This window comes from Chitinophaga costaii, assembly GCF_900094705.1.
Classification (GTDB): domain Bacteria; phylum Bacteroidota; class Bacteroidia; order Chitinophagales; family Chitinophagaceae; genus Chitinophaga; species Chitinophaga costaii.
This window is the reverse complement of record NZ_FMAR01000003.1, coordinates 230,687-288,357: the sequence shown is the minus strand read 5'-3', so window position 1 is coordinate 288,357 and position 57,671 is coordinate 230,687. Positions and strand designations below refer to the sequence as shown.

Annotated in this window: 52 protein-coding genes (2 of these 52 running past the window's edge); 19 read left to right on the top strand and 33 right to left on the bottom strand. The window is 47.8% G+C overall.

The features are described from left to right. The 9 genes from GA0116948_RS06415 to ftsZ form a co-directional block, all read left to right on the top strand. Positions 1 to 242: the end of a UDP-N-acetylmuramoyl-L-alanyl-D-glutamate--2,6-diaminopimelate ligase gene (locus GA0116948_RS06415; protein WP_089710240.1), read on the top strand. 1,225 nt of this gene lie to the left of the window's left edge; the window shows 242 of its 1,467 coding nt (coding positions 1,226-1,467); its start codon lies off the left edge, out of view; its stop codon occupies positions 240 to 242. Positions 243 to 276: 34 nt separating this feature from the next. Then, positions 277 to 1,527 (top strand): phospho-N-acetylmuramoyl-pentapeptide-transferase, encoded by a 1,251-nt coding sequence (gene mraY / locus GA0116948_RS06410; protein WP_089710238.1) that lies wholly within the window; start codon positions 277 to 279, stop codon positions 1,525 to 1,527. A 37-nt stretch (positions 1,528 to 1,564) separates the two neighbouring features. Then, positions 1,565 to 2,905, top strand: coding sequence for a UDP-N-acetylmuramoyl-L-alanine--D-glutamate ligase (murD, locus tag GA0116948_RS06405; protein ID WP_089710236.1), 1,341 nt, complete (start codon positions 1,565 to 1,567; stop codon positions 2,903 to 2,905). Between the two features lie 33 nt (positions 2,906 to 2,938). After that, entirely contained in the window at positions 2,939 to 4,144 is a 1,206-nt protein-coding gene (locus GA0116948_RS06400) for an FtsW/RodA/SpoVE family cell cycle protein (RefSeq protein ID WP_089710234.1), read from the top strand. Between the two features lie 22 nt (positions 4,145 to 4,166). After that, positions 4,167 to 5,264, top strand: a complete 1,098-nt coding sequence (murG, locus tag GA0116948_RS06395) for an undecaprenyldiphospho-muramoylpentapeptide beta-N-acetylglucosaminyltransferase (protein ID WP_089710233.1) — start codon at positions 4,167 to 4,169, stop codon at positions 5,262 to 5,264. 8 nt (positions 5,265 to 5,272) lie between these two features. Further along, positions 5,273 to 6,631 (top strand): UDP-N-acetylmuramate--L-alanine ligase, encoded by a 1,359-nt coding sequence (gene murC, locus GA0116948_RS06390; RefSeq protein ID WP_089710231.1) that lies wholly within the window; start codon positions 5,273 to 5,275, stop codon positions 6,629 to 6,631. 17 nt (positions 6,632 to 6,648) lie between these two features. After that, complete coding sequence (locus tag GA0116948_RS06385; protein WP_170876069.1) at positions 6,649 to 7,692, top strand: cell division protein FtsQ/DivIB; 1,044 nt, start codon at positions 6,649 to 6,651, stop codon at positions 7,690 to 7,692. A gap of 25 nt (positions 7,693 to 7,717) precedes the next feature. Further along, positions 7,718 to 9,124, top strand: a complete 1,407-nt coding sequence (gene ftsA / locus GA0116948_RS06380) for a cell division protein FtsA (RefSeq protein ID WP_089710227.1) — start codon at positions 7,718 to 7,720, stop codon at positions 9,122 to 9,124. A 245-nt stretch (positions 9,125 to 9,369) separates the two neighbouring features. Further along, a complete protein-coding gene (ftsZ, locus tag GA0116948_RS06375) occupies positions 9,370 to 11,130 on the top strand; it encodes a cell division protein FtsZ (RefSeq protein ID WP_089710225.1) in 1,761 nt (586 codons plus the stop codon). Between the two features lie 162 nt (positions 11,131 to 11,292). Here ftsZ and GA0116948_RS06370 read toward each other — a convergent pair whose 3' ends face one another. Together GA0116948_RS06370 and GA0116948_RS06365 are read right to left on the bottom strand one after the other, a co-directional pair. Continuing rightward, positions 11,293 to 13,251 carry a KUP/HAK/KT family potassium transporter gene (locus GA0116948_RS06370; protein WP_089710223.1) on the bottom strand — a complete coding sequence of 653 codons (1,959 nt, stop codon included), beginning with the start codon at positions 13,249 to 13,251 and terminating at the stop codon, positions 11,293 to 11,295. A gap of 420 nt (positions 13,252 to 13,671) precedes the next feature. Continuing rightward, on the bottom strand, positions 13,672 to 15,234 hold the full coding sequence (locus GA0116948_RS06365; protein WP_089710221.1) for an OmpA family protein: 1,563 nt from the start codon (positions 15,232 to 15,234) through the stop codon (positions 13,672 to 13,674). 250 nt (positions 15,235 to 15,484) lie between these two features. Between GA0116948_RS06365 and GA0116948_RS06360 the strand changes: the two genes are divergently transcribed. Both GA0116948_RS06360 and recJ read left to right on the top strand, forming a co-directional pair. Further along, on the top strand, positions 15,485 to 16,450 hold the full coding sequence (locus GA0116948_RS06360; protein ID WP_089710219.1) for a polyprenyl synthetase family protein: 966 nt from the start codon (positions 15,485 to 15,487) through the stop codon (positions 16,448 to 16,450). A gap of 105 nt (positions 16,451 to 16,555) precedes the next feature. Beyond that, a complete protein-coding gene (gene recJ, locus GA0116948_RS06355) occupies positions 16,556 to 18,262 on the top strand; it encodes a single-stranded-DNA-specific exonuclease RecJ (RefSeq protein WP_089710217.1) in 1,707 nt (568 codons plus the stop codon). A 106-nt stretch (positions 18,263 to 18,368) separates the two neighbouring features. Here the strand turns inward: recJ and GA0116948_RS06350 are convergent, their stop codons facing one another. Continuing rightward, the gene (locus GA0116948_RS06350) at positions 18,369 to 19,178 is read right to left on the bottom strand and encodes a carboxylesterase family protein (RefSeq protein ID WP_089710215.1); all 810 of its coding nucleotides are present in this window, start codon (positions 19,176 to 19,178) and stop codon (positions 18,369 to 18,371) included. Between the two features lie 180 nt (positions 19,179 to 19,358). After that, positions 19,359 to 21,185, bottom strand: coding sequence for a molecular chaperone HtpG (gene htpG / locus GA0116948_RS06345; RefSeq protein WP_089710213.1), 1,827 nt, complete (start codon positions 21,183 to 21,185; stop codon positions 19,359 to 19,361). A gap of 546 nt (positions 21,186 to 21,731) precedes the next feature. On the opposite strand from htpG, the gene rpsF reads away from it, so the two are divergent. The 5 genes from rpsF to GA0116948_RS06320 all read left to right on the top strand — a co-directional run bounded on the left by rpsF (position 21,732) and on the right by GA0116948_RS06320 (position 24,111). After that, on the top strand, positions 21,732 to 22,082 hold the full coding sequence (gene rpsF, locus GA0116948_RS06340) for a 30S ribosomal protein S6 (RefSeq protein ID WP_089710211.1): 351 nt from the start codon (positions 21,732 to 21,734) through the stop codon (positions 22,080 to 22,082). A gap of 5 nt (positions 22,083 to 22,087) precedes the next feature. Further along, positions 22,088 to 22,363 carry a 30S ribosomal protein S18 gene (gene rpsR, locus GA0116948_RS06335; protein ID WP_089710209.1) on the top strand — a complete coding sequence of 92 codons (276 nt, stop codon included), beginning with the start codon at positions 22,088 to 22,090 and terminating at the stop codon, positions 22,361 to 22,363. Positions 22,364 to 22,369: 6 nt separating this feature from the next. Continuing rightward, positions 22,370 to 22,816, top strand: a complete 447-nt coding sequence (gene rplI, locus GA0116948_RS06330; RefSeq protein ID WP_089710208.1) for a 50S ribosomal protein L9 — start codon at positions 22,370 to 22,372, stop codon at positions 22,814 to 22,816. Between the two features lie 188 nt (positions 22,817 to 23,004). Beyond that, positions 23,005 to 23,721, top strand: coding sequence for a hypothetical protein (locus GA0116948_RS06325; protein ID WP_123891695.1), 717 nt, complete (start codon positions 23,005 to 23,007; stop codon positions 23,719 to 23,721). 12 nt (positions 23,722 to 23,733) lie between these two features. Next, positions 23,734 to 24,111 (top strand): hypothetical protein, encoded by a 378-nt coding sequence (locus GA0116948_RS06320; RefSeq protein ID WP_089710204.1) that lies wholly within the window; start codon positions 23,734 to 23,736, stop codon positions 24,109 to 24,111. Positions 24,112 to 24,197: 86 nt separating this feature from the next. Here GA0116948_RS06320 and GA0116948_RS06315 read toward each other — a convergent pair whose 3' ends face one another. From GA0116948_RS06315 to GA0116948_RS06200, 24 genes are all read right to left on the bottom strand, one after another. Continuing rightward, a complete protein-coding gene (locus tag GA0116948_RS06315) occupies positions 24,198 to 24,905 on the bottom strand; it encodes an SDR family oxidoreductase (RefSeq protein ID WP_089710202.1) in 708 nt (235 codons plus the stop codon). A 55-nt stretch (positions 24,906 to 24,960) separates the two neighbouring features. Further along, a complete protein-coding gene (locus GA0116948_RS06310; protein ID WP_089710200.1) occupies positions 24,961 to 25,899 on the bottom strand; it encodes a helix-turn-helix domain-containing protein in 939 nt (312 codons plus the stop codon). A 126-nt stretch (positions 25,900 to 26,025) separates the two neighbouring features. Next, on the bottom strand, positions 26,026 to 27,096 hold the full coding sequence (locus tag GA0116948_RS06305) for a dipeptidase (protein WP_089710199.1): 1,071 nt from the start codon (positions 27,094 to 27,096) through the stop codon (positions 26,026 to 26,028). Positions 27,097 to 27,116: 20 nt separating this feature from the next. Further along, positions 27,117 to 28,217: a D-TA family PLP-dependent enzyme gene (locus GA0116948_RS06300; protein WP_089710197.1), complete on the bottom strand. Its 1,101-nt coding sequence runs from the start codon at positions 28,215 to 28,217 to the stop codon at positions 27,117 to 27,119. Positions 28,218 to 28,250: 33 nt separating this feature from the next. Next, on the bottom strand, positions 28,251 to 28,712 hold the full coding sequence (locus GA0116948_RS06295) for a RidA family protein (protein WP_089710195.1): 462 nt from the start codon (positions 28,710 to 28,712) through the stop codon (positions 28,251 to 28,253). Positions 28,713 to 28,732: 20 nt separating this feature from the next. Next, positions 28,733 to 30,046 (bottom strand): gluconate:H+ symporter, encoded by a 1,314-nt coding sequence (locus tag GA0116948_RS06290; RefSeq protein WP_089710193.1) that lies wholly within the window; start codon positions 30,044 to 30,046, stop codon positions 28,733 to 28,735. Between the two features lie 173 nt (positions 30,047 to 30,219). After that, a complete protein-coding gene (locus tag GA0116948_RS06285) occupies positions 30,220 to 31,494 on the bottom strand; it encodes an ABC transporter permease (RefSeq protein ID WP_240619130.1) in 1,275 nt (424 codons plus the stop codon). Positions 31,495 to 31,665: 171 nt separating this feature from the next. Beyond that, a complete protein-coding gene (locus GA0116948_RS06280) occupies positions 31,666 to 33,048 on the bottom strand; it encodes an NADH-quinone oxidoreductase subunit N (RefSeq protein WP_089710192.1) in 1,383 nt (460 codons plus the stop codon). Positions 33,049 to 33,138: 90 nt separating this feature from the next. Next, positions 33,139 to 34,605, bottom strand: a complete 1,467-nt coding sequence (locus GA0116948_RS06275; protein WP_089710190.1) for a complex I subunit 4 family protein — start codon at positions 34,603 to 34,605, stop codon at positions 33,139 to 33,141. 36 nt (positions 34,606 to 34,641) lie between these two features. Beyond that, positions 34,642 to 36,540: an NADH-quinone oxidoreductase subunit L gene (gene nuoL / locus GA0116948_RS06270; RefSeq protein WP_089710188.1), complete on the bottom strand. Its 1,899-nt coding sequence runs from the start codon at positions 36,538 to 36,540 to the stop codon at positions 34,642 to 34,644. 117 nt (positions 36,541 to 36,657) lie between these two features. Next, positions 36,658 to 36,975, bottom strand: coding sequence for an NADH-quinone oxidoreductase subunit NuoK (gene nuoK, locus GA0116948_RS06265; protein ID WP_089710186.1), 318 nt, complete (start codon positions 36,973 to 36,975; stop codon positions 36,658 to 36,660). Positions 36,976 to 36,997: 22 nt separating this feature from the next. Next, complete coding sequence (locus GA0116948_RS06260; RefSeq protein WP_089710185.1) at positions 36,998 to 37,489, bottom strand: NADH-quinone oxidoreductase subunit J family protein; 492 nt, start codon at positions 37,487 to 37,489, stop codon at positions 36,998 to 37,000. Between the two features lie 74 nt (positions 37,490 to 37,563). Beyond that, on the bottom strand, positions 37,564 to 38,067 hold the full coding sequence (nuoI, locus tag GA0116948_RS06255) for an NADH-quinone oxidoreductase subunit NuoI (protein WP_089710183.1): 504 nt from the start codon (positions 38,065 to 38,067) through the stop codon (positions 37,564 to 37,566). 31 nt (positions 38,068 to 38,098) lie between these two features. After that, the gene (nuoH, locus tag GA0116948_RS06250) at positions 38,099 to 39,148 is read right to left on the bottom strand and encodes an NADH-quinone oxidoreductase subunit NuoH (protein ID WP_317041901.1); all 1,050 of its coding nucleotides are present in this window, start codon (positions 39,146 to 39,148) and stop codon (positions 38,099 to 38,101) included. 9 nt (positions 39,149 to 39,157) lie between these two features. Further along, entirely contained in the window at positions 39,158 to 40,264 is a 1,107-nt protein-coding gene (locus tag GA0116948_RS06245) for a 2Fe-2S iron-sulfur cluster-binding protein (protein ID WP_089710181.1), read from the bottom strand. Between the two features lie 89 nt (positions 40,265 to 40,353). Then, positions 40,354 to 41,712 (bottom strand): NADH-quinone oxidoreductase subunit NuoF, encoded by a 1,359-nt coding sequence (gene nuoF / locus GA0116948_RS06240; RefSeq protein WP_089710179.1) that lies wholly within the window; start codon positions 41,710 to 41,712, stop codon positions 40,354 to 40,356. A 103-nt stretch (positions 41,713 to 41,815) separates the two neighbouring features. After that, positions 41,816 to 42,304 carry an NADH-quinone oxidoreductase subunit NuoE family protein gene (locus GA0116948_RS06235; RefSeq protein ID WP_089710177.1) on the bottom strand — a complete coding sequence of 163 codons (489 nt, stop codon included), beginning with the start codon at positions 42,302 to 42,304 and terminating at the stop codon, positions 41,816 to 41,818. Between the two features lie 60 nt (positions 42,305 to 42,364). Next, positions 42,365 to 43,579 (bottom strand): NADH-quinone oxidoreductase subunit D, encoded by a 1,215-nt coding sequence (locus tag GA0116948_RS06230; RefSeq protein ID WP_089710175.1) that lies wholly within the window; start codon positions 43,577 to 43,579, stop codon positions 42,365 to 42,367. A gap of 53 nt (positions 43,580 to 43,632) precedes the next feature. Then, positions 43,633 to 44,130 (bottom strand): NADH-quinone oxidoreductase subunit C, encoded by a 498-nt coding sequence (locus GA0116948_RS06225; protein WP_089710173.1) that lies wholly within the window; start codon positions 44,128 to 44,130, stop codon positions 43,633 to 43,635. A gap of 102 nt (positions 44,131 to 44,232) precedes the next feature. Beyond that, on the bottom strand, positions 44,233 to 44,796 hold the full coding sequence (locus GA0116948_RS06220; RefSeq protein ID WP_089710171.1) for an NADH-quinone oxidoreductase subunit B: 564 nt from the start codon (positions 44,794 to 44,796) through the stop codon (positions 44,233 to 44,235). A gap of 51 nt (positions 44,797 to 44,847) precedes the next feature. Then, positions 44,848 to 45,243 carry an NADH-quinone oxidoreductase subunit A gene (locus GA0116948_RS06215; protein ID WP_089710169.1) on the bottom strand — a complete coding sequence of 132 codons (396 nt, stop codon included), beginning with the start codon at positions 45,241 to 45,243 and terminating at the stop codon, positions 44,848 to 44,850. A gap of 228 nt (positions 45,244 to 45,471) precedes the next feature. Beyond that, positions 45,472 to 47,196: a tetratricopeptide repeat protein gene (locus tag GA0116948_RS06210; protein WP_089710167.1), complete on the bottom strand. Its 1,725-nt coding sequence runs from the start codon at positions 47,194 to 47,196 to the stop codon at positions 45,472 to 45,474. Positions 47,197 to 47,263: 67 nt separating this feature from the next. Continuing rightward, positions 47,264 to 48,175 (bottom strand): substrate-binding domain-containing protein, encoded by a 912-nt coding sequence (locus GA0116948_RS06205; protein WP_089710165.1) that lies wholly within the window; start codon positions 48,173 to 48,175, stop codon positions 47,264 to 47,266. A 28-nt stretch (positions 48,176 to 48,203) separates the two neighbouring features. Continuing rightward, positions 48,204 to 48,440 carry a hypothetical protein gene (locus tag GA0116948_RS06200; RefSeq protein ID WP_089710162.1) on the bottom strand — a complete coding sequence of 79 codons (237 nt, stop codon included), beginning with the start codon at positions 48,438 to 48,440 and terminating at the stop codon, positions 48,204 to 48,206. Positions 48,441 to 48,852: 412 nt separating this feature from the next. Here GA0116948_RS06200 and GA0116948_RS06190 point away from each other — a divergent pair, with 412 nt between their 5' ends. Next, positions 48,853 to 49,296, top strand: a complete 444-nt coding sequence (locus GA0116948_RS06190) for a low molecular weight protein-tyrosine-phosphatase (protein WP_165798334.1) — start codon at positions 48,853 to 48,855, stop codon at positions 49,294 to 49,296. Between the two features lie 26 nt (positions 49,297 to 49,322). After that, positions 49,323 to 50,705, top strand: coding sequence for a histidine--tRNA ligase (gene hisS, locus GA0116948_RS06185; RefSeq protein WP_089710157.1), 1,383 nt, complete (start codon positions 49,323 to 49,325; stop codon positions 50,703 to 50,705). A 73-nt stretch (positions 50,706 to 50,778) separates the two neighbouring features. Here the strand turns inward: hisS and GA0116948_RS06180 are convergent, their stop codons facing one another. The 5 genes from GA0116948_RS06180 to GA0116948_RS06160 form a co-directional block, all read right to left on the bottom strand. After that, positions 50,779 to 52,746: a protein-disulfide reductase DsbD family protein gene (locus tag GA0116948_RS06180; protein ID WP_089710155.1), complete on the bottom strand. Its 1,968-nt coding sequence runs from the start codon at positions 52,744 to 52,746 to the stop codon at positions 50,779 to 50,781. Between the two features lie 92 nt (positions 52,747 to 52,838). Beyond that, positions 52,839 to 53,294 (bottom strand): protein-disulfide reductase DsbD domain-containing protein, encoded by a 456-nt coding sequence (locus GA0116948_RS06175; protein ID WP_089710153.1) that lies wholly within the window; start codon positions 53,292 to 53,294, stop codon positions 52,839 to 52,841. Positions 53,295 to 53,589: 295 nt separating this feature from the next. Next, positions 53,590 to 54,276, bottom strand: coding sequence for a phosphoribosylformylglycinamidine synthase subunit PurQ (gene purQ, locus GA0116948_RS06170; RefSeq protein ID WP_089710151.1), 687 nt, complete (start codon positions 54,274 to 54,276; stop codon positions 53,590 to 53,592). A 92-nt stretch (positions 54,277 to 54,368) separates the two neighbouring features. Beyond that, a complete protein-coding gene (locus GA0116948_RS06165; protein WP_089710150.1) occupies positions 54,369 to 55,346 on the bottom strand; it encodes a hypothetical protein in 978 nt (325 codons plus the stop codon). Positions 55,347 to 55,361: 15 nt separating this feature from the next. Next, on the bottom strand, positions 55,362 to 56,873 hold the full coding sequence (locus GA0116948_RS06160) for a hypothetical protein (protein ID WP_123891696.1): 1,512 nt from the start codon (positions 56,871 to 56,873) through the stop codon (positions 55,362 to 55,364). Positions 56,874 to 57,097: 224 nt separating this feature from the next. Here GA0116948_RS06160 and GA0116948_RS06155 point away from each other — a divergent pair, with 224 nt between their 5' ends. After that, positions 57,098 to 57,671, top strand: the 5' portion of a protein-coding gene (locus tag GA0116948_RS06155; protein WP_089710146.1) for a TIGR01777 family oxidoreductase. It continues 350 nt past the right edge of the window; only the first 574 of its 924 coding nucleotides appear in the window; its start codon is at positions 57,098 to 57,100; its stop codon lies beyond the right edge, outside the window.

The window sequence follows — 57,671 nt, the reverse complement described above, 5'->3', positions numbered from 1 at the left end:
AAGATCCCGCCGCTATCATTAAAGAAATGGAGGCTGGCGTACCTGTTCACCTGCAACGTAAAACACTGAGCATCGTGGACCGGAAAGAAGCGATCAAAACGGCGGTGAGCATGGCCAACCCGGAAGATATTATCCTGGTAGCCGGCAAAGGCCACGAAAAATACCAGGACATCCATGGGGTAAAACATCCCTTCGATGACAAACAAGTGCTGAGAGAATTGCTGACCCTGTTGGGTAAATAAAGACTGACTAATATCCGTACGACACCGAACCAGTATGCTATACTACTTATTCAATTATTTAAAAACGCATTTTCATCTGAGCGGCGCAGGTGCCTTCCAGTATATTACGTTCCGCGTAACGCTGGCACTACTGCTATCGCTGGTCATTTCCCTGCTACTGGGTAAGCGACTAGTGCAATTCCTGCAAAAAAAGCAGATCGGTGAAGTGATCCGTACACTGGGCCTGGCAGGCGAAAACACCAAGAAAGGTACCCCTACCATGGGCGGTCTGATCATCCTTTCCGCCATCCTCATCCCTACCCTGCTGTTTGCACAGGTAAACAATGTGTACATCTGGCTTATGCTGCTATGTACGGTGTGGCTGGGACTTATCGGTTTTGTGGACGATTATATAAAAGTATTTAAGAAGAATAAGGAAGGACTGGCGGGTAAGTTTAAGGTAATGGGGCAAATAGGGCTGGGGCTGATCATTGGCCTCACGTTATATTTTAACAACGACGTGGTGGTAAGCCGCGAACTCATGGGCGCCAAACTGGCCACTGGCGAGCATGTGGCCAAGAACCACCAGGAGCGCGTCACCAAAGGTGGCCAACGCTTCACAGATGTTAAAACGCCCATCACCACTATTCCTTTTGTAAAAAATCATGAGTTCAATTATTCCAAACTGATCTCCTGGATACCGGGCGCGGAAAAGTTTACCTGGGTACTGTACGTGCTGGTAGTGATCATCATCATCACGGCAGTGAGCAACGGGGCCAATCTTACAGACGGCCTGGATGGCCTGGCCACCGGTGTTTCGGCGGTGATCGGAATGTGCCTCGGGATATTCGCTTACGTATCAGGCAATATACAGTTTGCTGAATACCTGAACGTGATGTACATCCCCAACCTTGGTGAGTTGTCTATTTTCATCGCAGCCTTTGTGGGTGCATGCGTGGGCTTTTTGTGGTACAATGCCTTCCCGGCGCAGGTATTCATGGGCGATACCGGCAGCCTGGCGCTGGGCGGCATCATTGCCTCGCTGGCATTCATCGTCCGGAAAGAATTGCTGATCCCCATTTTTTGCGGCATTTTCCTCGTTGAAAATCTGTCGGTGGTGATGCAGGTATCTTACTTTAAATACACAAAGAAAAAATATGGGGAGGGCCGGCGCATTTTCCTGATGTCGCCCCTGCACCACCACTATCAGAAATTAGGTTATCACGAAAGTAAAATAGCCGTACGCTTCTGGATTGTTACCATCATGTGCGCAGCATTTGCCATCGCCACGCTGAAATTCAGATAAATACGTGCAAGCGAAACAACCGACTAACTAACGACCAATGGCTAAACTCATCATACTTGGAGCCGGTGAAAGCGGCGTAGGTGCAGCCCTGCTGGGCAAACAGCAGGGGTATGAGGTGTTTGTGTCCGATGGAGGCCCGATCAAAGACATTTACAAACACGAGCTTACGGCCCATGCGATCGAATTCGAGGAATCGCAGCATAGCTGGGAGCGAATACTGGCGGCAGACGAGATCGTGAAAAGTCCGGGCATCCCCGAAAAAAGCGAAGTGATGAAAAAGATACGGGCTACTAATATTTCCGTGATCTCGGAAATAGAACTGGCCTGGCGCTATAGCAAAGATGCCAAGATCATCGCCATCACAGGCAGTAATGGCAAGAGTACCACCACAGCGCTGACCTATCATATTTTTCACAATGCCGGCCTGCCGGTGGCTATGGTGGGTAATATCGGCATCAGCTACGCCAAGCAGGTGGCCACCGATCCGCAGGAATATTACGTGATAGAGATCAGCAGTTTCCAACTGGACGATATCAAAGACTTCCGGCCTCACGTGGCCATCTTATTAAATATTACCCCAGATCATCTGGACCGGTACAATTATAAAATGGAGCATTACGTGGCATCTAAGTTCAGGATTGCCATGAACCAGGTAGCAGGTGATTATTTCATCTACTGCAAGGATGATCCAGAGATCATGAACTATCTGAAAAATCACTCTATTCATTCAACCTTAATACCCTTTACGATTATGGAACCACTGAAAGAAGGCGGATCAATGACAAATGACCAGATTAATATCACCGTGAATGGAGACACAGAAATCGTATCGATGTATGACCTGGCGTTGAAAGGAAAACACAATATTTATAACTCTATGGCAGCAGGAATAGCCGGACGGACCATGAACATCCGCAAGGAAAAGATCCGCGAGAGCCTGGCTTCTTTCAAAAGCCTGGAGCATCGCATGGAGTTTGTGGCCACCGTACGTGGCGTAGATTTTATTAATGATAGCAAGGCTACCAACGTAAATTCCGTATGGTTTGCCTTGGAAAGCATAGAAAACCGCCCCATTATCCTGATCATGGGCGGCGTGGATAAGGGGAATGATTATTCCGCCATCCGCGAGCTGGTAAAAGAAAGGGTGAAGGCCATTATCTGCCTGGGCGTAGACAACCAGCCCATCCAGGATGCACTGGGCAAAGAGGTTGCCACCATGATAAGCACCAGCAGCATGGAAGACGCCGTGAAAGCGGCTTTCCAGCAATCGAACAAGGGCGATGTGGTATTGCTTTCACCAGCATGCGCCAGTTTCGACCTGTTTAAGAATTACGAAGACCGGGGCCGCAAGTTTAAGGAGGTAGTGCGGGAGCTGTAAGGCGCCTTTATTTAATTATGAAATTACAATGCCATGAATGGTTTACTCCATAGAGCGAAGGGCGATAAAGTGATCTGGACGATAGTGTTCTTCCTATCGGTAGTAAGCCTGTTGGCAGTATACAGCTCCACAGGATCGCTGGCATATCGTTTACGGAACGGGCACACAGAATATTACCTCATCAAGCAATTGACGGTATTGGGTCTGGGGCTGCTCATCATTTATTTTGCGCACCGGGTAAACTATACGGTGTATTCCCGCATTGCGCAAATAGGCTTTATCATTTCTATCCCCTTGCTCTGCTATACGCTGGCATTTGGACGGAACCTCAACAGCGCAGCGCGTTGGATCAATCTGCCGGTGATTAACCTCACCTTCCAGACATCCGACATTGCCAAACTGGCGCTGTTCATGTACGTATCTCGTCAGTTATCCCGAAAACAGGGCGTTATAGAGGATTTCAGAAAAGGATTTTTGCCCATCATTGTGCCGGTGGGACTGATTTGTATTATGATCATGCCGGCTAATATGAGTACAGCCTTATTATTAGGCGCCAGTTGTATGCTGCTATGCTTCATTGGCCGGGTGCCGGTAAAATATTTAGCCGCCATGATAGGTTGCATGGTGGGCATTGTGTTACTGCTATTTGTGTTTGCCAGCCTAACAGGCAATAAAATGCGTACCGCCACCTGGGTGTCGCGCATTGAAAGTTTTTCCAGCGGCGATGATAAAGACATGCCTTATCAGGTACAGCAGGCTAACATTGCTATTGCAGAAGGAGGCGTACTCGGGAAAGGCCCTGGCAACAGTAACCAGCGCAATTTCCTGCCGCATCCATATTCTGATTTTATTTATGCGATCATAATCGAAGAGTATGGTATCTTTGGCGCCTTTTTAATCCTGATAGCTTATATGCTATTGCTCTTGCGCAGTATTCGCATCTTTAAAAAGTGTCCGTTTGCTTTTGGCGCCTTCCTCGCGCTGGGACTTAGCTTTACTCTGGTCATACAGGCGTTGGCAAACATGGCGGTGAACGTGCATTTATTCCCGGTAACGGGCGTTACGCTCCCCATGGTAAGCATGGGTGGCTCATCGGTAATCTTCACTAGCCTGGCTATCGGTATTATTTTAAGCGTATCCAGGAATGTAGAAGAAACAGAATTGAAACGAATTGAAAAAGAACGCATAGAACGCGTGCTGGAACAGCAGCGGGAGGCAGGTTTAAATATCGCTGTATAAAAAAGTAGTTTAAAACAAACATATGCAACGCAAAGTAATCATAGCAGGTGGCGGTACGGGAGGACATATCTTCCCGGCGATCGCAATTGCCAATGCGTTGAAAGAAATTACCAACGGCGATATAGACATCCTTTTCGTAGGCGCCAAGGGCAAGATGGAGATGGAGAAAGTGCCGCAGGCGGGTTACCGCATTGAAGGCCTGGAAATCGTGGGTTTTAACCGAAGCAATATTTTTAAAAACATACTGCTGCCGTTTAAACTAATCAAAAGCCTACTGCATGCAAAACGCATTCTCAACACATTCCAGCCGGATGTAGTGGTGGGTGTAGGCGGCTTCGCCAGTTTCCCGATGCTGGATCGCGCACAGCGCAATGGCATTCCCACACTGATACAGGAACAAAATTCCTTCGCCGGAAAAAGTAATAAGATATTGTCGCAACGGGCGCAGAAAATATGTGTAGGCTACGATGGCATGGAAAAGTTTTTCCCCGCCGCTAAAATCCTGCTTACCGGCAATCCGGTGCGCAGCAGCATTACACAAAGCAGCGCTACGCGCAACGACAGCCTGATACATTTTGGGCTGGATACCAAAAAACAAACCGTGTTTGTAGTAGGCGGCAGCCTGGGGGCCAAGTCTATTAATGAAGCCATTCACGCTATGCTGGCCTACTTCGTAGAGAAAGATGTGCAGCTCATCTGGCAAACTGGCAAGCCATATTTTAATACGGCCAAAGCTGCCGCCGCGCCATATGCCACACAGGTGAAGGTATTGGAATTTATCACCAACATGGACCAGGCTTATGCTGCCGCCGATGTGGTGGTATCCCGGGCGGGTGCCCTGGCCATCGCAGAGCTGTGTGTAGTGAAGAAAGCCACCGTATTTGTGCCTTACCCGTTCGCCGCCGAAGATCATCAAACGGCTAACGCGATGAGCCTCGTCCATAAAAAAGCAGCCCTGCTGCTCAAGGATAGTGAAGTGAGTACGCAATTAAGCACCACCCTGTTCAGTTTGTTGCAGAACAAAGCATTGATTGAACAACTGGAAGCCAATATTGCCGGTCTTGCAAACCCGCACGCCGATAGGGCGATCGCGGAAGAAGTATTAAAACTGGTTCGTTAGAATATTACATGATAGCTATAAAGAACATACAACGTGTTTACTTCATTGGCATAGGCGGCATTGGCATGAGCGCCATTGCCCGCTATTTCAATGAGAACGGCGCGTCCGTAGGTGGTTATGACCGTACAGAAACAAGCCTCACCCAACAACTGGTCACAGAGGGCATGCACATTCATTACACAGATGATGTGCAGGCCCTCGACCGGGAGGCGAACGTGGTAGTATATACCCCAGCTATCCCTGCCGGTCATGCAGAACTGAACTGGTACCGCGATCATGGCTACACGGTGGTGAAACGCAGCGACATCCTGCAAGCAATTACCAACGAAATGTACGCCATCACCATCGCCGGCACCCATGGCAAAACCACTATCAGCACCATGACTGCCCACATCCTGCGGCATAGCGGCTATGGCTGCAATGCTTTCCTGGGGGGCATTTCGGTGAATTATAACCGCAACTTCTGGAGCAGCGACCGAAAAGTGGCCGTAATAGAAGCCGACGAATATGATCGATCCTTCCTGAAGCTGAACCCGGACATTGCCGTGCTCACCGCCATGGACCCCGATCACCTGGATATTTACGGCACCCCCGAAGCGATGGAGGAGGCCTTTATCCAGTATACTAAAAACATTAAGCCCAACGGTACTTTGCTGGCCAAGTACGGCTTAAAACGCCATACAGACCTGGCCACACCGAACAAGATTACTTATAGCCTGACCAACAACCAGGCAAATATTTACGCGGTAAACATCCGCCCCGAAGCTGGCGGTTATACCTTCGATGTGATCGAACAATCGTGGACCATAACGGATGTACGCCTTAACATTGGCGGTTTGCACAATGTAGAAAACGCCCTGGTAGCCATTTCGGTGGCTTACATACTGGGCATTGACACCGCGCTTATTAAAGCCGCCGTAGCAGATTTCAAAGGCATTCGCCGCAGATTTGAATACGTAGTCAGAAAGGAAAATAAAATTTATATAGACGATTACGCGCATCACCCGGAAGAGCTGCGCGCACTGATCACCAGTGCTAAAGCCCTGTTTCCCGGAAAAAAGTGTACGGTAGTTTTCCAGCCTCACCTTTTTTCCCGGACTAAAGACCTGGCTGATGGGTTTGCGGAAGTATTATCGCTGGCAGATGAGGTGGTGTTACTGCCCATTTATCCAGCCCGAGAGCTGCCCATGGAAGGCGTAACCAGTGCACTCATTGCCCGGAAAATGACACACACGCAGGTGCAGGTATTGGAAAAAGCGGCGCTCCTGGAATGGCTGCCCGCCCATCTTTCCCCCCTGCTCATAACCGCAGGTGCGGGCGACATCGACTTGCTGAAAGAGAAGATCAAAGCCATCGTTGAAGCTTAATTCAACGAAACAATGATATGGAGCCAAAAACGAAAAAAGCACTTAAACGTATGGGAATTGCCTTCCTTTGGATGGTGGCATTCGCCGGCTTTGTGGTGCTGGTCGTGGCGGCTACAAAAGATAAGGAGTCGTCGCGTTGTAAAAGTGTGGCGGTGCAGATAGTTGGCAGTGCTAATAATGCGTTCCTGAATGAAAAGGATATTAAAAACCTGGTCGTAGGTAATAAAACCACCAACCCGGTAGGCCGATTAGTGAGCGAAGTGAATTTATCAGCGCTGGAAAAAGTAGTGGCCACTAATCCATGGATTAAAACGGCCGATCTGTACATTGACAACAGCGATGTGGTGAATATCCGGGCCACACTGCGCGAGCCGGTAGCTCGCATATTCACTACCAGTGGCAGCACGTTTTACTTTGATAAAGACCTGGGTCATATACCGGTATCTGCAAGGTATACAGCAAGGGTACCGGTATTCACGAACTTCCCGACCGCCGCTACAACGCTCACGCATGCCGACAGTATACTGGCGGCACAGGTGGTGGAAGTGGCTAGTTATGTGCTGGAAGATGCCTTCTGGATGGCCCAGATCGAGCAAGTGAACATCACCCCCGATTACCAACTGGAAATGACACCCACACTGGGCGACCAGGTAATCGTCTTTGGAGAAGGAACCGATGTGGCCATTAAATTTAACAAGCTGCTAGCATTTTACAGGCAGGGGCTAAATAAAGTGGGATGGGGCAATTACACCGTGATCAATGTTGCCTTCGACGATGAGGTGGTGTGTACCCGAAAAGACGGAGGCATACCAGTGAAAGCACCGGCACTCCCGGTGTTCGACAGCACCCATGCCGATGTTGCCGGCGATGATGGGGCCAGTGATGCAGATGCAGATAACAGCAGCAACACGCACCTTAGTGCGATGGCCAGCGCCGCAGCCGCCCCGGAAAAGCCAAAGGCGCCTGCAACGAAGCCGGTCACCGCTCATCATACACCTGAAAAGCCTAAAGGAACATTAAAGCCAAAAGCTTTGTATCCCGGTAGCAAAACACATTTTTAAACGAACTTAAAAACAACATAACACCATGAATCAGGAAGCTCCCATCATTGTAGGTCTCGACATCGGAACTACGAAGATTGCTGCCATTGCAGGAAGAAAGAATGAATACGGGAAACTCGAAATCCTTGGTTTCGGAAAGGCCCCTTCATTCGGCGTGCAGCACGGCATGGTATTGAATATCGACCAAACCATCAAAGCCATCCGCCAGGCTTTGGAAAACTGTTATGCTTCTAACCCCGACCTGGAGATCAATGAAGTGTACGTTGGCATTGCAGGCCATCACATCAAAAGCTTGCAAACCCGCGGCGATATTGTGCGCAGCGATACCGATGCGGAAATTTCCCAACTCGATATCGACCAACTGATCAATGATCAGTACAAAACCGTGATCCCCGCCAGTGACCAAATCATTGACGTGATCCCGCAGCAGTATATCGTAGACAGCCTGCAGAATATTACCTACCCCATTGGCATGTCTGGGGTGAAAGTGGGCGCTAATTTTCACATCATTACCGGCGACAAAAATGCGATTCGCAACATCAACCGAAGCGTGGAAAAGTCTGGTCTGAAGATCCATGACCTCGTGCTGCAGCCACTGGCTTCTGCCGCAGCCGTTATGTGCGACCTGGACTTTGAAGCCGGCGTGGCTATCGTAGACATCGGCGGCGGCACCACCGATCTGGCCGTGTTTTATGAAGGCATCCTAAAAAGTACAGCGGTGATCCCTTACGGTGGCGAAAACATCACCAACGATATTAAAAATGGCCTCGGCGTTTTGAAAACACAGGCGGAACAAATGAAAGTACAATTCGGCTACGCCCTTGCAGACGAAGCCAAAAACAATGCTTTCATTACCATTCCCGGCCTGCGTGGACAAGCACCCAAAGAGATCTCCGTACGCAACCTGGCCCACATTATCCAGGCCCGCATGAGTGAGATCATGGATTTCGTGGTGTATCACCTGAAGCAAATTGGTATGGATAATAAAATGCTCAATGGCGGCATTATTCTTACTGGTGGCGGATCCCAACTGAAACACCTCATCCAGCTCACCGAATATACCACCGGCGTAAGTGCCCGCATTGGCTATCCCAATGAGCATTTGGCCAGCGGTCACCTGGACGAGCTGACCAAACCAATGTATGCCACCTGCATAGGATTGATCCTGAAAGGCTATAACGATTATGAAAATGATCGCCGCGCACTGGAGGATAATTTTATTAAGATCAACACCAGCTATAAAGCCAAGGAACAGGCGGCCGCAGCAGCACTCACGGAGGAAACAACGGAAGAAATTGTTAGTACTCCTACCGAAACACAGGTGATGGAACGCAAGGTAAAAGAACGTAACGCATCCCTCAAATCCTTCCTGGACAAGATGAAAACAAAAATCATCGATATGTTCACCGAAGAAGAGGACGCAAAATTTTAATAAAGAATTGTTGAATTGTTGAAGGTTATAAAGTAAGGCGTGATCGTGAAATGTTAAAGTTGTAAAGCGTAAAACACAAATGCGCTTTCTGCGTTAAACATAAAAAAGGGACTGGCTTAATTGTTGTTCATCTGATCTGTTTTTCATTAAGGACAATTTAACAATACATTCCGGAACATAATTGTCGCGGCCCTTTGGTCACGATCTACGATACTACTAACTAACCCATAAAAAGAGAAAGAGTCATGATACATTTTGATCTTCCAAAAGAAAAGTCTTCCATCATCAAGGTGATTGGCATCGGTGGCGGCGGAAGCAATGCGGTGAATCATATGTACAACCAGCGCATTGACGGGGTGAATTTTATTATTTGTAACACAGACGCCCAGGCCATAGCAAACAGTCCTGTACCCAATAAGGTACAACTGGGGCCACACCTCACCCAAGGCCTTGGAGCGGGCGCCAATCCCAAGATTGGCGAACAAGCAACGGAAGAATCTTTTGAGGAAATCAAAAAGATCCTGGAAGTAAATACGAAAATGGCCTTCATTACCGCCGGCATGGGCGGTGGCACCGGCACTGGTGGCGCACCTATTATCGCCAAGATCTGTAAAGAACTGGGCATACTTACGGTGGGCATCGTTACCACACCCTTCTCATATGAAGGCAAGAAAAGGATGTTGCAGGCAGACGAAGGCGTAAACCGCCTGAAAGAGTATGTAGACACGCTGCTCATCATTTCTAACGACAAGCTGCGCCAGAAGTATGGTGACCTGAAGTTTAAGGCCGCCTTCGAGAAGGCAGATAATATCCTCGCTACAGCTGCCAAGTGTATCACCGATGTGATTAACTCCACCGGACAAATTAACGTAGACTTTGCAGACGTTTGCACGGTCATGCGCAATGGTGGTGTGGCCATTTTGGGCGCCGCTACCGCAGAAGGCGAAAACCGCGCGCAGAAAGCGATTGAAGAAGCATTGACTTCTCCCCTGCTGAACGACAACGATATTCGGGGTGCCAAATGGATCTTAATCAATATCTCTTCTTCAGAAGGTGAATTTGAACACACGCTCGATGAAATGGATATCATCCAGGCCTATGTACAGAGCCAGTCCGGCGAAGATTGCGATGTGATCCTCGGTGTAGGTTACGATCAGATGTTAGACCGCAAACTGGGTGTTACTATCATTGCCACCGGCTTTGAGCAAAATCCGATTGCACAACAGTTCCCCATGCGCGCCAACGAAAGCCAGCCTGCATCCACATTAGCAGTACAAACTGCCAGTGTGCCGGAAATGCCGCAGGAACCGCAAAAGATTTTGATGACCCTGGGTACAGAAGGTGAAGAAAAGAAAATGACACAGCCGCTCCAGGTCCAGGCCTCCGCTGCACCAGACGCTATGGCCCCACGCTTGGTAGAACCGGTTCAGCAGCCACCGGCATCGCAGCAATTTTACCCGGTGCAACCCGTACCGGTAAATCCAATCCAGCGTGCTAATTACAACATGGACATCGAACCCATTCCTAATCCAGTGCCTCCCACGCAGCAATCAAATATTTCCGTAACACCGCCCACTACTAATACTACCGGCAACGGCGCTTATGTAAGTGGTTTCACGCCCAAACCCGGACATACCTACATTGCCCCAGCAGATAATACCCCGGCAGACAGTGAACCACGCATGGAAATGGTGTTCCGCGATGAAACGCCCGCCCCCCCCCAACAGCCGCAGCAGCCCGTTTCGCCCGCAGAAGATATGATGATGGACGAACAGAAACGCAAGCAGGCAGAACGCGTAGCTAAATTGCGCAGCATCAGCTTTAATGTGAAGAACATGGAGAACAATCAGGAAATAGAAAACGTACCGGCCTACATCCGCCGCAACGTTGAAATTCAGAATGCCGCCGCTGCTGCAGGGGATAATTTATATTCCAACTACACCGTCAACAACCAGGCAGAGATCAATACGATCAATACTTTTTTAGATGGTAAAAAACCTGACTGATGCTATTAGTTAGTAGGTAGTATCCAGGTTTATTTTGAGTGATTTTTTTTAGTTGTTTTAGTAGTCCCCCTGGCATTATTCCAGGGGGACTTTTTTTGCCTGTTACACACTAAAAAAGCGAACCTGGCCAGGTTCGCTTTTCATCCTTATTTAAGGATGCGCTTATAAATTATTCCTCACCCGCTTCAATTGTACATTCGTTACCGGGGCCACCACCAACGGATATTTCTCAATAGTCACATAACTCGAATCTAGCCCAAAGCCCCTTTCTTCCGACAAGCTGATCTTCTTCAGGAAGAAATAAGCTCGCATAATCAAACGCTCATACAATGGCAGATCGTTATCATGGGAAAGAAATTTTTCCATCACGATAAACTGAAAATCACCCATCACATTATTTTTACTCAGTGATTCATAGCGGCTGGTAATATTCACCTCCTTATTGCGTACCATGTCTTCCACCACCATGCGGAACATGAGATTAATACGCTGCTCTACACGGAAACCAAGCCGGAATTCTACACGGATCACCTCATTAGGAATGATGGTCTGCACAGAATATTCACAGAGGTAAGGCTCATCCACCACGTCCACATGTACAAACCAATACAGGTCTGCACGTTTGGGCTTCTTGTTCAGGATAGAGTAAATCACCTTGTGTTCTATTTCTTTTGGATTGTCAGCGCTACTCATGTAAACCAGGTGGGTAGCATATTTAGGAATAGTTGTATCGTTACTAAGCTCCTGCAGTATAGGTAAATAATCTTCGAGCTTCACAAACTCCACATAGCGGTTCTTAATCTTACGGGAGCGATACCATACCATCATCACCAGGAACAGCACACCGGCTACCACCACTGTTACATAACCACCGTGCATGAACTTAACCAGGTTGGCAAACAGGAAGGAGAATTCCACCACAAAATACACCACCAAATATAGCCATATCCAGATCAGGCGCACGCGGCGGGTGTACATATAAAAGGCGAACAGGCAGGAAGTCATCAACATACAAATGGTGATAGACAGGCCGTAAGCCGCTTCCATGTGGGAAGATTCCCGGAATATCAAAACAATGGCCACACAACCCACAAACAGCATCATATTAATACCTGGAATGTACAATTGACCGCGCATTTCTGTAGGATAGTTGATCTTCAGTTTGGGCCAGAGGTTGAGTCGCATGGCTTCAGAAATCAAAGTGAAGGAACCCGATATCAGCGCCTGCGAGGCAATAACGGATGCCATGGTAGCGATAAGTACGCCATAGATCACAAACCAATCTGGCATTATTTGGAAAAATGGGTTCATATCTTTCGGCAAGATCTTTCCCCGCTGAGTGAGTAACCAGGCACCCTGGCCCAGATAGTTCAGCAAAAGGCAGGTTTTCACAAATGCCCAGGATACCCGGATATTTCCCCGGCCACAGTGCCCCAGGTCGGAATACAGCGCTTCTGCCCCTGTAGTACACAGGAATACAGCCCCCAGTATCAGGAAACCTTTGGGATAGGTAGTGAGCAGTTCAATGGCGTAATGCGGACTGAAGGCCTTGAGGATAGACCAATCGTCTGTAACGTGAGAAAGGCCCAATACGCCCAGCATGGCAAACCAGATAATCATGATAGGCCCAAACAGTTTACCGATAGATTTGGTACCAAACTGCTGCATGACAAAAAGTATCACGATGATAGCCAGCACAATCTTAACAATGGTCATTTGGCTCAAGTCCATAAAAACTTGTAGGGTACGTAACCCTTCAATAGCGGAAGTTACCGTAATGGGTGGAGTAATAATACCATCGGCCAGCAGTGCTGCGCCTCCTATCATACAAAAGATTACTGTCCATTTAGCATGTCTTCTTACAAGTGCATAGAGGGAGAATATCCCACCCTCCCCTTTGTTATCGGCCTTAAGGGTAAGGATCACATATTTGATAGTTGTTTGAAGGGTGAGCGTCCAGAAAATACAGGATACCCCACCTATAACAAGCAGGTCGCTAACAGGATTATTCCCAATAATGGCTTTGAAAACGTAGAGTGGAGAAGTACCGATATCGCCGTAAATAATGCCGAGGGCAATGATGAGGCCGGCGATTGTAACCTTATTTAAGTTCTTTACCACGAGTTGAAGTATCTAAGAAACGTCAAAATTACAGGTTTTTAGCGAAATATAACAGGCGCTACCCGATTTGCGGGAACGCCCGGCAGTAGCTGATCTTATTATACCCGACTACATATATGTTATTATGAAAACCCCATGTAATACGCCTACTTGCTCTCAATATTTTAAGCATATTTTAAGTTACTAAAGCCCAAAAATGAGGCCTTTGGAATGATAACTCCCCTATTTGTATTTATTAGAAATTGCTGATTTTTAGCAAAATAATTCCCATATATCACATTGTATGACCATTTGTAAGCATAAATTTTACATCGCTATCTATGATTAATAGCTATGTATAAAACTGGTGCACACCCTATAAAAAAAGAAAGTCCCGCCTTACGGCAGGACTTTCCAATATGATTAGCTTCTTAACTAAAATTAGTTAGCAGGAGCCAGATCTACGGTGTTAGAATCACCTTCAGTATTCTGTTTGATGAAACGACCACGGTCGATACCTTGTTTGTCAGCCAGGTAGTCGATGATAGCATCAACTCTTCTGCTGCTCAGGTCTACACCACCTTTCTTGCCCTTGGCACCAGCGTGGCCGGTAACCAGTACATTACAAGTGGGGTTAGATTTCAGGGTAGCGGCTACGCTAGCCAGGATGGCTTGAGCATCGGAAGATACTTTAGTAGCAGAACCTTTGAAAGAAACGGAAGGCAATACCAGGGAAGAGCAAGTTGGCTGAGCAGCGATGTTCTTGCAGCACTCAGGATCCGGGCATTTACCAACGCCGTCTGCATCAACAGGAGCGCAATAAGTAGGCGTGATCAGTTCCTTGTCTTTGTAATCAGGAACACCGTCACCATCCGTATCACGAGCTACGCCATGAACGTCTACAGGAGCACCTGCGGGCGTGTTTGGTTCGCGATCGAACTGGTCAGTTACACCATCACCGTCAGCATCAGGCAGTACGGGAGTAGGCAGTTTCATGTGACGGGGAGCATTCAGCTCGCTGTAAGAGTATTCCAGCGGGTTAACCCACCAGAGTGGTTCTACACGTTTGCTGGAGCTGCCCAGGTTGAAATTCAACCGAACGGAAGTGTAGGAATAGAAGTCTTTAGTAGAACCGCCGGGACCAGCATAACCATCGAGGTAAGCGGTGAAAGGCAGGGTAGCTTTTTCTTCTATACCGATATTGAAGCGTTTAGACACTTTAAATGCTACGCCAGTACCGAGGTCCAGTGCGTGACGGAGCAACTGGTTGTCTTTATGACGGCCCAGGGATACACGGTTACCTTCAGAAGGTGCATTTTGTTCGTAGTCGTCATCACGGATATCTTTTACCGCTTTGCGAATGTCGCTACGTTTACCACCGAAGTTAACGCTGGAGTAATCATAAATAGCACCGTTACCGTTCAAAGCATCAACGTCTACGTCAGCAGACAAAATGGAATAACCAGCCAGTACATACCAGTTAACTTTAGGCTCAGCTCTGTAGAACATAATGTTGTTCAGCGAAACGAGCACATCCAAAGACAACTGGTGAGTTTGTGTTTTGTAGTTGGGAACGTAGATGTTGTTAGCACCGTAAGCAGCCCAAGGATTTGCACCACCCGCAGCAGGAACTGGGTTAGTAGCGTTTGTATGAGCTCTGTAATCCTGGCCTTTATCAATAGAACCAGTGTATTCAGCGCGCAGCGAGAAGGTATGACCCAATGCTTTTCTAATAGAGATACCACCACCAAAACCAGGAGTAGGAGCGATCGTACCGTCAATCAAGCTTAAACCGCCATGCAAGCCCAGTTCCCACTGGTTTCTTGGTTTGGAGGGAAAGTTTGATTCATGATTCAGGAAGGAATTTTCCTGAGTCTGTTTTGCTCTGGAAACTTTAGTGGAATCCAACGGATCATAACCGGTGGGCTTAACTTGCGCGAAGGTAGAAGACGCCGCTAGTAAGGTCGCCGCTCCCGCCAGTAATAAGTACTTTTTGCTTGCCATAATTGTTTTCTATTTAAAAACTGTTAAAAATTTACTAATAACCCGTTTTTTTTACCCAGCAAAGGTAAAAATGATTAATGAATATACAAATTTTTATTGCAATATTATTTTCATTGATAACTACCTCACTACTAGATTATAAACCCAACCTTGCTGTGGTAAAACATGCACATAACTGCAAATGTGGGGCCAATTTATCCAAATATGATATTTTAAAGCTAGCTTAGCATTTCCTTTTTTACATGCACCCATGGAAGATATTAAACGATTGATCAGAAAGGAATTACAAGACTTTGAACTAAAGTTTGCCGACGCCGTTAAGAGCCACGTTCCCTTGCTGGATCGCATCATGCATTATATAGTGAAGCGCAAAGGTAAACAGATAAGGCCAATGTTTGTGCTTTTATCAGCCCGCATGTTCCAATCCGACCTCCAGGAAGGTACCTACCGCGCCGCAGCCCTGGTAGAACTCCTGCACACCGCTACCCTCGTACACGACGATGTAGTGGACGATGCCAATGAAAGACGCGGCTTTTTCTCCATCAATGCCCTATGGAAGAACAAGGTAGCTGTGCTGGTAGGTGACTATCTGCTTTCCAAAGGCCTGTTGCTGTCCCTGAACAACCACGACTACCGTACCTTGCAGATCCTTTCAGAAGCCGTAAAGGAAATGAGCGAAGGAGAGTTGTTGCAATTTGAGAAAACCCGTAAGCTGGATATTAAAGAAGATATCTATTTCGAGATCATCCGCCGCAAAACCGCCTCCCTGCTGGCATCTGCCTGCGCGGCTGGCGCCTGGAGCGCCAGCGGCAACGATGTAGATACGGAACATATGCGCTTATTTGGCGAAAAAGTAGGTATTGCGTTTCAGATCAAGGACGACCTATTCGACTATGGTTCCGATAATGTAGGCAAACCTACCGGCATAGATATCCGGGAAAAGAAAATGACGCTGCCACTTATTTATACGTTGCAGCACGCCACTACTGAAACCCGCCGCCACATTATTTATATTGTGAAGAATCACAACACTGATAAAGATAAGGTGAACGAGGTAATCAACATCGTGAAAAACTCTGGTGGCATTGAGTATGCTCACCAGCAAATGCTGCAATACCGCGATGAAGCGCTGCATATTCTCTACCAGTTCCCGGAAAGCGATATCCGCCAGGGATTGGAACAATTGGTGCGCTTTACAACAGATCGCAAATTCTAGTTTTAATTCACTAAATTGTTGAACAACCCGAATGTCTATACCTGTACGATCTTTTATGATGGTACATCTTGAGGATACAACCATTCACAATTAACGAACATTTCGATGCAGAAACGGTGGACAGTAAAGAGATATCAGCCCAGGGCGGAACAGGCGCTGCAAAGTGCTTTAAAAATCCACCCGCTGCTGTGTCGCTTGCTTGTGCAGCGTGGCATCACTACGTTTGATACCGCCCGGCTTTTCTTTCGGCCCACCCTGGCCGACCTGCATGATCCCTGGCTGATGAAGGGAATGGATAAGGCCATTTCCCGCATTGAACAGGCCATTTTATATGGAGAAAAAATATTGATCTATGGAGATTATGATGTAGACGGTACCACGGCTGTGGCAACCGTGTATGCATTTCTACACGATTTCTACAAAAACATAGAATTTTATGTACCTCACCGCTATCGTGAAGGCTACGGCATATCGATGGCCGGCGTGGAATATGCACGGGAAAACGATTTTAGCCTGGTAGTAGCGCTAGACTGTGGCATTAAGTCTATAGAACTGATTACTTACGCCAAAGAACAAGGTATTGATTTCATCGTCTGCGATCATCACCTTCCAGACGCAGAATTACCGCCAGCCGTAGCTATCCTTAATCCAAAACAGGAAGACTGCCCCTACCCTTACAAAGAGCTGAGTGGTTGTGGTATTGGGTTTAAGCTGATTTGCGCTTTTGCACAAAAGCGGGGTATTTCGTCAGAAAAGGCTTACAAATACCTGGACCTGGTAGCCACCAGCATTGCCGCAGACATTGTACCTATGACTGGTGAAAACCGGGTGCTTACTTTTCATGGCCTGAAAAAAGTAAATGAAAACCCTTTGCCCGGTATTAAGGCATTAATAGACTTAAGTAACCTTAAAGAACAACTTACCATTTCCAACCTGGTTTTCGTAATTGCCCCCCGCGTAAACGCTGCCGGCCGTATGGATGATGCGCGCAAAGCGGTAAACCTGTTCATCGAATCATCAGCGGAAAATGCTATGGTTATTGCCGCTCAACTGCATGCAGATAATTCAGACCGCAAGGAAATAGACAGTACTATTACGCAGGAGGCTGTGGCGCTTATTCAGGAAGATATCATGCTGAACACCAAAAAATCCACGGTATTGTATCAACCTCACTGGCATAAAGGGGTGGTGGGTATTGTAGCTTCCCGGCTGATCGACAAATATTATTACCGGCCTACTATTATTTTAACACAATCCAACGACAAGGTGGCCGGGTCGGCGCGCTCTGTAAGTGGCTTCAATGTGTACGAAGCCATTCACCAGTGTAAGGATTTGTTGGAAAACTACGGCGGCCATTTCTATGCAGCCGGCATGACGCTGAAACCAGAAAATGTAGCAGCTTTCCAGCAACGGTTTGAGGAAGTCGTGGCCACCACCATAGACCCAGAATTACTGATCCCGGAAATTGTAATCGACACGGAAATCAATTTCAGCGATATCTCTCCTTCCTTTTTTAAAATACTGAACCAGTTTGAGCCCCTGGGGCCGGATAACCTGCGCCCCCTGTTCATGGCCCGGCAGGTGTTTGATACCGGGTATTGCAAAATTGTAAAGGAGGAGCATATTAAATTCTCCGTACGTCAGGGTCGCAATGGCGTAACCCTCTCGGGAATAGGGTTTTTCATGGCGGAAAAGTTTCCCTGCATCAGTAGCCGCGCTCCCTTCGATATGGTTTTTACGATAGAGGAAAATGAGTGGCAGGGCAATACAAGTCTACAACTAAAAGTAATTGATATCCGTCCTTCGCGTTAGGTATTTCCATATAATTATATGTCACGTTGTGTATTTGCCTTAAAAGGTCAATAAAAAACCCACGCTCCTGGTGGAACGCGGGCATATTTAATAGGAGTTTTAGGAATTATGGTTTTTTCTGAGCAAGCAACCAGGTGTACAGCTCGGGCATGGCGTAAGCCTTATCCCATGCATCATGGCCACCAGTAGCATTCTCCGTATATTTTACATTCCCACCAGCATTTTTCAATGCATCCACCATCAAACGGTCTCCCCATACACTTACGGTAGGATCATCGGCGTTATGGAAAACCCATACTGGTAAATTCTTTAAAACTTTCACTTTGGAGGTGTCTCCATTAGCTGAAATGGGTACGATGGCTGCAAATTGCGCGGGTTTATCAATGGCCCAATCCCATGTTTGCATACCTCCCATACTTAATCCGGTCAGGTAAATACGGCTGCTGTCTATATGATATTGTTTGATCATAGACAGATAAAATGTTTGCAATGCATCCAGGTTCCACCAGTTGGCCGTACACTGTGGCGCAATAATAATAAACTGCTTGCCGGCGGAAACCTTTGGCAGTCCTACATTCCGAAGGACGTTTGCATCGTTGCCGATTTCCCCGGTGCCATGCAGGAAAAATACAATGGGCCACTTGTAAGTTTTCTTTTCATTATATCCTGCGGGAATGTATTGCAGATACTGCTTCATATTACCTACCGCCTTGCTGAGCGTAACGATGGTAATACCAGTATCACGAAGCTGGAAAGAATCCTGCACCGGCGTGGTAACAGGTGGTGTAACTGTTTTTGTAGTGTCGGAAGTTTTAGTTGGAACGGTGATATAGGAGCCTTCTTTAGTACAGGCCAGCATACTGCATAAGGATAAAGCTGCTAATAGCATTGGCAATGCTTTAAATGGTTTTTTCATACATAAAGATATAGCCACAACTAAATAAAGTGGTGCAAATTAAAGATACGGTTACTTAAAGATATGTTATTGCCCTTAACGGACAGGTTTTATAAATATTGTACACCTTATCTAAAAATATGTAGGCCCGCCACAGCCAGAAAACTGCAACGGACCTACATTATATTGGCTATAAATCTTTTATTTATGCTGGTGCAATAATTCTACACTGCGATGAACGAATGCCGTAAGATCGGCACCTGTAAGCAATCCTTGCGATAACAAAGCCAGATCTGCCAGGTTCTTTACCAGCTTTTCCTTTTTGCCAGCGTCTGACTGGGCCAGGATATCCTGGTAAATCGGATGATTGGCATTGATCGTCATATTCACCTCATCGGGCATATTTGCATACCAACTCATACCGCCACCTCCTGCTGCTGCCATGTCTTTCATGCGGCGCATAAATTCAGGGCGCGTAACGATCACTGGCTCAGCATCGGTGCTAAGGCCTTTCAAATCTACTTTTATGTGAGCGGGTTTTACTTGTTCTTCAAAAAGGGTCTTGAGTGCTGTTTCCTGGTCGGCCAGCAATACACTGCCTGTTTTTTCAATGGGATCAATTAGATTGTCGGCAATGTCGGCATCTACGCGGGTAAATTGCACATTCTCCCATTTCTGTTCCGCCTGATTAATGAAAGCCGCGTCCACCATGGTATCCAGCTTCACAACGATATAACCTTTTGCATGGGCTGCCTGAATATAAGCATCCTGCTGCACGGGTGCGGTGGCGTATAAAATAATGAGCTTGCCTTCATGATTGGTTTGTAATCCTGCGGCGGAGGTACGGTATTCTTCCAGCGTGTAAAAAGTGCTGCCATTTACGCCTGGGAAAAGATGAAATTTATTTGCTTTTTCCAGGAATTTATCGTCGGTCATCATGCCGTATTTCACAAATAGGCCAATGTGTTCCCATTTTTCTTCAAACGCCTTACGGTCGTTGCGGAACATTTCTTCCAGCTTATCAGCCACTTTTTTAGTGATGTGGGCATTGATCTTTTTTACATTCGGATCACCTTGCAGGTAGCTGCGGCTCACGTTTAGCGGGATGTCTGGCGAATCGATAACGCCATGCAGCAGCATCAGAAATTCTGGAACAATATCATTTACCTGGTCGGTTACATACACCTGGTTGGAGTAGAGATTGATCTTGTCTTTCTGTATTTCGTACGACTTGGTAATTTTCGGAAAATACAGGATGCCGGTAAGGTTAAAGGGATAATCTACGTTGAGGTGTATCCAGAACAAAGGGGGTTCGCCAAAAGGATACAACTCGCGGTAAAAGTTGATATAATCTTCATCCGTCAGTTCACTGGGTTTCTTGGTCCAGGCAGGATGTGGGTTGTTAATCTGCTGTCCTTCAAACTTGATGGGAATGGGCAGGAACTTACAGAATTTTTCGAGCATACCGCGCAGGCGGGAAGGCTCCAGGAATTCTTCACTTTCTTCGTTAATGTGTAACACGATGTCGGTGCCACGGTCTGCACGGGTGGTTTCTTCCAGCGTGTATTCGGGGCTACCATCGCACACCCAGCGTACGGCGGGTGCATTTTGCCAAGATTGCGTGATGATCTCTACCTCATTGCTTACCATAAAACCGGCGTAGAAGCCCAGGCCAAAATGCCCAATGATATTGGTGCCATCGCCTTGTCCTTTATATTTATTAAGGAACTCCTCGGCACCGGAAAAAGCAAGTTGGTTAATGTATTTGTCTACTTCCCCGGCTGTCATGCCCACACCCCGGTCGGATATGGTAAGGGTCTTTTTTTCTTTATCGATGGCCACCGTAATTTCCAGTTCGCCCAGTTCTCCTTTAAACTCCCCAACACTAGCCAGCGTTTTTAATTTTTGCGTAGCATCTACCGCGTTACTCACCAACTCACGGATAAAAATCTCGTGATCGGAATAGAGGAATTTCTTAATGATCGGGAATATATTTTCCGTCTGTACCCGAATAGCGCCTTTTTGCATATCGTAGAAATAATTTAGATCAATGAAATTTCAAACGCTGTGCCACGCCTGATCTGCTGCCACATTGACAAATATTGCCCATTTTTCCTGACCTGACTCGCTATAATTACATTATAGTAATTGACAATATTTAAGAAGAATGTTTTTTTAATCTCCATGTTCTTGCCAAGCATTTCTGGTGTAGCGGCTGGATAATTCGCAAAGACTGGGCATATGGGAATATTAAATTAATAGGTGTCAATTTTTAGGCAGCCAGCCCTTGGTGCATTTTATTAGCTGATATATAGTCAGGGCATGCACTTGCCGGCTACCCTGAAGCAGGATATTTCCGTATGCAATAGGAACCTTTGCCCTTCCTGGGATGGGCAGGGGAGGCCATTTTTACCGTAGCGATGGCCATTTTACTTATAACAATGGCCTTTTTATGACAAAAATGGGTGAAAATGCCGGGAAATAGGGAATTTGGATGGGTTGGTATAGAATAAAACCTTATCTTTGCACTCCTTTATTTTTTTTATTTAACATCTTTTAAAAACAGGGAAATTTATGAACTACGAATTGATGGTGATTTTTACCCCTGTGCTATCTGAGGAGGATTACAAAGCCGCTCAGAAAAAGTTTGCAGACCTGGTTAAAGACCTGGGCGGCGAACTGGTGCACGAGAATCCCTGGGGATTAAAATCACTGGCGTACCCAATCCAGAAAAAGACTACAGGCATGTACCTGGTTCTGGAATACACTGCGCCATCCGACCTCAATGAGAAGCTGACGATCCAGCTAAACCGCGACGAAAATGTGTTGCGTTACATGATCACTCATCTGGACAAGTATGCCGCTGAGTATAATGCCCGTAAGAGACATGGCGCCAACGCTAATTCTAACACCGTAGAAGCTTAATCATCATGCCAGTAAAACAGAAGAAGCAAGAAATCAAGTACTTAACTGCGGTTAAGCAAGAGAAACGTGCTAAAAAGTATTGCCGTTTCAAAAAAATGGGGATTAAGTATGTGGACTACAAAGACGGTGAGTTTTTGAAGAAGTTCCTCAACGAGCAGGGCAAAATGCTGCCCCGCCGTATTACAGGCAACTCCCTGAAATTCCAGCGCAAAGTGGCTCAGGCTATCAAGAAAGCGCGTCAAATGGCGTTATTGCCGTATGTTACTGATCTTTTAAAGTAATCTCCCATGCAAGTAATCTTAATTCAAGACGTAGATAACCTGGGCCAGCGTAATGAGCTGATCAGCGTAAAAAACGGCTATGCGCGTAATTACCTGATCCCCCAGAAATTTGCAGTAGAAGCAAGCCCTTCCAACCTGAAACAGTTGGACGAGCGCGTGAAAGTGCAAAAAGTAAAAGAAGAAAAAATGCTGGCTGAAATCGCGAAAGTGGTGGAAGTCCTGAAGTCTGCCCCAGTGAAAATCGGTGCCAAAACCGGTACTTCCGGTAAGATCTTCGGCAGTGTTACCGGTGTACAAATTGCCCGTGCCATTAAGGAACAGAAAGGTTATGAGATAGACCGCCGTCGTATCCATATCCTGGATGATGTGAAAGAACTGGGTAGCTACAAAGCTCGTATCGATTTCGGTAAAGGCAATGAAGCAGAATTGGAATTTGAAGTGGTTGCCGAATAGGCCCAACCATAAAGTAAATTAAAAACGCCTTCCATTACATGGAGGCGTTTTTTTTTATGACTACCCATGCTCCATTTCAGCCTGTAAGCTCACTATTTTTTGCAACCGCCTACAGGCACCTTACGGATGGGTACGTTTTTATTTTTAATTCCCGTACCTTTCATGCAGCTTACGCTACCATTTTTGATATGTTGAAGACCTATATGAATAGTTGCCTGGTGCTGTTGCTGATAACAGTACTCTTAGGAAGCTGTATTCACCAAAATGCCGACGACAATTCCATCCCGGTGCAATCCGGTAAGCTACCCATCGATACGGTGGTAATCGGCAAGCATACGCTGATGGTATATGCCATTGACCAGGCCGTGTTTGACCGCTACCCTACCCGCCCGTCGGACACCAGCGAATCTCATTTGCTTTCCAAGGAAAATAATCGTGTAAAACGCAAAGGCGATACCCTGGTCTTTAATACGGCCAATGGGCACCACGTATTATTCATTGACCATAACTCAGAAGAAACCACGGCCGACTATACCTTTGATGGCAATTTCCCCACCATTCAATACTGGGGTGCTTATGTAGCTTATGACGAATCGGGCGATTATATACTCGTTAGCCAGCAAACCGGCGACACCGTACACTGCTGGGGCCCACCCGCTGTGGCGCCCGACAAAAAGCATATCATTTGCGGCAGCATGGATCTGATGGCCGGCTTTGTAGATAACGGCTTCCAAATCTTTAGCCTGCAAAACGGCAAGCTAAAACTGGAGGGCCAAACCGAACTGGAAGGTTGGGGCCCCGGTGAGATAAAGTGGATAGACAAGCACACCATTCTCGCTGAATACATTTATCTTGGAGCAAATTCCAACACGGAAAGCAAATACGTGCAAATGCGTTTGCAATAAATGATGTAAACCATGAAAAAAATACTGTTCTTTTTTGCGTTTTTCCTGGGAGTGCATGCAGTACAGGCCCAAGCCAGCAAAGCGCCTTTGCAGGACCTTTCCGGCGTTACAACCTCCATTATGAGCAAGCTCTCCGCCAAGCTGGGGCTAACGGAAGTACAGCAACCTAAGCTCACCACCCTGGTTACTAATTTCCTGACACAGAAAGAACAGATCCTACCGCTACAGGATACTAACCCTACCGCCTATACGAAGAAATTGGCAAGTATGCAGCATGGATTGTTTGGTGCGTTCAAACGCATCCTGCAAGCAGACCAATACACCGCGCTCGAAGCGTTAAAGCCACCGGCTAACGATGTGACGAACGTATTGTCGAAATTGTTTTATTAAGACTTCTCTTTTCAAATAAAAACGGGGATATCGAATATGATCGATGTCCCCGTTTTACTTTTTAAACCTGGTGTTTCTAAAGGTATTTAACTTACCCCACCCGTTACTGGTATAATTGCCGCATTGATGTAATCATTACTGAGTACTGCATAAATGGCGGCGGCCACCTCTTCTGCCCGGCCCACACGACCAGCATGTACCAGGGAGGAAAAATAGGCGAATGATTGCTGTTTTTCTTCCGGTGCTATGTGATCCCACCAGGGCGTGTCTATTACGCCGGGCGATATGGCATTTACCCGCAATGGCTTCAGTTCTTTTGCCAGGATAGGCACTACCAGTTCAAGTGCCCCATTGATAGACGCGATGCCCGACGTGCCGGGCATTTCGGCGGTAGCTGTCATGGCGGTGATAAAAGTAACGCTGCCTTGCAGGTAAGGCAACGCCGCTTGCAGCGTGTGCAGGTGAGCGAAAAATTTCTGGTCAAATCCTTCCTTCACCACATCGAGCGAAAGGGATTTAAATTCCCCCATACCTTTGTTGCCGCTTACTGCAATCACGAGATGATCTATGCTGCCAAGCGATTCGAAAAATGCGTTGAGCGCAGGGCGATCTGTACTATCAAGTACAACCGTTGATATAGCAGGCAATGCAGCTTTGAGAGCAGCCAGTTTATCGGCACTGCGCCCCGTTACTGTTACTTGTGCATGGCCGGCTACGAGTTGTGTTACCAGTGCTTTACCAATGCCGGACGCGCCGCCGGCTACCACGATGTGTTTGTTTGCGATTGTGGACATGTTAAGTTGTTTCCCGCAAAGTTGGCGTGTAATGCAGGCTGCATGATTAGCCTGGTTATGCAGAAGCTATACCCAAATATGCTTTCCTGTAATCAAGCGGTGTTTCGCCGGTGGCTTTTCGAAAAAACCGGCTAAAAGAAGAAGGGTCGTTGAAAGAAAGATGGTAGGCGATCTCCGCCGCCGAGAGATCCGTGTAGCGCAGCAGTGACCGGGCCTCCTGCAATTGCATGGCGGCAATCATGTCGGAAGCCGTTTGCCCTGTATGATCTTTGATCGTACGGTTCAGGTGATTAGGCGTAACGTGTAGCAGGGCTGCATAATCGGCTACCTGCCGGTACACTAAGAAATGTTCGCTCACCAATTGACGATAACGGCGCACCAGCAGCATAGTAACAGAAAGATGGGCATCGCTGCCAAGTTGCTGCCGGTCGTAGCTGCGGCGCGCTTCGAGCAGGATGAGGTACAGGTACATCTTAATGGCCTTTTCGCGACCAGCTTTGTCGCCCTGCAATTCTTCGTGTATGCGGACAATAAAAAACTCAATTTGCTGTAGTGCAGCAGGCTCGAACTGGAAAAATGGGATACCATGGAAACCAAAAAAAGGGAATTCCGTGGCCATATTCATGGCTGGTACCAGCTCCTCGAGATAATCCGTATCAAAGAGCAGATAGTAACCAAATGCATCCGCACTGAGGTTGTATTTAGAAAATAGCTGATTGGGAAAGGTAAAGTTAACGGTACCATTCCCATGTTGGTAATGTTCCAATCCGAGCTGCACATCGGCTGTACCCCTCATGCTAATCCCCATGCGGTAAAAAGTAGAGCGCAACGGGCCTATCGCCGGGCGCATACCATGATTGGAATATAGCTCAAACCCTTTGATACGCCGGTTTTCAGGCAGGTTGTTGTAACCGAAATCATCTTGTTGCACCGGTTCGCGGTGTACAGCCCTGCTGGTCTTCAGGTTGTAAGTGGGGATGTGTTCTTTAGCCATGATATATACTCCTATACATGGCTAAAGGTAGGCATTTAACTGGTGACCAAAAACGCGGTACACGCCGCGTACCTGCATTTACTACAGGCAAAGGGCGGGCATTGGGGTACCTATTTTCTGCTTGAATTACTGCCAGGCATCGCGCAAAAAGCGCAGCCAGTTGCCATGCATCACCCCTTCAATATCTGCTGCACTGTACCCGCGCCGGGCCAGCAGGTCAGGTATTTTGCGGAGGTCGGCGATGGTTTCCAGGTCATAGGGGCATTGCTCTTTGCCGAAGGCACCATCCAGGTCGGAGCCTATGCCGATGTGGCGGGCATTGCCAGCCACCTGGCAGATATGATCCATATGATCGATTACTTTTTCCAGGTTGCATGCCATGGCTTTGGGATCGGAAAGGCCGCGCTGCCAGCCGGGCACTATCATCCAGGCATCCATTGCACCGCCAATTACGGCACCGCGTGCTACGAGGGCTTTGATCTGCTCATCGCTGAACTGGCGGTTGTGCTGTACCAGCGCACGGCAGTTGTTATGGCTAGCCCACACGGGTCCATGAAAGTGATCCAATGCTTCCCAAAAGCTATCATCACACAGGTGGGTGGCGTCGAGAATAATACCCAGGCGTTCCATTTCTTTGAGCAGGGCATGGCCTTGAGGCCCCATGAAGCCGGTGGCGTCTGTGCCCTGTGCATACCGTCCGGGACCATAATGGGCGGGGCCTACGGCGCGCAGGCCATTTTCGTAGGCGCGTTCCAGATAGGAAATATCTACGATAGAATCGGCCCCTTCCAGGCTAAGGATGTAACCGATGGGTTTCGTTTTATCATCGCCGGCCTGGGCCCAGGTGTTCAGGTGGGCCTCCAGGCTGGTGCGGTCTTTTACCTGCACCATTTCGCCAGCGGCTTCCATGGCATTATACCAGGCCAGCTGGCCCTGGGTTTGCGCCCATGCTTGTTCCGGCGAATGCCAGCCAGGCAGAGGGTTATTGGGCGCCACAAAACGGGCAATCTGGGTAGCCACCACCAGCCCCACGTTGCCCTGCCTAAGCGCGGGTAATGATACCACGCCTTTGGCACGATCTGGCTTGTCGGTAAGCCCCTGTTCACGGCCACGAATGGCTTCCACGGAAAGCCGCAGATCGCGGTTCCATTCCAGGGCATTCATACTCAAGTCCAGGTGCGCATCTATTGTAAACATGTAGTTTTTTTTAAAGAAATTTAAAGGGTAATGCAGCGGTTGCGGGCAATAATCGCCCATGTGTCGGTGATGGTATGTTCTGCCACCACCAGCCCCTGATCATGATCGGCCACGGTGGGACATATGTGTTGTGGCACCCCGTAAAGTACGGTGCCTACCGGATATTGGGCGGCATCGTTTACCGTACAGACCAGATGTTCTTCGCTTTGCGACACCGGTACGGCATCGGGTGCGTTGAGAAAATAAATGCGGGGCAGGGGCTTTTCTGCTGCTACAGATTTATAGCCAATGTCTACGGTGATATGAGCGTTATTCACCACGGAAATGACGCGGCCCGCTAATAATGCAGCGTATTGAAAGGGCTGTTCTGGAAAGTTTTTTTTATAACCCGCATCCCAGCACACGAATGTACCGGGGCTACATTCAATCCCTTTACGTTGTGCATGAATGGGAAAGGTAGGTGTGCCACCGGCCACAATGATCGGAGCAGGCAGGCCCTGCGCCTCCAAAGCTGCAGCCAGGGCTGCTACTGGTGCGTATGCTTTGTTGGTGATAGCGGTACGTTTGGCCAGGTCTTGCTCATGAATATGCCCATCGTAGGCATGCAGGCCAAGGGGAACAATACCAGGCATTTGCCGAAGTTTCACATAAAGATCCAGTGCAGTTTTATCCGGGAGAATGCCGGTACGATCCATGCCTACATTCAAATCGAGATATACGCCAATAGGGTTATCTGCTGTAAAGTGGGCGCTGAGGGCCAAGGCGGTGTTTTCATTATCTACCAGGCAGGAAAAAGTAGTATCTGGATATGCCTGCACCAATGCCGCCAGTCGTCCCATCTTTGGGCCTACCGGCTGGTAGGCCAGCAAAACATCCGGCGCACCAGCCATGGCCAGCATTTCTGCTTCTGCGATGGTGGCGCATTTAAATTTCAGGATGCCGCTATTCAGCATGAGTTGCGCGATTTCCAGCGTCTTAAACGTTTTTACGTGTACCCGTAACCGTTGTACATCATCAATGCTGGCGATAAGCAGGTCAATATTTGCCTGGATACGCTCGGGATAAAAGAGCAGGGCAGGCGTATCGTACTGCCCTATGTTGCTGATCGTGTACCATTCCATGCGTATGGTTTTAGGTAGCTTTATTGCAGAAGCTTACTCCAGTTCAAAGAGGGCTTCTATTTCCACAGGAATATTATCTGGCAGGGAACCCATTCCCACGGCGCTTCTTACCCCAATACCGTTTTCATCACCCCATACCTGTGCAAACAGTTCGCTGGCGCCATTAATTACGTAGGGATGTCTTTCAAAATCGGGCGTGGAATTTACCATACCCAGCACTTTGATCACGCGTTTTATTTTATTGAGGCTACCCAGGTTGGTGATCAGGGTAGACAAAATAGTAAGGCCTACCTGTCGGGCAGCGATCTTTCCTTCCTCCATGCTAAAGTCGCGACCTACGCGGCCAATGATGAGCGACTTATCCGGCAATACTGGTCCATGGCCGGATACATACACGTACTTGCCGTCTACCAGGAAAGGCTTGTATACGCCCAGTGGTGTGGGAGCCGGAGGCAGGGTTTCGCCCAGGGCGTTGAATTTTTCGTCAGGTGTCATATCTTATCTTTTTAAATTTTTTAAAACCATAGGCTGAGCAACAATGCGCCCAGTAACCCCACCACCGACACGATAGTTTCCATGAGTGACCAGGTGAGCATGGTTTCTTTTACGGTGAGGTTAAAATATTCTTTAAACAACCAGAAGCCACTATCGTTCACATGCGAAAACATCAGGCTGCCTGCGCCGGTGGCCAGTACCATGAGGCAAGGATTGGCCCCGGAAGAGGCTACCATGGGCGCTACAATGGCGGCTGCGGTAACGCCGGCAATGGTGGCAGAGCCAATGCAAATGCGGATGATAGCGGCCAGTGTCCAACCCAGTACAATGGGGGAAATACTTAGCCCGCCCAATTCGTCGCCAATGTACTTACTAATGCCGCTGGCCTGTAATATTTCCGTGAGCATACCTGAACCGGCCAGCACCAGTACGATGCCGGCAATGTCTTTCACAGCTTCATCCAGTTTGCCCATCACCACCTTCATACTCATGCCACGGCGCAGGCCTAGCAGCCACACGGCGGTAAGCACAGATACCAGCATCACTATGCTGGAATTGCCCACCCAGTCTGCCGTTATGAAAAGCATACCTCCTGGAGCTGCACATACTTTCAGGATGGCAGCAATGGCCAGCATCACCACCGGCAGCAAAGCTACAAAGAGGCTGGTACGCATGGAAGGTAATTGTTCTTCCGGCAATGATTTCAGGTTAAATATTTGCGCGGGCTCCCTCTTCAGCCGGCGGAACAATCCTCCGAACAAAGGTCCTGCAATGATTACGGAAGGAATGGCCAGTACTAAACCGTATAAAAGGGTTGGCCCCATCGGCGCATGATATTTATCGACCAGCGCCACCGGCGAAGGGTGTGGGGGTAAAAAGCCATGTGTTACGGAAAGGGCTGCCAGCAGCGATATGCCGAGGAATACGGTAGACATTTTTGTGCGGGCCGCCACGGTAAAGATCAATGGCACCATTAATACAAAACCAATACCGTAAAACAAGGCGATACCCACCACCAGGCCCGTAGTCATGAGCGCCCACTGCACGTATTTAGGGCCAAACAAATCCAACATACCATTGGAGATGCGCTGTGCAGCGCCGCTTTCTGCTACCAGTTTGCCCAGCATACTACCCAGCACGATGATGACAAGCAGGGAACCCATAATGTTGCCGAGGCCAGATTGCATGGCTTTGGTGATATGGTCCAGGGGCATGCCTTTGGCCACACCAATACCAATGGCGACAATTATAAACGAAAGGAAGGTATTGAGCTTAGCGTACGTTACCAGTAATATGAGAGCGAGTATGCCTATAATGACGATGAGCAATAACATGTGATGAGCTTACGGATTTTATAACGCGAAATTGGTTTCCAAACTGCGCGGGATGCATGCACACCGGCTTGTGTAAATATTGGAAAAAATACGCTGCCAGGCAATAGCTGGTAGTAATTTAATCGTAGCCCTTACCGCATTAGCTGTTCGGAGGGAATGGCCAGGCAGGTTATTTATTCATAATGCAGTGCCACTATTGGATTGAGCCTGGCTGCCTTCATCGCCGGGTATACGCCGGATACAAGCCCTACCAGGGCGCACAAGGCCACGCCAATGAATATCCACATCCAGGGGATAATGAAACTGGAGTGGAAGAGTAGCGACACCACATTACCAACAATCATTCCCAGTAAAGCACCCAGCGCACCACCCGTTACACTAATGATGATGGCCTCGTACAGAAACTGTCGCCGTACAACTTTGCTCGTGGCCCCCAAGGCCTTGCTCACCCCAATTTCACGGGTGCGCTCGGCTACAGACACCAGCATTATGTTCATGAGACCAATGGCCGACCCTACCAGGGTAATGATGCCAATGAAAATGGCTACGAAGGTGATGCTGGCCAAGCTGCTGTAGAGCATCTGGGCCAGGTCGTCGCTTTTATTGATCACGAAGTTGTCGCTCTCGTTGAGATCCAGGTGACGTATCTGTCGAAACAGGCCCGTGGCTTCGCCTACCGCAGCATCCATCTGATTGATATCATTTACCTTAATGCTGATTTGATACGAAGCATTAGGACGGTCAAAGATGCGGCGTACATTATTGAGGGAGGTAATGACAATGTTATCGGCGCTGAACGCATTGCTGCTGCCTTTCTTGGCAAGCACACCAATTACGCGGTAGCGCACATCACCTACGCGAATAGTATTGCCGATAATGTTTTTAGCGTTATTGCCAAATATCTTGTCTACAACGTCCTGGCCCACGATGGCTACATTACGGCCACTGGAAAGGTCCAGCGCATTTAGGTTACGGCCTTGCGCAAGGTCGTAATTCGATACGTCGAGATAATTTTCATCGCCCCCGATGACGCTTACATTGGGATTTGTTTTTTTATCATCTTTATACACGGTAGCAATACTGGTGCCGGTAAAGGAGATGCCTACAGTTTCAGGGAATTTGGTTTTTTCTTTGAATGCAACGGCTTCTGAAAAGCGCACCGGCAGTTTCTGGTTAGAGCGTTTTATTTTTACCTTTTTATTACCCGCTTTGGTTGCAACATTGTCATTGCCCATGAAGAACATGTTACGGTTGCGGATGGAAAAAGTATTAGTCCCCATAGCAGAAAAGTTGCTGAACAGGTTAGCCTTCATACTGTCGATGGCGGTAAGGATACCTACAAGGGCCATAATGCCAAAGGCGATAATGGAAATAGTAAGTCCGCTGCGCAGGCGATTGCCTTTTACAGAACGGCTGGCCAGGGAGAAGGTATCGCGAAACTGCATCATTTCAGAATAGAAGTGGATTCTTTTAAAGATAATCATTCCTTTTCATATGCGGGGGGGCGCGGTTTGGCTGGATAAGTTGGTAGAGCGTACTGCTTCCCTCAAATGATGCAGGCACTAAAAAAGGGCCGCTCCTTGCAGGAATGGCCCTCTCAAAATAAGATAAGAACAGTATTACTTCATAAACTGCAATAACAAATTCGGGAATATACCCAGCAGGATCACCAACGCCACCGTTAAGATCAGCGCTGCTTTATAAGCGCCACTGGGCGTTTCTACCTCCGGTTCGCCGGTCTTAAAGTACATCGCAATGATCACTTTAAAATAGTAGTACACGGAAATAGCAGCACAGATGATAGCTACGATCACCAGCCAGAACATGCCTCCCTGCTGCACCGCAGCAGTAAGCACAAAATATTTGGCAAAGAACCCACCCGTGAGTGGAATACCTGCCAGCGAAAACAGGAAGATGGTCATGGCAAAGGCCAGCAACGGCTGTTTACGGGCCAGGCCATTGAAGCCGTCGAAGGTGTAGTCTTTAAGTTTTAGCAGCACGCTAAAAGCGCCGATAGTAGCCAGGCTATAGGCTGCGGCATACAAGAGAATGCCTTGCTGTGCGCGCAGATTAAAAGCCAGTAGCGAAAACAGCATAAAACCTGCCTGTGCAATACTGGAATAAGCCAGCATGCGTTTTACACTCTGCTGGTATACGGCGGTTATATTACCGATGATCAGTGTACAGGCGGTAATTATTTCCAATACCAATGTCCATTGCTGGTTTACAATACCGCCCTGGAAGGCGATTTGGAACAAACGGATAAAGGCGATGAAACCTCCTGCTTTTACCACGGTTGCCATGAAAGCGGTAAATACGGTGGGAGAACCATCGTACACATCAGGCGTCCAGAAGTGGAAGGGAGCAGCAGATACTTTGAAGGAAAGAGAAAATACAATGAGCAAAACACCACTCAACGTGAGCGGGGACATACTGATACCACCCAGCCCCAGTTTATATAGATCAAAAGAGCCGCAACCGCCATATATAAGGGCAATGCCCATTAGCAGAATGCCGGTGGAGAATGCACCCATCAGAAAATATTTCAACGAGGCTTCATTACTCTTCAGGTTATACTTATCACTACCCGCCAAAATATACTGGGGAATAGAAATGATCTCAATAGCCAGGAAAAGGATCAGCAGGTTATTAAAGCTGGTGGCCAGCATAATGCCGGACAGGATGAAGAACTGCAGGGCAAAGTATTCCGCTACTTCATCCCCCACCTTTTCAAACCCGCTACCGGTAAGCAGGAAGTACACAAGCGTACAACCTAAAATCACGGCATTGAATAAGGTGGTGAACAGTGTTACCTTAATCATGCTTGCATAGGCCGTGTAAGGGCCCATTTTCAGCACATAGCGCAGGTCTATGAAGTTTGCCGCGAAGGCAACTATCAATGCCGCAATGGCAAAGTATTTAATAGACTGCTTATTCTTTGCGAATAATCCGACAAACATCAGGATCACACCCGAAATAGCCGTAGAAAGTAATGCGTTCATATTGCTGTGTTACAAAAACCGAAAACGTTTGCTGGTAAAAGGCCTATTCTATTTGTATTGTACTTCCTCCCCTTCACCTTGCGTAAAAAATTATTTCAAAGAGATACTACCCTGGAATGCTACCTGAAGCAACTGCGTGGTGCCGCTTACCAGCTCCAGCATTGGTTTGGGATATACTCCCACTACAAAAATCAACAGCACGATCAGCGTCAGGGATAATGTTTCACCGGGCGTCAGGTCCGTTATCTTGGCAGTCACGGCATTGCTTTCGCCGAAAATCACTCGCTGTATCATATTGAGTATGTACACGGCAGAAAGGATAATACCTAAACCAGCTACGGCCATGAACCATACATTCACCTGAAACAAGCCACTGAACATCAGGAACTCTCCGATGAAACCATTGGTAAGCGGAAGGCCTACGTTGGCCAGGCTGATGATCACCAGGAAAATAGCCAACCGCGGAGCTTTGCTGGCAATGCCCCCCAGTTCCTTCATGTTTTTCACACCACCCAGGCGCTGCTCAATCACATCCACAATAATCCACAGTCCAATGATATTAATACCGTGGTTGAACATTTGCACCAGCACGCCTTGCAGGCTTAGCTGGTTATGGGCGAAGATCGCGGCGCTCATCAACCCAATGTGGGCAATGGAAGAATAGGCGATCATTTTTTTCAAGTCGCTTTGTACAATGGCTATGCAGGATGCATACACAATACCTATGATAGACAACACGATGACCAGGTCTGACCAACTGGCGGAAGCGCCCGGCAGCACCGGCAGTAACCAGCGCAGGGCACCGAACAGACCCATTTTTACCATCACACCAGAAAGTATCATGGTAACCGGCGTGGGCGATTGCTCGTAGGTATCGGGCTGCCAGGTGTGCAGCGGGAAGATAGGCATCTTGATCGCGAAGGCCACAAAGAAGAGCCAGAATAACCACGACTGCTCCCCATGCTGCAAGGAAGCACCGGCACTCACAAAGGCGTTATAACTGAATGATGCATCTTTGGTATGTAAGTACAGGTAGATAATACCAATGAGCATGAACAGGGAACCAACGAAAGTATAAATGAAGAATTTAAAAGTAACGGGAATGCGTTTTTCCCCACCCCATATGGAGCAAAGGAAATACATGGGAACGAGGGCCAGCTCCCAGCCTACATAAAATAGCAGGGCATCATACGCGGTAAATACACCGGTAAGGCCGGCCTGTGCCAGTAGCAACAGTCCATAAAAGCTGTTGGACCGCTCGTAGGTACGGGAAAAAATACTAATGAATACCAGCACAAAGGCGATCGTTGTAAGCAGGCAAAGCATGGCACCCATGCCGTCTAGCCCTACTGCAAACTTTGCGTTCAGTTGTGGAATCCACTGGGCAGTAAACCGGGTGGCCTCGGGGTGTACCTTGAATTGGAACAAGGCCACCAGCGATACACCCAGCGTGGCGATGGAGGAAAGCAATGCCAGTACTTTCGGACCAGTACCTTTCAGGCCGAAGGAAATGAAACCGGCAAGTAAAGGAATCAATATTAATAAAACTGTCAACATAATGTATTTCTTGCGCTTGTAACTTCCGCTATTGATTTAGAATAATAAGCCGATCACCAATAACACGATTATCCCCAACACCATGGCAAAAATGTAGAATCCTACCTGCCCGTTCTGGATCACCCGAAGTTGCTGACCACCCCACTGCACACTCTTACCAATGCCATTCACCAACCGGTCAATGCCCAGTTTTTCCATAACCTCGCTAAAGAACTGGCTCAGTGCCTGCAATGGGCGTACAATCACCGCATCGTATATTTCATCCACATACCATTTGTTTTCCAACACTTTTAGCAAACCGGTATTTTCGGTACCAGGGTTTTGGTAGCGGCGGTATTTAGCGCGTGCCCAGAAGATCATCCCGATTACCAAAACGGAGCTGATGATCATGAGCATCCATTCCGTGCCAGGTTCCAGTTCATGCACGGCTGCAAAGGGTACAGATGGTGCGAAGATAGGGGCCAGGTATTCATTCAGCAGGCTTTTTACACCAAACACTTCCGGCAGGCCAATATACCCCCCAAAGACAGACAGTACAGCCAGCACCACCAGCGGTATGGTCATGGCGGCAGGGCTTTCATGCAGGTGATGTTCCTGCTCGTGGGTGCCACGGAAGCTGCCACAGAAAGTAATATAGTACAGGCGGAACATATAGAACGCTGTCATTAGCGCGCCCAATAGCCCAAATACATAAACAATTTTATTGGCAGCAAATGCATTGGCCAATATCTCATCTTTAGAGAAGAAGCCAGAGAAACCCGGGATGCCGGCAATAGCCAGGCAGCCCACCAGGAAAGTCCAGTGTGTTGTAGGCAGGTATTTTTTAAGGCCACCCATTTTGCGGATATCCTGCTCCCCGCCCATGGCATGGATAACAGATCCGGAACCAAGGAACAACAAGGCCTTGAAGAAAGCATGGGTCATTACGTGAAATACAGCTGTACTGTAAGCACCCACACCCAGGGCAATGAACATATATCCCAACTGACTTACCGTGGAATAGGCCAGTACTTTCTTAATATCGTTTTGCGCAATGGCGATAGAAGCCGCCAGCAGTGCGGTGGCCGTACCAATGATAACAATAAAGTTTTGCACCGCCGGCGCCAGTGTATAAATCACGTTACTGCGGGCAATCATATAAATACCTGCTGTCACCATCGTGGCAGCATGGATCAGTGCAGATACTGGCGTTGGGCCAGCCATGGCATCTGGCAACCAGGTATACAGGGGAATCTGGGCGGATTTGCCCATGGCGCCAATAAACAGCAGCACGGCAATGATCACCAGTGTATGATGTCCGCTGCCCATGGTAGCAGCTTGTGCGAAAACAGCAGAGTAAGTAACGGTGCCGAAGTTGGCAATAATATAGAAGATGCCCAGCAGGAAACCCAGGTCACCAATACGGTTCATGATAAAAGCCTTGTTCGCAGCTTTGCTGAAACTGGGATTTTTGAACCAAAAGCCAATGAGCAGGTAAGAACAAAGTCCTACCCCTTCCCAACCAATGAACATCATTACGTAGTTAGCACCCAGCACCAGCAGCAGCATGGAAAATATGAACAGGTTTAGGTAAGCGAAGTACCGTGCGTAACCTTCATTGCTTTCCTCATGCATATAAGCGGCGGAATAAATGTGAATGAGCGACCCTACACCGGTAATGATCAGCAGGAATAGCGCACTCAGTTGATCCACCTGGAAGGCAAAAGGAATGCTCAATTTGCCAACGGAAATAAAACTAAACAGGGATATCACCCGGGGGGTAAATCCCGGCGCTTTCGTTTCCAGGAAAAGGCTCACTGCGATCGCAAAGGCGGCGATCACCGAACCGCTTCCTACTATACTAACACCTGCTTTTGGCAGGAATTTTCTTCCTAATCCATTTACCAGAAAACCTATGAATGGTAACAAAGGTACCAGCCAAACTAGATTGCTCATTTACGTTTCTATTTGTACGACGACGATAATTTACAGGATGGTCAATAGCTAAAAGTTAATCATTTATCGCCGTTTTATCGGAATTACTGCGATGCATCATTAACCGGCAGCAATTAACTAGTTTTTGAGTCTGTTCAATAAGTTAATATCCACAGAATGCGTATTGCGGTACATCATAACGATAATAGCCAGGCCCACAGCAACTTCCGCAGCGGCTACCACCATGATGAAGAAAACGAAAATCTGTGCAGCGCCAGCATCTACATGGCCTGCATCCGCCCACATTTTAGAGAAAGCTACCATCAGCAGGTTCACTGCGTTGAGCATCAGCTCCACACACATGAATATAATGATGGCGTTACGGCGCATTAATACGCCCATGATGCCTATGCAAAAAAGGACTACGCTTAAAAAGATATAATACTGTACAGGCATTGCTATATTATTAAGTTGTTAACTACTTCTTACCTACTACTACAGCTCCTACCATAGCGCTCAGGAACAAGATGCTGCTGATCTCGAAAGGAGCCACATAAGTGCTGAACAAGATCTTCCCCAGGTTTTCGATCAGCCCTACATCGGTAGGTACGGCTTGCAGGTTAGGCATGGTAGTATCGTGGATTGCGGCTACCAATACCACCAGTAAAGCGCCGCCGCTGATAGCCCCCGCATATTTCAGCCAGTTGCGTTTATGGGGCTCCCCTTCCGTATTCAGGTTCATAAACATGATCACAAAGAGAAAGAGGACCATGATGGCCCCTGCATATACAATGATGTGCACTACGGCCAGGAACTGTGCGTTCAGCAGGATGTAATGGCCTGCAATGGTAAAGAAAGTCAGGATCAGGCAAAGCACACTGCTCACGGGGCTTTTGCTCAGCACCACGCCCAGTGCGGTGATCACAGAGATCACGGCCAGTACCAGGAAAAGAATTTGTTGAATACCCATTGTGTTAAAATTCCAAAAGAACAATTTTTCCAATCCCCTATCGCAACTCGATAAAGGCGTATCAGCGTAAAGATTTATTTACCGGTTTTAGGATCGGGGATCAGCAGGTCGTCTTTACCATAAATGAAACCTTCGCGTTTATAGTTGGCCGGTGCAAAAGTTTCGGTAAGATAGATCGCATCTTTGGGGCAGGCTTCTTCACAGAATCCACAGAAAATACAACGCAGCATATTGATCTCATACTTAGCTGCATATTTTTCCTCACGGTACAGATGTTCCTCACCCGGCTTGCGCTCTGCGCCTTCCATCGTGATCGCTTCCGCAGGGCAACTCACGGCACACAGGCCACAGGCCGTGCAGCGTTCGCGGCCTTCCTCGTCGCGGTTCAGGATGTGCAGGCCACGGAACACCGGGCTAAATGCACGTTTCTGTTCGGGAAATTTTACGGTCACCTTCTTTCTGAAAAGATGCGCAAACGTGATTCTCATCCCTTTTATGATATTCCAAAGGTAAAGCCGTTCCACAAAGGTCATGGGCTTGCGGTCCACCATTTTAGATCTGTCTGTTAATGCTTGCATATTGCAGAATGTTATTGTTGTTCAAATGTTATCAATGCCCCTGTTGCCACAGTATCAGTCCACCGGTAATCAGCATATTAAAGAGGGCTAGGGGGATAAGCATATTCCAACCCAGTTTCATCAACTGATCGTAGCGGAACCTTGGTATAGTCCAGCGCACCCACATGAAGAGGAACAGGAAAGCAATAATTTTAATAAACAGCGCTCCAAAACCGAGCATGGTTACCACGTTTGTAGAAAGGCCCAGGCTGTCCATTCCAGGAAAACTATACCCCCCGAAATAGAGGCTGGCCATGAGCGCAGAGCTGATGAACATGTTAATGTACTCGGCAAACAGGTAAAAGCCTAGTTTCATGGAAGAATATTCCAGGTGATAACCACCATTCAACTCAGAATCTGCTTCGGTCAGATCGAACGGGGTGCGGGTACATTCTGCGAAGGCGCATACCAGGAAAATCAGGAAGCCCAAGGGCTGGTAACAGATATTCCAAAGACCGTGGCGCTGCTGCTCCACAATATCTTTCAGGTTCAGGGAACCCGATAACATCACCAGTGCAATCAGTGACAAGCCCATGGCCAGTTCGTAAGAAATGATCTGAGAAGCACCGCGTACAGCTGCGAGCAGGGAGAATTTATTGTTGGAGGCCCAGCCGCCCAGCATAATGCCATATACCCCCAGGCTCACCACACCAAAAATATACAACACCCCGATATTCACTTCCGCTATCTGTAGCGAAATTTTACGGCCACCTATTTCCAATATGTCGCCCCAGGGAATCACCGCACTGGTCATACAAGCTACCAGCATGGCCAGGGAAGGCCCGAGGATAAAGAGAAAACGGTTGGAATTGGCGGGGATTATTTCTTCTTTAAAAAACAGTTTACCACCATCTGCCAGGGGCTGTAGCAAACCCAATGGACCCGCCCGGTTAGGACCGTAACGGTCCTGTATCCAGCCGGCTACTTTTCTTTCACCCCAGGTAGAGTACATCGCCACCAGCAGCGAAAGTGCCAGCACGCATGCAATCAGCACGATCTTATCGATCAAAAAAATATAATCAAAAGCTATCTGCATTATCATACGTTGTCGCTATTGTGGGTGTACGCCATTTATTTTAAAATCATCCGAATGTGCCGGCCCTTCTATCTTCGACAGGTCTATTTCCGGACGGTTTACTTCGCTCACACGGTGAATGTCCATCAGCAATTTAGGCGCACGGCCATCCATTACCTTCACGATGGTTTCTTGGGGTTTAACCATGCCTACATAATGTCCCTGAGAGATCACGCTGTGACGGTTTATCTTACGCGGACCTTCGATCACCCAGTCGCTGGTTTCTTTCTTCTCAAAGCGGCAGGTATCGCAGATGTAGGCTTCTACTTCCCCGTACTGGTCCTTGCGGGCCGTCACGCGAAACACCTCATCGCCACGCATCCAAAGCACCGTTTTACCACAGCATTTCGGATTTTCACAATCGCGGTGGGCATCCACTGGTTTCAGGAACCATACCCGGTTTTTAAAGCGGAATGTTTTATCGGTCAGGGCGCCTACAGGGCATACATCGATTACGTTGCCGATAAAATCGTTGTCCAGGTTTTGCTCAATATAGGTGCTGATCTCAGAGTGATCGCCGCGTCCCAGGATGCCGTGCTCGCGCTTGTCGGTGAGCTGGTCGGCAGTGAATACGCAGCGGTAGCACAGGATGCAGCGCGTCATATGCAGCTTTATATGATCGCCCAAATCTACCTTGTCAAAAGTACGGCGTTTAAACTCGTAGCGGGTGGCGCTTACGCCGTGCTCGTAGCTCAGATCCTGCAAATGGCATTCTCCCGCCTGGTCGCACACGGGACAGTCCAGGGGATGATTAATGAGCAGGAACTCCACGATGCTTTTACGGGCGTCTACCACTTCCGGGGAGGTGATATTGGCCACTTCCATACCATCCATTACCGTTGTGCGGCAGCTAGCTACCAGCTTGGGCATAGGGCGGGGATCTGCTTCCGAGCCTTTAGTTACTTTCACCAGGCAGGTGCGGCATTTACCACCACTGCCCTGCAGCTTGGAATAATAACACATGGCCGGCGGAACGATGTCGCCACCGATAAGCCGGGCCGCATTGAGGATGGTAGTACCCGGAGCCACTTCCACCGTGATATTATCGATCGTTACTTTGAATAATTTTTGTTCGTCTGCCATCGGCTTAGTCTTATATGTTTTACCGTAAAACCGTTCCCGATAATCCGCTTTGCAGGGGCCAGGGGGATGTCCGGTGTCTCATTTCTTTATCAGGCAGGTACCGCAATTTCACGCGGATCTGCATAATGGGCCAGGCCGTAGTTGCGTGCCTGGGCTTCTTCCGGATGGGTGATATGCCACTCAAACTCGTCGCGGAAGTGGCGGATGGCTGCTGCCACCGGCCAGGCAGCCGCATCGCCCAGGGGGCAAATGGTGTTGCCTTCTATCTTACGCTGGATGTCCCAGAGCAGGTCAATGTCGGACATTTTGCCCCTACCACTGTCTATATTCTTCAGCAACTTCTCCATCCAGCCGGTGCCTTCGCGGCAGGGGCTGCACTGGCCACAGCTTTCGTGACGGTAAAAACGGGCAAAAGTCAGGGTGTTTTTTACGATGCACTGGTCCTCGTCCAGTACAATAAATCCACCAGACCCCATGGCGGTACCAGTTAAAAACCCGCCATCGGCCAGGCTTTCGTAGGTCATCATGCGGGTTTCCCCTTTTGCTGTTTTAAACAGCAGGTTAGCCGGCAGTATAGGTACGGAAGATCCACCAGGGATGCAAGCCTTCAGGCGTTTGCCATTGGGAATGCCGCCGCAATATTCTTCTGAGTAAATAAATTCCTCTACAGAAATGTTCATTTCTATCTCATACACGCCCGGCTTATTAATATTGCCACAGGCGGAGATGAGCTTAGTACCGGTAGATTTTCCGATACCGATCTTGGCGTATTCTTCACCACCGATATTGAGGATAGGTACTACCGCTGCCAGTGTTTCCACGTTATTTACTACCGTGGGCGACTGCCACAGGCCTTTTACCGCAGGGAAAGGCGGTTTAATGCGGGGATTACCCCGCTTGCCTTCCAGCGATTCGATCAGGGCCGTTTCTTCGCCACAGATGTAGGCTCCGGCACCGCGTTGCACATATATTTCCAAGTCAAAGCCACTGCCCAGGATGTTTTTTCCCAGCCAGCCATTCTTTTTGGCATCGGCAATGGCCTCTTCCAGAATCTCTGGTATCCAGGCATATTCGCCACGGATATAGATGTAGCAGGTATTGGCTCCCAGGGTATAACTGGAAATAATTAAACCTTCTATAAGTGCATGCGGTATAAATTCCATCAGGTAACGGTCTTTGAAAGTACCTGGTTCCGATTCATCTGCGTTGCACACCAGGTAGCGGGGCACGCCTTCTGGTTTGGCAATAAAACTCCATTTCATACCGGTAGGAAAACCCGCACCACCACGACCTCTCAGGCCACTCTTTTTCACTTCGTCCAGTACCTGGTCGGGGGTCATCCCTTTCAGCGCTTTTTCCGCCGCGGCATATCCACCATTGCCCTTGTAGGTATCGTAGTACCGGATGCCTGGTATATGCGCCTTATCTAAGAGTAATTTGCGTCCCATATATTTAAAGTAGGAAGTTGAATGATAACAGGGTGTAAAGCCTGCCGTACCCGCAACTATGTTTCTATAAATCGTTATAAAGCTTCCTTATGCCAGCGCACGTTTATTGGGCGGCGCGCAGTTCTGCAATGATCTCGTCCACCTTGGCGGGGGTGAGATGTTCGCGGTAATGTTTGCCCACCTGCATCATGGGGGCATATCCACAAGCGCCCAGGCATTCTACCGTTTTAAGGGTAAACAAGCCGTCCGCCGTAGTTTCCCCAACGTTAATACCCAGTGTTTGTTTGATGTAAGCGATAATATCGTCCGATCCGCGCAGCATGCAGGGACCGGTTTGGCATACTTCAAACACATACTTGCCAACGGGCTTCAGGTTGTACATGCTGTAAAAGGTAGCCACCTCGTATACCTCGATAGGCTCCAGTTGCAGCAGCGATGCCACATAGTCCATGGTATCACTGCTTAGCCACCCGTTAAACGTTTCCTGCGCCAAGTGCAGTACCGGCAGCAAAGCGCTTTTCTGCTTACCGTCCGGATACCGGGCAATGATCTCTTTTACCTTATTCAGCTTCTCTTCAGAAAATTGAACCATATTATTTCATTTAGCTGCCGGCATTCACCAACAGCCTTTTGCTGTTAAATACTTTTTTTATCAGGCGTCCAATTCGCCGGCTATCAGGTTCAGGCTACTCATACATACTACTGCATCGGCCAGCATAGCCCCATGAATCAGTTCAGGGTAAGCCTGGTAATAGATGAAGCAGGGACGACGGAAATGCAAACGGTAAGGGCTGCGGCCTCCATCGCTGATCACGTAAAAGCCTAACTCCCCATTTGCACCCTCTACAGCGTTATACAGTTCACCAGGCAGTATATCGGTTTCTCCCATCACAATTTTAAAGTGATAGATGAGGGCTTCCATTTTGGTGTATACATCGCTCTTGTCGGGCAGGTAATAGGCGGGAACGTCTGCGTGGTAAACATCCGCCGGCAAATCCTGTATTTTGTCTAAGGCCTGGCGGATAATGCTGAGGCTCTGCCACATTTCTTCTCCACGCACCAGGAAACGGTCGTAGCAATCGCCGGTAGTACCTACAGGAATATCAAATTTGAAATCGCCGTAGCTGCTGTACGGATGTGCTACACGCACATCGTAATCTACACCGGCTGCCCGCAGGTTAGGCCCGGTAAAGCCATAATTCAGCGCACGTTCTGCGGTGATAGCCCCTACACCTTGAGTTCTTTCAATGAAAATGCGGTTACGCACCAGCAGGGTTTCAAACTCCTTCAGCGCTTTAGGAAACTCTTTTAGAAAACGTTCTATCTTTTCAAAGGCGGCATTACTGAAGTTGCGTTCAAAACCTCCCACACGGCCAATATTAGTAGTGAGGCGGGAGCCGCACACTTCTTCGTAAATTTCATACGCCAGTTCCCGGAACTCCATGATGTACAGGAATCCGGTAAATGCGCCGGTATCCACTCCCACTACCCCGTTACAGATAATGTGGTCGCTAATGCGTGCCAGCTCCATGATGATCACGCGCAGGTATTCTACGCGTTTGGGCAATTGTAAACCCAGCAGCCTTTCCGTGGTCAGGTGCCAGCCCATATTGTTAATCGGGGAAGAGCAATAGTTCAGGCGGTCTGTAAGCGGCGCGATCTGGTAATACGGCCGGCGCTCCGCAATCTTTTCAAATGCCCGGTGAATATATCCCACAGTAGGCACGGCGCTTACCACGCGCTCTCCATCCATCTCCAGAATATTTTGAAACACCCCATGCGTTGCCGGGTGCGTAGGTCCCAGGTTTAGCGTGGTAGTCTGTTTCTCCAATGATCCCTGTGGTAATGATATATGCGGATTAGACATAAAAATTTAAATTAAGTATGAGGTACCTGGTTGCAGGTACAGGATTTATTTAACTATCTGCCAAACATGTCATCATCTTTGTCTACGCGGGTCTGGTCTTCCAGCGGAAACTCCTTTCGCAGGGGGAAATAGTCCATTTCGTCTACGTTCAGGATGCGGATAAGATTAGGATGGCCAACGAAATCAATCCCGAAGAAATCGTAGGTTTCGCGTTCCATCCAATTAGCGGATGCGTATAATCTGGTAGCGGTAAATACTTGTGGAGAGGCTACGCTAGTAAATATCTTAAAGCGAAGCCGGGTTCTGGTGGTGAGGTTTTGCAGGTGGTACACCACGGCCAGCTCTGCGCCTACCTGGTCGGGATAATGCACAGCAGTAATGTCGGTGAGGAAACGGAATTGCAGCGTTTCATCATCATACAGGAATTGCAGGACTTTTAAGTTCAGTTCCTTCGGCGCATGGAAGGATAACATACCGTAAGATTCTTCGAAGTTGGTAAGTGCCTCTCCGAATTTTTCTATTAGCCGGCTTTGTATTTGCTCGTTTGTCATTATGCTTGAATGTGAGCTTTTTAAGTTGTGTGCGGTGTTGCAATATATCGGGCATTAGCACCCGCTAGAAAAGCCAAAAGCTAATAGCGGGGCTAATAGCTTTTATTCGATGCCGTAAGAGTTCATCAATGCTTTGTACTGATCGGAATGGCGGCGGCGCAGGCTTTCCTGCCCCACCAGCTCTTGAATGCGCATAAAACCGTCCAGGATGGCTTCAGGGCGGGGTGGACAGCCCGGCACATACACATCCACGGGGATTACCTGGTCTATACCCTGCAATACGGAATACGTATCGAAAATACCGCCGCTACTGGCACAGGCGCCTACGGCAATTACCCAGCGGGGTTCTGCCATTTGCAGATACACCTGACGCAATACCGGACCCATTTTTTTGGAGATGGTACCCATCACCATGAGCAAGTCGCACTGGCGGGGTGTAAAACCCAAGCGTTCTGCGCCAAAGCGGCCCAGATCGTAATGGGCCGACATCGTGGCCATGAATTCAATCCCGCAGCAGGAAGTGGCAAAAGGTAAAGGCCAGATCGAGTTGGCACGGGCCATACCAATCACCTTATCGAAAGAGGTGGCAAAAAAGCCCTCTCCAGAATATCCCTGCGGCGCTTCTACCGTTTTGATCTTCGTATTGTATTGAACCGGACGAGCCATATCACAATTTTTTCCAGGTTAAGTAAAATAAGGTTGCGGATGCTTTCTATACTAGTCTTCCCACCTCAGCGCACCTTTGCGTAGGATATATATAAAACCCGCCAAAAACGAAGCCACGAACATCAGCATAGCCATGAAACCATCCCAGCCCAGGGTTTTAAAATTGACAGCGTAGGGATAAAAGAAAATTACCTCCACATCGAAAAGTACGAAGAGGATGGCAGTCAGGAAATACTTAATGGCAACGGGTTGACGGGCATTACCCTTCTGTTCTATACCGCTCTCGAAGTTGATGAGCTTATCGGAAGTTCTCCGCTTAGGCCCCAGAAAGTGGGTGCCAAACATGGTGACTACTACAAATCCCACGGCAGCGACCAACTGCAAAACGATGGGAAAATAGCTAAAAGGTGTGTTCGTAGCGGCTAAAAGTGCTGAACTCAAAAACATAAGCTTCCCTTAAAATTGTTCTGTCTAATTCGCAAAAGTAGTTCAACTGATTGCAAAATACAAATCCACCACGGGTTAAAATATTAACTTTTTTAGCCATCGGAAACCCGGAAACCTACCGGCAGGTGGCCGGTTTCCTGCAGAAATCCCCCCTGGACACAAAAAATGCCCTCCTGCTGTTAGCGGGAGGGCATCATATTCAGGCAGTTGCCCGGATTATTTAATGTATTACTTATGCGGCTTGGCAGCAGGCTTGGCGGGGGCTGATTTAGCTTTTTCAGAAGCCGCAACGTTATCCTGGATCTGCTTTACGGTAGCATTATTCGGATCTAAGGCAAGTACTTTGTCTTCGTACACCTTCAGGTTTTCCTTGTCTCCCTTGTTGTAATAGTAGATCATCAGGTATTGATATGGGTACATCAGGTCCCGGGGTTTGCTTTTGGCTTCACCACCAATTTCCACCCAATGAGCAAAAATGGGAACAGCTTTCCCTTCTTTGGCTTCGGGGTCCTGGGCCATATTGGCGCGACCTCTCCAGTAAGTACCCAGTATTTCCTGCTGAGGGTATTTCTGAATGAACTGGGAGAAAGTAGAATCGGCGGCTACATATTGGTTGGAATACATTTCCATAGTGCCTTTCCAGAAAAAGTCAGTGATTTTGCCTGTATTCTGCTCATCGGTGAAATCTGTTGCCAGCTTACCGTACCATTCTGCAGATTTTTTATAGTCGTGCAGGTTTTTGAAAGCCTCGGCCACAGAGCGGTAGCGGTCTACATCTTTAGAAGTATCCGACAGGGCGTATTTTTCTTCATAAAAAGATGCCAGGGAGTCAATCACCTTGGCCTGGGTAGTATCTGATACCCGCACTTTACCATAAATGGCGCTGAGCAGTTTATAATCGTTAGGTTCCAGCTTGCTGTCGCCTACTGATTTTACATAATCGTCCATCACTTGCTTAGCGGTAATAGAATCACCTTTTTGCAGGTAGGAGTCACCGATCAGCCGGGAAAATTTGCCTTTATAGCTGTCGTTGGCAGTGGCTAGTCCGGTTTTTGCCTGGCTGATGGCATCATCATAGTTCTTCCGGTAGAAAGAAATTGCTGCCTGGTTGTATTGCGTTTCCTGTTTGTCGGCAGGGTCGGCTACGGCTATGTAAGACTGTAAATATTTAGCAGCATTTTCCCAGGAGAGCTGATTCTTTTTAGGCGTAACGTAGAACTGGAACAATTCGTAAAACGCAGGGCCGTATTGCGGATCGGTAGTGGTGGCGCGGGTCCAGTCAGACACGGCTTGTTCCAGCAGTTTGGCGTTATAGTTTAGGTCACCTTCTTTGGTAATGGCTTCTGCATTTTTAGGGTCCAGCTCCAGTGCTTTGTCGTAAGCAGTAAGTGCTTTACCACCATTTTCGCCACCGAGCATCCGGTAAGCATCCCCCAGTTCAATGTAATCTGTTGCAGTAGGAGTTACTATTTCCTTCTTTTTACGGCCTTCATTATTCATGTATTTTTCCATGATAGAAGCAGCATAGCCACGGTCTCCTCCTTTCACTTCGGAGTTGGCGTCTGCAATGGCGCGGGCTACATCAGAATTTCTGCCAAAAGTGGCGGCATCCGCAGCCTCGAATTTTTGCTTGGCAGCAGCGGCGTTACCATTCAACAGGTCTATACGACCCAAGCCGGCTGTCAGCAAAGGAGAATTCGGTACAGCAGTGAGGCCTTTCTGGAATGCAGCGGCGGCTCCGTCAATATCTTTCAGTCCTAGCAAAGCCAAACCCTGATAATAGTACGCTCTGTCTTCCGTAGGTTTTGCAGCGATCACCTTTTGAAAATCCTGATTGGCAGAGATGTATTTCTGATAGTACAGGTCTTTCAATCCGTCTTCTACAGTTTGCGCCATGGCGCCATTTGCGGCAAGTACCAGGGCAGCGATTAAGATTTTTTTCCGTCTGTTCATGAGCAATCCGGGTTTTAGTATTTAGTTGTGTTAGTTTTTTAACTAAGTGTACATTGAATGTAGGCGGCTATTTCAGGTTAGCCTGGCGGAATACGATATTCAGTAGCGCAGGGTATAATTTGAAACGTCCTATTAGTAACTGTCCTTCCTGGCTGCCGAGGAAGCTGGCAAATCCCGTGCCTAAGCCCTGGTGAGGTTCTTTTAAACAAAACCAAATGCTGCGTTTTAGCGGATAGGCGCCCGTGCCGATGTACAGCTGGTAAGGTTGTACATATTCAGAGAAACCATCAGCGCGCAGCTTTACCACATTTATGCGATTGGTAAAATCGATAGAAGTAGAATCCGCCGTATCAGAGATCCAGCTTACACCGATCAGCCCCATGGCTTTCTTGTTTTTTACTACATAATCGATCACTTCCGGATTAGTCTTGGCCGCCATGGCGGTGGCAGGAATAGGCTTTCCCTTATTGATGGAGTCGCGAATATAGCGAACGGTACTGGATTTTTCATTATCAAATACCAACTGCCAACTGGAATCCTTACCAATCATAATATCTTTTAACTGGTCCATCGTAAACACGGAATCCTTGGCCGATTTGTTTACTACCAGTGCTACTGCGTCCCAGGCTATACGCATGCTGCTAGGTACAATATGCGCTTTCTGATCCTTAATAAACTGTTTTTCTTTAGTACTCAGATCGCGGGTAACGATGATCATCCGCGTACTGTCTTCCAGCAAATCTGAAAAACAATCCATTTCCGGTTTGTAGTCTGGAATAATATGTGCCTTCGGATATAACGATTGAAAAACGCTGATCTCGGAATCGATCAATGGCTTATAGGTTTCATCCACCGAAATGTGAATGGTGCCCGAGGTTTCCGTATCGGTAAATGCATTGTCATTATTTCCTGAATGGCAGGCCGCCAAAATGCTGGTCATGCCAAGGGCTATTGCAACGAATTTTAACTGCTGTATCATAACTACTATCTTTTATGTGTATGGCCTGCTATTTTTTGATCACATTCCAAACGCCCTGGCTTAACCTGAAAACTCCGTAAATGATTGCCAGTACGCCGAAAATATACTTCACAGTGGGTGCCGCTCTCAGCGTAATGCCCATTCTTTCCCCATATAAAATAAACAATCCTACAAATACAAATAGTAAACCTCTCACGATCTGGCCCAATGCCCTGTAGTTTACACTGCGCTGACGACGATCCGGCCCAGTTTGATCCTGTTGCATATGTTAGTGAATTACAATTATACAAAAAAAAGTTTTCCAATACGCGGAAACAATTATTAAAGACTTGTTAAAGAAACCGCCCTACTGGCGCTGGTTCAGCTAATATTGTTTCCTAAAATTGCTGTATTGATAAACGGGAAAATATTAAAAACAAGCCTTTTCTCCTTGTTTTTATATAGGATGCGGTGGCTCCTGTTTTCCACAAAGGCTGGCAAGATAAGGTAAAATTCTTGTAGGTTTGCGGCGGGAAAAAATTTGTTTCCGCCCCCCGGCAACCCGCACGTATGGGGAGTATTTAGCGGCAACCAAACCGCTTTTTACCCTGTTGCGACCCATGCTAAATGGTGGCGGGCAAAGCAGGCAAAAATCTGGAAAACAATGGCCAAAAGGCCGGTTTTAAACCGTAATATGTATGAAGATACTGATGGTATGCCTGGGTAATATCTGCCGGTCACCACTGGCAGAGGGCATTTTAAGACACCTGGCTCTCCAGGAAAAACTGCCCTGGGAGATTGATAGCGCAGGTACCGGCAACTGGCACGTGGGCGACCCGCCAGATCCCCGCTCGGTGAAAGTGGCCCGCCTGCACGGCATTGATATCTCCGGCCTGCGCGGACGCCAGTTTAACGCCCAGGATTTCCAGCGCTTTCACCGCATTTATGCCATGGACCAAGATAATTACCGCAACATCCTGCGCCACGCCCGCACCCCAGCCGATGAAGCGAAGGTGCAATTGCTACTGGACAATGGACAACCAGTACCCGATCCCTGGTACGATGATGCGCTTTTTGAACCGGTGTATGAATTGATATACACCGCCTGCGAAAAGATAGTACGCACAGCACTGCAACACTAATTTTACTAAAGACTAACGACGAATAAATGGCAAAAATTAAACCTTCTATCCCGCAAGGCACCCGTGATTTTGGCCCGCAAGTCATGCGGAAACGGAATTATATTATGCAAACCATCCGGGAAACTTTCCAGGTGTTTGGGTTTCAGCCACTGGAAACCCCCGCAATGGAGCAACTGGACACCCTAACCGGCAAGTATGGCGATGAAGGAGACCAGCTAATGTTTAAAATATTAAACAATGGCGAAACGCTAAATAAGGCCGCCACCCCCATTGCTGCAAGCATACAAGAAAATACCCCCCTCACCCGCAGTGTACGGCTGTTTTCCGAAAAGGCACTTCGCTATGATCTCACCATTCCGTTTGCCCGCTTTGTAGCTATGAACCAAAACGAGCTGGCCATGCCTTTTAAACGCTACCAGATGCAACCGGTATGGCGGGCAGATAAGCCGCAAAGAGGCCGCTACCGCGAATTCTACCAATGTGATGCTGATGTGGTGGGCAGCAATTCCCTGCTCAATGAAATAGAACTGCTGCTGATATACGATACCGTGTTTGAAAAGCTAGGCCTTCATGGCCATGAGCTGCGTGTGAACAACCGCAAGATATTAAGCGGGCTGGCCGAAATAGCTGGCCGCCCCGATCTGCTCACCGATATTACAGTGGCCATTGACAAACTGGATAAAATTGGGATCGCTAAAGTGAAAGAGGAATTGCAACAGCGCGGCCTCGGAGAAACAGAGATTAACGTGATCGAAAACTTTTTGCATATCGATGGTAGCAATTCGGAAAAATTAGCACAACTGTCTGCATTGCTGAAAAATTCACCAACCGGAATGAAAGGCATTGAAGAAATAAGTTTTGTGTTGAATGCCGGCCTGGCGAAGTTTAGCAGCACACCCATTCTCGATGTTACCCTGGCGCGCGGTTTGAATTATTACACTGGTATGATCATAGAGGTGAAAGCCCCAGCTTCCGTGGCCATTGGCAGTATTGGCGGCGGCGGACGTTATGACGATCTTACCGGTTTGTTTGGATTACCGGGCATTTCCGGCGTTGGTATTTCTTTTGGGGTAGACCGTATTTATGATGTACTGGAACAGTTAGTCTTATTTCCTGAAGCGGCTCAACAGTCTACCAAGGTATTGTTCTTGCACCTGGGCGAAGCCAGCATTCAAACGGCCTTCCCACTGATGATGCAGTTACGCCGCAAAGGCATCCCGGCAGAGCTTTTCCATGAAGCATCCAAGATGGACAAACAACTGAAGTACGCCGATAAACGCAGCATTCCTTACATCGTGATCCTGGGAGACAGTGAGCTGGCGGAAAATAAAGTGAGCATCAAAAATTTGAATACCCGCGAGCAGCAAACTGTGACACTCGAGGATTTTGAGCTTTTTGCTTTTGAATAATAAAGCGCATTCATAAAAAAAACGGCTGCTTTCAGATGATGAAGGCAGCCGTTTTCTTTTATAAACAGAAGGATTATTTACCTCTCTTCTTGTATTCTGCTTTGGCGCTTTCCAGGTAAGCCAGAAAAGCCGCTACGTTTTCTTTCGGATCGTAACCGTAACCGGCGCTAACCAGCGGGCTACCTTCTCCATCCACCGGAATATAGTAAGGCTGTGAATTACGGTTAAAATGTACCGCTTCAAAATCGGCATTAGACTGGCCTACATTTTTCACATTCGTACCATCCAATTTAGACACGTATTGTTCGCTCTCAGGCAATTCCGTTTTTTCGTCAGTGTACAAAGACGCCACGATGAAATCATCATGCAGCACTTTCATTACCTGCGGATCAGATAATACAGACTTTTCAAATTTGCGGCAGTTTACGCAACTATGACCGGTAAAATCCAGCATCAGCGGTTTGTGTGCAGCCTTGGAGGCCGCAATGGCTTCCTGGTAATCGAAGAACAGGGTTTCTACACCAGGTATTTCAGATTCCAGTATGTCAGTGTATTTTTTAGGTTTAATTGTATTGTCGCTAACAGCCGTTCCGCCACCGCTTCCAATTTTTGCGGTAAGGTTGGTCAACTCGCGGTGCAGGTTAAAATCCTGGGAGCCTTCGTGTGGCAGGAACCCGCTGATACCTTTCAGCGGCGCACCCCACAGACCCGGCACCATGTATACCACGAAGGTAAACGTAACAATGGCAAAAAACAGCCGGGGAATAGAAACGTAAGGCAGGTCGCTATCGTGCGAAAATTTGATCTTACCCAACAAGTAAAACCCAGTGATGGAAAACAACACAATCCAAAGCGAAAGGAATACTTCGCGATCCAAGAGGTGCCAGTGATAGGCCATGTCCGCATTGGAGAAGAATTTCAGCGCCAATGCCAGTTCCAGCAATCCAAGTACCACTTTCACTGCGTTCAGCCAACCGCCGGATTTACCCAATTTATTCAGCATGCTGGGAAACAATGCAAACAGGGAAAAGGGAATAGCCAGTGCGAGTGAAAAGCCAAACATACCTACCAACGGGCCTATTACGCCACCTTTACTAGCCAATACCAGCAAGTTGCCAATAATTGGGCCGGTACAGGAAAAAGACACAATGGCGAGCGTGAGTGCCATGAAGAAAATACCGCCAAAATTACCCGCACTGGCTTTAGAATCTGCCGCGTTAGACCAAGAACCTGGCAACGTGAGTTCAAAAGCGCCCAGGAAGGAAATACCAAACAGCAGAAAAATGGCAAAGAAAATTAAGTTAGCCATCGCATTACTGGACAAAGCATTTAACGCCCCCGGACCAAAGATGCGGGTGATTAAAAAGCCCAGGAAAGTATAAATAACAATGATAGAAATAGAATAGAAAAACGCATTGCGGATACCGATGGCACGGGTAGGACTGCGCTTGGTGAAGAAGCCCACCGTAATTGGGATCAAGGAATATACACAAGGGGTAAGTAATGCAAGAAAGCCTCCGCCAAAGCAGGCGAGAAATATCCACCATAGCGATTTATTGGAAGTATCGTCTGCCGCAGTGGCAGCACCTCCACCAGCCACGGTGGCTACGAAAGCATTGTCGATCACGGAAGATACTTCTGCACCTTTCATCACCATGTATTGCACACTACCTTTCAGAACCGTGCTGCTATCGTTGGCCTTAACAGTAGCCACCAGTTCCACGCTATGTTCAAAATAACGCACCTCCGCATCCAGTACGGAATCATGGCGGCTTTCCAGCTTACCCTCTTCCTGAATACCTGTAATGGTAGCGCCTTTTGTATTAACTACCAAGCGACTGTTCACCGATGTGTCGGGCATTGTAGTAGAAAAAAGAATCCAACCATCCTCAATTGTTCCTTTTGCGTGCAACAAAAACGTTCCTGCATCCTTTTTCTCGGCGCTATATTGCCAGCTCACTGCTTTTTCCGAAGCGTCCTGGGCCCTGGCCGGTAAAGCAGCCACCATAGCCCACGCGAGCAAAGCGTATAAATATTTCATAGTTGATTTTACTTGGTCGGTTGGTAAAAAAAACAACAAACGAGTCCTTTACAGAACTCGTTTGAACTATTATATGTTGGTAATGGTCACGATTATTTACCGCCTACGGCAATTGTAAATTCAAGTTCTTTGGGAGGCAGGCACTGATGATCATCGCAGGTCATAAATTCTACACTGCCTTTTACTTTAGTCTGCGCCTTCCCTTTCACGGATACGGTCTGCACAAAGTCTACCTTATCGGCATAGTATTTCAGTTCTGAGTTAAAGTTCTTGTCGAATGCTTTCGTTAGTTTGCCCACTTCTGCAATCTTGCCATTCGTAGCGATCAAAGGATTCTTATTGATCTTAAAAGAGGTGGCCACCGGACCCTCACCTGCTTCCTGCGCGTACAGGTGCCAACCGGCATCAATGGTAGCGGTCATGTGCAGTTCATAGGTCGTTTCATTAATTTTCTTGGACGAGAAATTCCACTTTACAGGATTTTCGATCTGTGCGCTCACCAGCAAAGGCAGGGCAAACAGGCTGAGCATCATCAAAAGTTTTTTCATGATCTGAATTCTTGGTTTGGTTGGCTTAAAAAATTCACCTAAAAATAAACCATTTAGCCTTGCAACGCGTAACAAATGGTTAAGTGGCTATTTTAAGCGATGAACAGTTGTAGTTAATAAAAAAGTACTGGCACAATATTATACCTATTCCATGATATAAAATTGTTAAAAATAAGGGTAAAGGCGTACGCACACAGGGTTTCAGGGCCACTGGGCATAAAAAGGTCTTAAGCTCCAGATTTCCTGCTTGCCGGACATCTGGAGCTTAAGACCTGCTATAGAATGTTTTTTCCTATTACCCGATCAGTCCCTGGAAAATGAGCTGTCCATCTGTATTGAGCAGTTCCCGGTTGGTAGCGCGTTCGGGGTGCGGCATCATGCCAAATACGTTTTTATCTTTATTAGTAATGCCGGCAATGTTGCGGGCAGCACCATTATAATTATGGTCTTCGTGAATATTGCCAAACTCGTCGCAGTAGCGAAACAGCACCTGGTTGTTGGCAAACAGGCTGTCCAGGGTAGCCTCGTCAGCATAATAACGACCTTCTCCATGGGCAATTGGAATTTTCAACGGGGTGCCAGCCAGAAAACGGGTAACGGGAGTGGCTGTATTCTCACTTTTCAGGTGAATATTTCTGCAGATAAACTGCTGGCGCTGGTTTTGAAGTAGTACGCCCGGCAACAGGCCTGCTTCACATAAAATTTGGAACCCATTACATACCCCCAGCACACGACCGCCCTTGTTGGCAAAATCTATAACACTCTGCATCATGGGGCTAAAACGGGCAATGGCACCACAGCGCAGGTAATCTCCGTAGGAAAATCCGCCCGGGAGTACTATGCAGTCTGTCGTCGTGAAAGCACTCAGGTCTTTGTCCTTATGCCATAACTCTATTACTTCCTGGCCCATATCGTGGCGCAAGGCGTCGATCATATCATGGTCACAATTCGATCCCGGGAAAGTAACTACCCCAAATTTCATATGCAGTCGTATTTAAAAAGAAGTGCCAAAGTTAGGCTAAATGCCGGAATTCCCCGAGGGATAAGTGCAGATTTATCAAAAAGGCCATGGGCTCAGCTAAAAAACTGCATCACCAGTACGTAAGCCAGCACCAGGAAATGAACGGCATTGGCTATAGTATCATTGCGGATGCTCCAGAATACATTGCCCCCAAACATAGAGATTGGCAATACCGCCAGCAGCCAATATGCCGGCGAAAAATGCAGTCCGAAAAATGGCACCAGCAGCGCCACCGCCACAAATACAAGCGACATACTCCAGATCTTACGCCCCTGTATGAGCATTTTCTTTAACGCCCCTTGCAGGAGCAGCCACCCCAGCACAAAGAACAGCAGGCACACCACGGCGGCCCCCCATACTTTGTAATCGTTTACAAATGGATTGGAAATCCCAATATTAGGAATTCTAAAAAGCAAGGGTAGGCGATCTGTCAGGAACAGATAGGTACCCAGCAGGTAAATTGGGCAGATAAGCCCCAACAGCCCCAGTATCCACTCCGCCAACCGGAAGGCCCGCATGATTAGCAAACTGATGAGTAATAATAGCAAAAAAATGACGGAAGGAAAATAAATAAGACTGGCAATCCCTATAGCAAAGCCAGTATTAAATACCACATCGCGCACGGAGGCGCGGCTGTACAAGTCTGTAAGACTGGAAAACACCCATAACATGATCAAATTCACCAGCAGTACCGGACTAAAAACCGTCCAACTGTTCAGTAACGAGGTGAACAGCATGTAGGTCATGGCTGGCAAGTAGGTAGGCTTGGTAAAAAGGCGGTGATGATTGATGATTTTGGTAAACAGCAGGGCCTGCACCAGTAGGATAAGAATGGTAAGGCAGGTAAAAAAATAAGGGCTGTTGCCTACCACTTGCTGCATCCATTTTACCAGCAGTTCATACAAAAAACCTTCCGACCCATCGGCCAGGTAGGTCGATGGGTGCAGGAGATAAAAGAATTTAACTACAAGCGTATAGATTAATAGCAACAGTACCGTTAACGGGTTGCCGGAGCGGAAGAATCGTATCACAATGCAAAGGTGTAATTAAAAGTCAATTTTTGCAAAGCAAATATAATTCCGGTACACACAGGGAATCAGTACAGTACGGGCCCCGATCTGCTTGCCAAAACGAGGCATCCAGGTGTAACCTTTATCCAGGTTGCGCAGGGTAGGCAGGCGACTGATCTTCCCATCGGGGGTAATACTGTTGTCGGCAACCAGCCAGTTGCGGCGATCCGCCTCATTAAAGAGAAAACGCAGTTCACTGCCCACATTCACCATAATATAACTCAGGAACATGTCCGATCCGTCGTCGAATTGCGACTTGTTCACAATATTACTCCACTGCAAGTTGCCCTCCTCATCGTAAGAAAGTACGGCTACATTGTCGTTGTGGAATCGATTGCCCTGGGGACCATTATTGTAGAACCAGGGATTGTACATGGAGGAATACGGAGAATAATAATAAGGGTACATGCCTCCATAAGGGCCGTACAGATAGTTCCATCGGTTGTAGGGCTGGTAGCGGGACGTGGTGTAAAAACATTCGGCAGTTACCAGGAATCCACCATTTTTCAGGTTCACAATGCGGCGGATAAAATAGTCGTTAAATGCACCCGCCGTACTGGCATCGCCCTTGGCGCTAGCTTTCAACTGCTGGGAAAAATCCGCAAATTTTTCATATACAGGTTGTTGCTGACCGTAATCAAATTTATTAATGTAAAGACCTTCTACGTTACCTCGTTTTTGTTTGTAATAGAAGGCAGCGGTGATCACGCGTTTGGCAACATTATCCAATTTCACTTTCACCTCATCAACTAATTGTCCTTTCAGGTCGAAGGGATATAATGCAAAAGAATCTACGGTAGCTTGCTTCTGGACTAACTGGCCGGCTACCATCACATCGCGGTTGCTGCTACGTTCCAGTTTGGTGAAGATGAAATCACCCTCGTTGGAGAGGCTGAAATTTCCCAGGAAGTGTTTCTTCGTCTCCATAGGCATAGACACGCGGCTGTTGTTGATCAGCAGCATAGAACTATCGTATAAAAAGGTGTAAAAGATATTATCGTTCTGGCGATCCTGGTTAATTTTATAGAGCAGTATCTTACTCTTGTCTTCGGAAAACTGTACGGAGTATACCTTATTTTCCACCGTGACGTTGCCAATGCGGGTAGAATCCAGCAACAGGGGGGCCTGGTCAAAACTACCATTGGCATGCATAGTGGCGCAAAAGGAAAACACGGCATCCTTGCGCTGAAACTGGTAGAAAAACAGCACCCGGTCTGAATAGGCAACCAGGTCCATGCTCAGCAACTTTTTGGGCAGGAAGTCCAGGGGAATTCGTTGCACGGGTTGCAGGTTGTTATCATAAATGGATACCGCGTAATCGCCCCGGTCACTTTTGTACACCATGATCTGGCCACCTACCTTCCCAATAATTTCGAACTCCGTAGTTTTATAATCATCCTTTTCGGGCTGGGTGTAGGTGACTTTCTGGGCCATGGCAGCGGTACCGCATAAAAAGAACAGCAACCAGCCATATAAACGTAACAGCATACGCATCTTGTCTTTATCTAGAAATTAGGAGAATAAAATATATGCTTCTGGTATCAAACCTACAGGAAAAAAACCATAAACAAAAACAGGCCTCTCCTGTGGGCTGGGATGCAGAAAAGGGTATAGACCCACAATTAACACAATAGATTAAATACCGGGGGCATGATTTTTATTGTGTATTTTTAGCAAAATATTTTCCACTCATAAATAAGTGAACACCAACCATGGAAACAGTGTTGATTACCGGTGGTACAGGACTGATAGGACAGGAACTGACACGGCTGCTTTCGGAGGTAGGCCATCAGGTAATCGTAATGAGCCGGCAGCGCCCCCCGGCTACTTCCCCAAATCCCCAGGTGCGTTATGCACAATGGGATGTAAAGAATCAATCCCTGGATTTAAACGCGCTGCAAGACGCGGATTATATCGTACACCTGGCTGGTGCCGGCGTGGCGGATCAGCGATGGACGGCCTCCCGCAAACAGGAGATCATTAATAGCCGCACCCGCAGCAGTAACCTGCTGGTGGATATGTTGAGCCGGCATCCCAATAAAGTGAAGAAAGTGGTCAGCGCTTCCGGCATTGGCTTCTACGGGGAAAGCTATACGAAGTCTTTTGTAGAAGATGATGTTCCGGCAGACGATTTTTTGGGTACTACCTGCGTGGCTTGGGAAAACAGCATCAAACCGGTGCAGGACCTGGGAAAGAAATTGGTTATTTTCCGCACAGGTATCGCATTAAGCCGGGCAGGCGGCGCCCTGTATGAATTTTACCGTCCACTGCGCCTTGGCGTGGCCG

Coding starts and splice junctions, on each gene's coding strand:
- GA0116948_RS06310 (WP_089710200.1), bottom strand. CDS start 25,899: ATGGCTAAAGAACACATCCCCACTTACAACCTGAAGACCAGCAGGGCT.
- GA0116948_RS06305 (WP_089710199.1), bottom strand. CDS start 27,096: ATGTTTACAATAGATGCGCACCTGGACTTGAGTATGAATGCCCTGGAA.
- GA0116948_RS06350 (WP_089710215.1), bottom strand. CDS start 19,178: ATGAAAAAACCATTTAAAGCATTGCCAATGCTATTAGCAGCTTTATCC.
- GA0116948_RS06230 (WP_089710175.1), bottom strand. CDS start 43,579: ATGTCTAATCCGCATATATCATTACCACAGGGATCATTGGAGAAACAG.
- GA0116948_RS06360 (WP_089710219.1), top strand. CDS start 15,485: ATGGAAGATATTAAACGATTGATCAGAAAGGAATTACAAGACTTTGAA.
- purQ (WP_089710151.1), bottom strand. CDS start 54,276: ATGAAATTTGGGGTAGTTACTTTCCCGGGATCGAATTGTGACCATGAT.
- nuoL (WP_089710188.1), bottom strand. CDS start 36,540: ATGAGCAATCTAGTTTGGCTGGTACCTTTGTTACCATTCATAGGTTTT.
- nuoH (WP_317041901.1), bottom strand. CDS start 39,148: ATGATAATGCAGATAGCTTTTGATTATATTTTTTTGATCGATAAGATC.
- nuoF (WP_089710179.1), bottom strand. CDS start 41,712: ATGGGACGCAAATTACTCTTAGATAAGGCGCATATACCAGGCATCCGG.
- GA0116948_RS06315 (WP_089710202.1), bottom strand. CDS start 24,905: ATGTCCACAATCGCAAACAAACACATCGTGGTAGCCGGCGGCGCGTCC.
- GA0116948_RS06290 (WP_089710193.1), bottom strand. CDS start 30,046: ATGTTATTGCTCATCGTCATTATAGGCATACTCGCTCTCATATTACTG.
- GA0116948_RS06190 (WP_165798334.1), top strand. CDS start 48,853: ATGAAGATACTGATGGTATGCCTGGGTAATATCTGCCGGTCACCACTG.
- murD (WP_089710236.1), top strand. CDS start 1,565: ATGGCTAAACTCATCATACTTGGAGCCGGTGAAAGCGGCGTAGGTGCA.
- GA0116948_RS06205 (WP_089710165.1), bottom strand. CDS start 48,175: ATGATACAGCAGTTAAAATTCGTTGCAATAGCCCTTGGCATGACCAGC.
- GA0116948_RS06210 (WP_089710167.1), bottom strand. CDS start 47,196: ATGAACAGACGGAAAAAAATCTTAATCGCTGCCCTGGTACTTGCCGCA.
- GA0116948_RS06285 (WP_240619130.1), bottom strand. CDS start 31,494: ATGATGCAGTTTCGCGATACCTTCTCCCTGGCCAGCCGTTCTGTAAAA.
- GA0116948_RS06385 (WP_170876069.1), top strand. CDS start 6,649: ATGGAGCCAAAAACGAAAAAAGCACTTAAACGTATGGGAATTGCCTTC.
- hisS (WP_089710157.1), top strand. CDS start 49,323: ATGGCAAAAATTAAACCTTCTATCCCGCAAGGCACCCGTGATTTTGGC.
- ftsA (WP_089710227.1), top strand. CDS start 7,718: ATGAATCAGGAAGCTCCCATCATTGTAGGTCTCGACATCGGAACTACG.
- GA0116948_RS06235 (WP_089710177.1), bottom strand. CDS start 42,304: ATGGTTCAATTTTCTGAAGAGAAGCTGAATAAGGTAAAAGAGATCATT.
- GA0116948_RS06200 (WP_089710162.1), bottom strand. CDS start 48,440: ATGCAACAGGATCAAACTGGGCCGGATCGTCGTCAGCGCAGTGTAAAC.
- murC (WP_089710231.1), top strand. CDS start 5,273: ATGATAGCTATAAAGAACATACAACGTGTTTACTTCATTGGCATAGGC.
- GA0116948_RS06225 (WP_089710173.1), bottom strand. CDS start 44,130: ATGACAAACGAGCAAATACAAAGCCGGCTAATAGAAAAATTCGGAGAG.
- GA0116948_RS06180 (WP_089710155.1), bottom strand. CDS start 52,746: ATGAAATATTTATACGCTTTGCTCGCGTGGGCTATGGTGGCTGCTTTA.
- GA0116948_RS06300 (WP_089710197.1), bottom strand. CDS start 28,217: ATGGAATGGTACACGATCAGCAACATAGGGCAGTACGATACGCCTGCC.
- GA0116948_RS06260 (WP_089710185.1), bottom strand. CDS start 37,489: ATGGGTATTCAACAAATTCTTTTCCTGGTACTGGCCGTGATCTCTGTG.
- GA0116948_RS06400 (WP_089710234.1), top strand. CDS start 2,939: ATGAATGGTTTACTCCATAGAGCGAAGGGCGATAAAGTGATCTGGACG.
- GA0116948_RS06280 (WP_089710192.1), bottom strand. CDS start 33,048: ATGAACGCATTACTTTCTACGGCTATTTCGGGTGTGATCCTGATGTTT.
- rpsF (WP_089710211.1), top strand. CDS start 21,732: ATGAACTACGAATTGATGGTGATTTTTACCCCTGTGCTATCTGAGGAG.
- recJ (WP_089710217.1), top strand. CDS start 16,556: ATGCAGAAACGGTGGACAGTAAAGAGATATCAGCCCAGGGCGGAACAG.
- nuoK (WP_089710186.1), bottom strand. CDS start 36,975: ATGCCTGTACAGTATTATATCTTTTTAAGCGTAGTCCTTTTTTGCATA.
- GA0116948_RS06215 (WP_089710169.1), bottom strand. CDS start 45,243: ATGTTTTTGAGTTCAGCACTTTTAGCCGCTACGAACACACCTTTTAGC.
- GA0116948_RS06365 (WP_089710221.1), bottom strand. CDS start 15,234: ATGGCAAGCAAAAAGTACTTATTACTGGCGGGAGCGGCGACCTTACTA.
- rpsR (WP_089710209.1), top strand. CDS start 22,088: ATGCCAGTAAAACAGAAGAAGCAAGAAATCAAGTACTTAACTGCGGTT.
- murG (WP_089710233.1), top strand. CDS start 4,167: ATGCAACGCAAAGTAATCATAGCAGGTGGCGGTACGGGAGGACATATC.
- ftsZ (WP_089710225.1), top strand. CDS start 9,370: ATGATACATTTTGATCTTCCAAAAGAAAAGTCTTCCATCATCAAGGTG.
- GA0116948_RS06175 (WP_089710153.1), bottom strand. CDS start 53,294: ATGAAAAAACTTTTGATGATGCTCAGCCTGTTTGCCCTGCCTTTGCTG.
- GA0116948_RS06160 (WP_123891696.1), bottom strand. CDS start 56,873: ATGCTGTTACGTTTATATGGCTGGTTGCTGTTCTTTTTATGCGGTACC.
- GA0116948_RS06220 (WP_089710171.1), bottom strand. CDS start 44,796: ATGGCTCGTCCGGTTCAATACAATACGAAGATCAAAACGGTAGAAGCG.
- GA0116948_RS06275 (WP_089710190.1), bottom strand. CDS start 34,605: ATGTTGACAGTTTTATTAATATTGATTCCTTTACTTGCCGGTTTCATT.
- GA0116948_RS06320 (WP_089710204.1), top strand. CDS start 23,734: ATGAAAAAAATACTGTTCTTTTTTGCGTTTTTCCTGGGAGTGCATGCA.
- mraY (WP_089710238.1), top strand. CDS start 277: ATGCTATACTACTTATTCAATTATTTAAAAACGCATTTTCATCTGAGC.
- htpG (WP_089710213.1), bottom strand. CDS start 21,185: ATGCAAAAAGGCGCTATTCGGGTACAGACGGAAAATATATTCCCGATC.
- GA0116948_RS06295 (WP_089710195.1), bottom strand. CDS start 28,712: ATGACACCTGACGAAAAATTCAACGCCCTGGGCGAAACCCTGCCTCCG.
- nuoI (WP_089710183.1), bottom strand. CDS start 38,067: ATGCAAGCATTAACAGACAGATCTAAAATGGTGGACCGCAAGCCCATG.
- GA0116948_RS06325 (WP_123891695.1), top strand. CDS start 23,005: ATGTTGAAGACCTATATGAATAGTTGCCTGGTGCTGTTGCTGATAACA.
- rplI (WP_089710208.1), top strand. CDS start 22,370: ATGCAAGTAATCTTAATTCAAGACGTAGATAACCTGGGCCAGCGTAAT.
- GA0116948_RS06245 (WP_089710181.1), bottom strand. CDS start 40,264: ATGGCAGACGAACAAAAATTATTCAAAGTAACGATCGATAATATCACG.